At 69.6% G+C, this 57083-nt stretch carries 55 protein-coding genes and 1 tRNA gene (2 of these 56 cut by a window edge); 44 read left to right on the plus strand and 12 right to left on the minus strand.

Annotated elements, in window-relative coordinates; genetic code table 11:
• Positions 1-132, plus strand: partial view of an amidoligase family protein gene (locus AB2385_RS01575; protein ID WP_367653159.1) — the 3' end only. It extends 807 nt beyond the left edge of the window; 132 of the gene's 939 nt are visible here — the last part of the coding sequence; its start codon lies beyond the left edge, outside the window; the stop codon is at positions 130-132.
• 50 nt (positions 133-182) lie between these two features.
• Here AB2385_RS01575 and AB2385_RS01580 read toward each other — a convergent pair whose 3' ends face one another.
• The gene (locus AB2385_RS01580; protein ID WP_367653160.1) at positions 183-1331 is read right to left on the minus strand and encodes a glycerate kinase; all 1149 of its coding nucleotides are present in this window, start codon (positions 1329-1331) and stop codon (positions 183-185) included.
• A 407-nt stretch (positions 1332-1738) separates the two neighbouring features.
• Between AB2385_RS01580 and AB2385_RS01585 the strand changes: the two genes are divergently transcribed.
• A complete protein-coding gene (locus AB2385_RS01585; protein ID WP_367653161.1) occupies positions 1739-3316 on the plus strand; it encodes a CPBP family glutamic-type intramembrane protease in 1578 nt (525 codons plus the stop codon).
• A gap of 682 nt (positions 3317-3998) precedes the next feature.
• Here AB2385_RS01585 and AB2385_RS01590 read toward each other — a convergent pair.
• A complete protein-coding gene (locus AB2385_RS01590; protein WP_367653162.1) occupies positions 3999-4391 on the minus strand; it encodes a hypothetical protein in 393 nt (130 codons plus the stop codon).
• Positions 4392-4664: 273 nt separating this feature from the next.
• Between AB2385_RS01590 and AB2385_RS01595 the strand changes: the two genes are divergently transcribed.
• The 10 genes from AB2385_RS01595 to phoU all read left to right on the plus strand — a co-directional run bounded on the left by AB2385_RS01595 (position 4665) and on the right by phoU (position 12117).
• Complete coding sequence (locus AB2385_RS01595) at positions 4665-5246, plus strand: TetR/AcrR family transcriptional regulator (RefSeq protein WP_367653163.1); 582 nt, start codon at positions 4665-4667, stop codon at positions 5244-5246.
• 65 nt (positions 5247-5311) lie between these two features.
• Positions 5312-6241, plus strand: coding sequence for a 1,2-phenylacetyl-CoA epoxidase subunit PaaA (gene paaA, locus AB2385_RS01600; protein ID WP_367653164.1), 930 nt, complete (start codon positions 5312-5314; stop codon positions 6239-6241).
• A 12-nt stretch (positions 6242-6253) separates the two neighbouring features.
• Positions 6254-6706, plus strand: coding sequence for a hypothetical protein (locus AB2385_RS01605; protein ID WP_367653165.1), 453 nt, complete (start codon positions 6254-6256; stop codon positions 6704-6706).
• 27 nt (positions 6707-6733) lie between these two features.
• Positions 6734-7513, plus strand: coding sequence for a 1,2-phenylacetyl-CoA epoxidase subunit PaaC (gene paaC, locus AB2385_RS01610; protein WP_367653167.1), 780 nt, complete (start codon positions 6734-6736; stop codon positions 7511-7513).
• The gene (gene paaD / locus AB2385_RS01615) at positions 7510-8046 is read left to right on the plus strand and encodes a 1,2-phenylacetyl-CoA epoxidase subunit PaaD (protein WP_367653168.1); all 537 of its coding nucleotides are present in this window, start codon (positions 7510-7512) and stop codon (positions 8044-8046) included. Before paaC ends, paaD begins: the two co-directional genes overlap by 4 nt.
• Positions 8047-8120: 74 nt before the next feature.
• Positions 8121-9977: a hypothetical protein gene (locus AB2385_RS01620; protein ID WP_367653169.1), complete on the plus strand. Its 1857-nt coding sequence runs from the start codon at positions 8121-8123 to the stop codon at positions 9975-9977.
• Positions 9978-10230: 253 nt separating this feature from the next.
• Positions 10231-10878, plus strand: coding sequence for a hypothetical protein (locus tag AB2385_RS01625; protein ID WP_367653170.1), 648 nt, complete (start codon positions 10231-10233; stop codon positions 10876-10878).
• Positions 10879-10954: 76 nt separating this feature from the next.
• Positions 10955-11077 (plus strand): hypothetical protein, encoded by a 123-nt coding sequence (locus AB2385_RS01630; protein ID WP_367653171.1) that lies wholly within the window; start codon positions 10955-10957, stop codon positions 11075-11077.
• Positions 11078-11291: 214 nt separating this feature from the next.
• Positions 11292-11438 (plus strand): hypothetical protein, encoded by a 147-nt coding sequence (locus AB2385_RS01635; protein ID WP_367653172.1) that lies wholly within the window; start codon positions 11292-11294, stop codon positions 11436-11438.
• A 25-nt stretch (positions 11439-11463) separates the two neighbouring features.
• On the plus strand, positions 11464-12117 hold the full coding sequence (gene phoU, locus AB2385_RS01640; protein ID WP_367653173.1) for a phosphate signaling complex protein PhoU: 654 nt from the start codon (positions 11464-11466) through the stop codon (positions 12115-12117).
• A gap of 52 nt (positions 12118-12169) precedes the next feature.
• Here phoU and AB2385_RS01645 read toward each other — a convergent pair whose 3' ends face one another.
• Positions 12170-13378 (minus strand): acyl-CoA dehydrogenase family protein, encoded by a 1209-nt coding sequence (locus AB2385_RS01645; protein WP_367653174.1) that lies wholly within the window; start codon positions 13376-13378, stop codon positions 12170-12172.
• A 227-nt stretch (positions 13379-13605) separates the two neighbouring features.
• Here AB2385_RS01645 and AB2385_RS01650 point away from each other — a divergent pair.
• The 6 genes from AB2385_RS01650 (at position 13606) to AB2385_RS01675 (ending at position 18637) form a co-directional block, all read left to right on the plus strand.
• Positions 13606-13690, plus strand: a tRNA-Leu gene (locus AB2385_RS01650).
• Positions 13691-13722: 32 nt separating this feature from the next.
• Positions 13723-13890 (plus strand): hypothetical protein, encoded by a 168-nt coding sequence (locus AB2385_RS01655; RefSeq protein ID WP_367653175.1) that lies wholly within the window; start codon positions 13723-13725, stop codon positions 13888-13890.
• A 283-nt stretch (positions 13891-14173) separates the two neighbouring features.
• Entirely contained in the window at positions 14174-15250 is a 1077-nt protein-coding gene (locus AB2385_RS01660; protein WP_367653176.1) for an ABC transporter substrate-binding protein, read from the plus strand.
• Between the two features lie 88 nt (positions 15251-15338).
• On the plus strand, positions 15339-16382 hold the full coding sequence (locus tag AB2385_RS01665) for an ABC transporter ATP-binding protein (protein WP_367653177.1): 1044 nt from the start codon (positions 15339-15341) through the stop codon (positions 16380-16382).
• Entirely contained in the window at positions 16382-18037 is a 1656-nt protein-coding gene (locus tag AB2385_RS01670; protein ID WP_367653178.1) for an ABC transporter permease, read from the plus strand. Before AB2385_RS01665 ends, AB2385_RS01670 begins: the two co-directional genes overlap by 1 nt.
• Positions 18038-18049: 12 nt before the next feature.
• Positions 18050-18637, plus strand: a complete 588-nt coding sequence (locus AB2385_RS01675) for an HAD family hydrolase (RefSeq protein WP_367653179.1) — start codon at positions 18050-18052, stop codon at positions 18635-18637.
• An 88-nt stretch (positions 18638-18725) separates the two neighbouring features.
• Here AB2385_RS01675 and AB2385_RS01680 read toward each other — a convergent pair whose 3' ends face one another.
• Positions 18726-19580: an MBL fold metallo-hydrolase gene (locus AB2385_RS01680; protein ID WP_367653180.1), complete on the minus strand. Its 855-nt coding sequence runs from the start codon at positions 19578-19580 to the stop codon at positions 18726-18728.
• A 556-nt stretch (positions 19581-20136) separates the two neighbouring features.
• On the opposite strand from AB2385_RS01680, the gene AB2385_RS01685 reads away from it, so the two are divergent.
• Complete coding sequence (locus AB2385_RS01685) at positions 20137-21492, plus strand: hypothetical protein (RefSeq protein ID WP_367653181.1); 1356 nt, start codon at positions 20137-20139, stop codon at positions 21490-21492.
• Between the two features lie 72 nt (positions 21493-21564).
• Here the strand turns inward: AB2385_RS01685 and AB2385_RS01690 are convergent, their stop codons facing one another.
• Positions 21565-22356, minus strand: a complete 792-nt coding sequence (locus tag AB2385_RS01690) for a DUF5995 family protein (RefSeq protein WP_367653182.1) — start codon at positions 22354-22356, stop codon at positions 21565-21567.
• 163 nt (positions 22357-22519) lie between these two features.
• Complete coding sequence (locus AB2385_RS01695) at positions 22520-22990, minus strand: N-acetyltransferase family protein (protein ID WP_367653183.1); 471 nt, start codon at positions 22988-22990, stop codon at positions 22520-22522.
• Between the two features lie 156 nt (positions 22991-23146).
• Between AB2385_RS01695 and AB2385_RS01700 the strand changes: the two genes are divergently transcribed.
• The 9 genes from AB2385_RS01700 to AB2385_RS01740 all read left to right on the plus strand — a co-directional run bounded on the left by AB2385_RS01700 (position 23147) and on the right by AB2385_RS01740 (position 30147).
• On the plus strand, positions 23147-23611 hold the full coding sequence (locus AB2385_RS01700) for a GNAT family N-acetyltransferase (protein WP_367653184.1): 465 nt from the start codon (positions 23147-23149) through the stop codon (positions 23609-23611).
• Between the two features lie 92 nt (positions 23612-23703).
• The gene (locus tag AB2385_RS01705; RefSeq protein ID WP_367653185.1) at positions 23704-24102 is read left to right on the plus strand and encodes a hypothetical protein; all 399 of its coding nucleotides are present in this window, start codon (positions 23704-23706) and stop codon (positions 24100-24102) included.
• 59 nt (positions 24103-24161) lie between these two features.
• The gene (locus AB2385_RS01710) at positions 24162-24455 is read left to right on the plus strand and encodes a hypothetical protein (RefSeq protein WP_367653186.1); all 294 of its coding nucleotides are present in this window, start codon (positions 24162-24164) and stop codon (positions 24453-24455) included.
• Between the two features lie 82 nt (positions 24456-24537).
• Positions 24538-24993: a hypothetical protein gene (locus tag AB2385_RS01715; RefSeq protein ID WP_367653187.1), complete on the plus strand. Its 456-nt coding sequence runs from the start codon at positions 24538-24540 to the stop codon at positions 24991-24993.
• Between the two features lie 76 nt (positions 24994-25069).
• Positions 25070-26674, plus strand: coding sequence for a methylmalonyl-CoA mutase (locus AB2385_RS01720; protein WP_367653188.1), 1605 nt, complete (start codon positions 25070-25072; stop codon positions 26672-26674).
• Between the two features lie 15 nt (positions 26675-26689).
• Complete coding sequence (locus AB2385_RS01725; protein ID WP_367653189.1) at positions 26690-27097, plus strand: cobalamin B12-binding domain-containing protein; 408 nt, start codon at positions 26690-26692, stop codon at positions 27095-27097.
• The gene (gene meaB / locus AB2385_RS01730) at positions 27094-28296 is read left to right on the plus strand and encodes a methylmalonyl Co-A mutase-associated GTPase MeaB (RefSeq protein ID WP_367653190.1); all 1203 of its coding nucleotides are present in this window, start codon (positions 27094-27096) and stop codon (positions 28294-28296) included. The genes AB2385_RS01725 and meaB overlap by 4 nt, the downstream gene beginning before the upstream one ends.
• 123 nt (positions 28297-28419) lie before the next feature.
• Positions 28420-29565 (plus strand): acyl-CoA dehydrogenase, encoded by a 1146-nt coding sequence (locus AB2385_RS01735; protein WP_367653191.1) that lies wholly within the window; start codon positions 28420-28422, stop codon positions 29563-29565.
• Positions 29566-29679: 114 nt separating this feature from the next.
• Complete coding sequence (locus tag AB2385_RS01740) at positions 29680-30147, plus strand: hypothetical protein (RefSeq protein WP_367653192.1); 468 nt, start codon at positions 29680-29682, stop codon at positions 30145-30147.
• A gap of 3010 nt (positions 30148-33157) precedes the next feature.
• On the opposite strand, the gene AB2385_RS01745 is transcribed toward AB2385_RS01740, so the two are convergent.
• Both AB2385_RS01745 and AB2385_RS01750 read right to left on the minus strand, forming a co-directional pair.
• A complete protein-coding gene (locus AB2385_RS01745; protein WP_367653193.1) occupies positions 33158-33610 on the minus strand; it encodes an NUDIX hydrolase in 453 nt (150 codons plus the stop codon).
• The gene (locus tag AB2385_RS01750; RefSeq protein ID WP_367653194.1) at positions 33588-34538 is read right to left on the minus strand and encodes a LysR family transcriptional regulator; all 951 of its coding nucleotides are present in this window, start codon (positions 34536-34538) and stop codon (positions 33588-33590) included. Before AB2385_RS01750 ends, AB2385_RS01745 begins: the two co-directional genes overlap by 23 nt.
• A gap of 209 nt (positions 34539-34747) precedes the next feature.
• On the opposite strand from AB2385_RS01750, the gene AB2385_RS01755 reads away from it, so the two are divergent.
• From AB2385_RS01755 to AB2385_RS01765, 3 genes are all read left to right on the plus strand, one after another.
• Positions 34748-35458, plus strand: coding sequence for a glycerophosphodiester phosphodiesterase (locus tag AB2385_RS01755; RefSeq protein ID WP_367653195.1), 711 nt, complete (start codon positions 34748-34750; stop codon positions 35456-35458).
• A 193-nt stretch (positions 35459-35651) separates the two neighbouring features.
• The gene (gene tatA, locus AB2385_RS01760; RefSeq protein ID WP_367653196.1) at positions 35652-35819 is read left to right on the plus strand and encodes a twin-arginine translocase TatA/TatE family subunit; all 168 of its coding nucleotides are present in this window, start codon (positions 35652-35654) and stop codon (positions 35817-35819) included.
• Positions 35820-35856: 37 nt separating this feature from the next.
• Entirely contained in the window at positions 35857-36690 is an 834-nt protein-coding gene (locus AB2385_RS01765) for a YitT family protein (protein WP_367653197.1), read from the plus strand.
• A gap of 54 nt (positions 36691-36744) precedes the next feature.
• On the opposite strand, the gene AB2385_RS01770 is transcribed toward AB2385_RS01765, so the two are convergent.
• From AB2385_RS01770 to AB2385_RS01785, 4 genes are read right to left on the minus strand one after another with little or no spacing between them, the layout of a single operon-like run.
• A complete protein-coding gene (locus tag AB2385_RS01770) occupies positions 36745-36912 on the minus strand; it encodes a hypothetical protein (protein ID WP_367653198.1) in 168 nt (55 codons plus the stop codon).
• A complete protein-coding gene (locus tag AB2385_RS01775) occupies positions 36909-38153 on the minus strand; it encodes a Ger(x)C family spore germination protein (protein WP_367653199.1) in 1245 nt (414 codons plus the stop codon). The genes AB2385_RS01770 and AB2385_RS01775 overlap by 4 nt, the downstream gene beginning before the upstream one ends.
• Positions 38143-39258 carry a GerAB/ArcD/ProY family transporter gene (locus AB2385_RS01780; RefSeq protein WP_367653200.1) on the minus strand — a complete coding sequence of 372 codons (1116 nt, stop codon included), beginning with the start codon at positions 39256-39258 and terminating at the stop codon, positions 38143-38145. Before AB2385_RS01780 ends, AB2385_RS01775 begins: the two co-directional genes overlap by 11 nt.
• Before the next feature lie 3 nt (positions 39259-39261).
• Positions 39262-41016, minus strand: a complete 1755-nt coding sequence (locus AB2385_RS01785; RefSeq protein ID WP_367653201.1) for a spore germination protein — start codon at positions 41014-41016, stop codon at positions 39262-39264.
• Between the two features lie 501 nt (positions 41017-41517).
• On the opposite strand from AB2385_RS01785, the gene AB2385_RS01790 reads away from it, so the two are divergent.
• From AB2385_RS01790 to AB2385_RS01850, 13 genes are all read left to right on the plus strand, one after another.
• Complete coding sequence (locus tag AB2385_RS01790) at positions 41518-42804, plus strand: hypothetical protein (RefSeq protein WP_367653202.1); 1287 nt, start codon at positions 41518-41520, stop codon at positions 42802-42804.
• Positions 42805-42812: 8 nt separating this feature from the next.
• Entirely contained in the window at positions 42813-43628 is an 816-nt protein-coding gene (locus tag AB2385_RS01795) for a carbohydrate deacetylase (RefSeq protein ID WP_367653203.1), read from the plus strand.
• Positions 43629-43671: 43 nt separating this feature from the next.
• Complete coding sequence (locus AB2385_RS01800; RefSeq protein ID WP_367653204.1) at positions 43672-45132, plus strand: PTS transporter subunit EIIC; 1461 nt, start codon at positions 43672-43674, stop codon at positions 45130-45132.
• A 12-nt stretch (positions 45133-45144) separates the two neighbouring features.
• Positions 45145-45849 carry a PP2C family protein-serine/threonine phosphatase gene (locus AB2385_RS01805; RefSeq protein WP_367653205.1) on the plus strand — a complete coding sequence of 235 codons (705 nt, stop codon included), beginning with the start codon at positions 45145-45147 and terminating at the stop codon, positions 45847-45849.
• 23 nt (positions 45850-45872) lie between these two features.
• On the plus strand, positions 45873-46244 hold the full coding sequence (locus AB2385_RS01810; RefSeq protein ID WP_367653206.1) for a hypothetical protein: 372 nt from the start codon (positions 45873-45875) through the stop codon (positions 46242-46244).
• Positions 46244-46816, plus strand: a complete 573-nt coding sequence (gene lepB / locus AB2385_RS01815; protein ID WP_367653207.1) for a signal peptidase I — start codon at positions 46244-46246, stop codon at positions 46814-46816. The genes AB2385_RS01810 and lepB overlap by 1 nt, the downstream gene beginning before the upstream one ends.
• A gap of 21 nt (positions 46817-46837) precedes the next feature.
• The gene (locus AB2385_RS01820) at positions 46838-47503 is read left to right on the plus strand and encodes an HD domain-containing protein (protein WP_367653208.1); all 666 of its coding nucleotides are present in this window, start codon (positions 46838-46840) and stop codon (positions 47501-47503) included.
• A 157-nt stretch (positions 47504-47660) separates the two neighbouring features.
• The gene (gene secD, locus AB2385_RS01825) at positions 47661-48908 is read left to right on the plus strand and encodes a protein translocase subunit SecD (protein WP_367653209.1); all 1248 of its coding nucleotides are present in this window, start codon (positions 47661-47663) and stop codon (positions 48906-48908) included.
• Positions 48909-49841: a protein translocase subunit SecF gene (secF, locus tag AB2385_RS01830; RefSeq protein WP_367653210.1), complete on the plus strand. Its 933-nt coding sequence runs from the start codon at positions 48909-48911 to the stop codon at positions 49839-49841.
• A 309-nt stretch (positions 49842-50150) separates the two neighbouring features.
• Entirely contained in the window at positions 50151-51734 is a 1584-nt protein-coding gene (locus AB2385_RS01835; RefSeq protein WP_367653211.1) for an ATP-binding protein, read from the plus strand.
• Positions 51731-54148 (plus strand): VWA domain-containing protein, encoded by a 2418-nt coding sequence (locus AB2385_RS01840; protein ID WP_367653212.1) that lies wholly within the window; start codon positions 51731-51733, stop codon positions 54146-54148. The genes AB2385_RS01835 and AB2385_RS01840 overlap by 4 nt, the downstream gene beginning before the upstream one ends.
• A 231-nt stretch (positions 54149-54379) precedes the next feature.
• Entirely contained in the window at positions 54380-56956 is a 2577-nt protein-coding gene (gene recJ / locus AB2385_RS01845) for a single-stranded-DNA-specific exonuclease RecJ (RefSeq protein ID WP_367653213.1), read from the plus strand.
• 43 nt (positions 56957-56999) lie between these two features.
• Positions 57000-57083, plus strand: the start of a protein-coding gene (locus AB2385_RS01850) for an adenine phosphoribosyltransferase (protein ID WP_367653215.1). Its footprint extends 429 nt past the window's final position; the window shows 84 of its 513 coding nt (coding positions 1-84); the start codon lies at positions 57000-57002; its stop codon lies beyond the right edge, outside the window.

Below are 57083 nucleotides of genomic sequence, written 5' to 3' on the forward strand. Positions count from 1 at the left end.
TCCGGGGCGGAGATTCTCTCCATCCGCCCCGTCACCGCCGGCTTCCGGGTCACGGCCGAGGGGCCGGACCAGCGCTGCACCTCCTTCCTGGCCCATCCCCGGCCAGACGGGTGGCGGCTGGAGCCCGCCTGACGGACCCGCACCGCTTCGCACATCTCGGGTCCTGCCCTGCGCCCTGGCCGTCACGCCCGGCGCAACCGCATACCCACGGCCACGAGCCGGAGCGCCCGCTCGGTGGCATCCGCCACGTAGGCGGCGCCGCTGGCCATGGCCGCGTCCAGGTCCACCGGCCCAGGGACGATGGGGAGCGCCGCATCGATGCCCACATCGTAGATGCGCCGGTGGTCCCGCCCGAGTCCGCCGGAGATGCAGATGACCGGCACGCCGTGGCGCCGGGCGGCCTGGGCCACGCCCATTGGGGTCTTGCCGTGGGCGGTCTGAAAATCGGTGTTGCCCTCACCGGTGAGACAGAGGTCCGCATCCGTCAGGTGGCGCTCGAGGCCCGTGGCTTCTACCACGATCTCGACGCCGCGGCGGAGCCGGGCGTTCAGCAGCGCCATCAGCCCCGCCCCCAGGCCGCCGGCGGCGCCGGCACCCGGAACGTTCTCCACGTCCCTGCCCAGGTCGCGGCGGATCACCTCGGCCCACCGGCGCAGGGCGGCGTCCAGCTGCGCCACCATCTCCGGCGTGGCGCCCTTCTGCGGCCCGAAGACCGCAGAGGCGCCCCGGGGGCCGGTGAGGGGGTTGTCGACGTCGCACGCCACCGTGATCTCCACGGCGCTGAGGCGGGGGTCGAGGCCGCTCGTGTCGATGCGATCCAGGCGGGCCAGTTCGGCCCCGCCGGGGCCCAGGTCCTGTCCGGCGGCATCCAGCAGCCGCACGCCCAGGGCCTGGGCCATGCCCGCGCCGCCGTCGTTGGTGGCGCTGCCGCCGATGCCGATGATCAGGCGCGCCGCGCCTTCGTCCAGCGCGCGGCGGATCAGCTCGCCGGTGCCGTAGGTCGTGGTGATGAGGGGGTTCCGGCGCTCCCGGGGAACCAGGGGGAGGCCGGAGGCCTGGGCCATCTCGATGACGGCCGTCCGGCCGTCGCCGAGGATGCCGAACGTGGCCTGCACCGGCTCGCCCAGGGGCCCGCGGACCGCGGTGGTGATCAGCCGGCCGCCGGTGGCGTCTACCAGCGCCTGCACCGTGCCCTCGCCGCCATCGGCCATGGGTACCAGGGCGAGCTCGGCATCGGGGAGGACGCGCAGCACCCCGGCGGCCATCGCCTCCGCCACCTGGGCCGCAGTCAGGGAGCCCTTGTAGGAGTCTGGGGCGATCACGATCTTCATGGCAAGCCCTCCCAGGGGTTGAGTTGCGTCCGACGGCACTTGACGGACCGCAGGATCCTGCCCCCCGTGCGGCGTCCGGACGTTTCCCGACAGGGTCCGATTCTCCTCTGGCTGTTTGTGCCTATTTTGACTCAGGAAAAACCGGCCAGGGGGTCGTAGGCCATGTGAACCATTCCGCCGGTGTGCGACGCGGGGCGGCTACATCGTTGCCGAGCACGGTCCGGTGCAGCGTGCCGGGGTTCCGGGACGGCACCCTGCGGGCCTGTGCCCTTCCGCCCGTGCAGGGCGGGTGCAGCAGCGGGAGTGGGCGAGACGCACATGCCTTAATTAGTTCTATATCCCTATATTCCTACCGTTTTGGCATAGCTATACTCGGGGTTAACAGACACGAGAGGGGAGGGCCCGCAGTGCACGTGCAGCAGGCGATTCGCAACGCCAACCTCCTGCTCCTGGTTACCGTCGTCCTGGTAATCCTGCCGGGCAGTCTCGCACAGCGCCTGGATGTCGGCAGCGGGCTCATCTTCACCGAACTGGTCTGCATCCTCCTGCCCACGCTGCTGCTGATCCGGCGGGAGGGCGCAGATTGGCGTGAGGCGGCGGCCTGGCGGGGCGCACGCCCCGAGGAGTTGCGGCTGGCCATCCCCATCGGCTTCGGCGCGTGGGCGCTCGGGACGTCGATTACAGGCCTGATGATCGCCTTCACCGGGTATCAGGCGCCGGGGCTGACGTCGCCCGAGTCCGTTGCCGCCGGCCTCGTCCTCTTCGTGGCCCTTACGGTGTTTGCGCCCGTCTGCGAGGAGATTCTCTTCCGGGGTTACATCTTCCGGGCCTACGCGCTCTGTGGCCCCCGGTGGGCCGTGGTGGGCTCGGCCCTGCTGTTCGCGTTCTACCATCTGCGCCTGCAGGGTCTGCCCGGGCTCTTGCCCGCGGCCTTCGCCCTGGGCGCCCTCCGCTGGCGGACGGGATCGCTGTTGCCCGGCGTGCTGGCCCACGCGGCGCAGAACTCGGTGTCGGCGACCATCCTGTTGCTCTCTGCCCTGGGCGTGACTCTGCCCGATCCGCTGCTGATGGGGATCATGCTGGCGATGCTCCTTGCGGGCTTCGTCGCCTTCCGCCGCCTCCTGCGGCTCAGCCCGGCGCCCTCGGCGGGCGAGGGGGAACGCGCCGCCCGGACGGGACTCGGCGGGCTCTGGCCCCTGATCCCATTCGCGGCGGTCTACGTCTTGGCCGCGGCGGCCGAGACCGGTGTGATCTCCGTGCCCGGCGCTGCGCCTGCGGTGCCCGCGGAACCGCCGGCGCTGGAGGCTGTCACCTTCGAGCGCCCGCAGGTCTGGCGTTACGAGATCCGCAACGTCGCCGACGACGTGGTGGGCAGCATGGAATGCCGCCTTACCCCCGAGCCCACCAGCTACGCGCTGCGCTGCACCTCCGCCAACCAGGCGTGGCGCGTCGAGCAGGGGGGCTCCACCTTCCAGTCCGACGCGACCACGGGGGAGATCGCCATCCGGTGGAACAGGGCGGACCTCCGGCTGCTGGAGCTGAGCGATCGGGTGTCGTGGACGGAGAGCGCGGTCCGCCACGAGACCCGGGTCGAACCGGCGGGCGACGGGCTGCGCCTCACGGTGCGGGTGACCATGCCCGGGGGCGCCAGCGAGCATTCCGCGAGCATGGCGCTGCCGGCTGGCGCCGTCCTGGCCCAGGAGCTGCCCTGGCGGCTCTCCCTGGCCGTCATGACGGAGGAGCGGACGGATATGATAGCCCTCGCGACGCCCCTGAAGTGGAACCCGGAGTCTGGGACCTCGGCGCCGGCCATCGAGCCGGTCGGACTCTCTCTCACGCGGGCCAGGGCGGAGACAGGCGATGCGTGGCAGGCCACGCTGGGCGACCGGCTGGAGGCGTGGTACGCCGCTGACGCTCCCCACACGCTGCTCCGGTTCGATTACGTGGGCCATTCGTACCGCCTCGTGGAACAGCGAACAGAGTAGGATCACGATTCGAACGGGGGTGCCCCACCAGGGGCACCCCCGCTTCCATGCGGTGTGCGCACGGCCGGCCCAAGCTAGAGCCAGCGTCTGCGCAGCTCGTGCTTCAGGATCTTCCCGTTGGAGTTGCGGGGCAGCGCCGGGACCGGCTCGTGTTCGACGCTGAGGAGGAAGTCAAACACGAGGCGGCCTCCCTTCTCTACATCTGATAGATCCAACTATACCTTTAACTCTGACTTTTGGTCAAGGTGGATGGGTCCCGTCCCACGGGGCGCCGACGGCTGGCGGGGGAGCGGGCGTCGGCCGGTGGCGAGGGAGTGTACTCCCGCCGCGTGCGCTCTGTTCGCCGTTGTTGTTGATCGTCGTGCCGGCGGATTGCCACTGCCGCGGACGTCGGTAAGTAGCCGGCAAAGTGAGCGATCCAAGGGGCCAGCTGTCCCCGGTCGTCATCAACAGCCGCTGCGAACAGAGCGGACGGCACGGGGCACCCCCCACCTGGGCGGCCGCCCACAGGCCTCTCCAGTCCCAGGCGGTCGTCAACGCAGATGCGACCGGCCACGGGCGAGAAACGAGCGGACTGCAGGGGGCAACCTGCGGTCCGCGGCGAGCAGGCAAAATCCGGGCATAGCCGATTGGGCGCCCGGATTTGCGTTTCCACGATGGCGTTGTAAGCGGAGGAGCGATCCTATGCCTCGTCCGGCTTGGGCTCCTCCCCGGACGGACCTTCGGGAGCGGGGCCTTCCTGGTCCGGCTCCGGGTCGGGCTTGTGCAACTCAGGGTTGTAGAGGACCCCGGTCTCCAGCGCCCACTGACGCCACTCTTCCAGGCTGTTGAAGCGCCGGAACCCATAGTACTTCTGATAGTATTCCTGGGCGAAGATCTGGTCGATCTGCTCGACCGTCAGCCCGGTTGCGGCGGAAAGCTCCGACGCGCTCATGGCGCGCCCGTACTTCACGAGGTAGTCGTCCAGCAGCTTCCAGATCTTCAGGGTGATCGTGCTGGTCGTGCCAGTGCCGAGGGTTCGTGCGGTGGAGTAGTACGCCTCCGCGCCCCCGTTGCCGGCTGTGGCCTGGGCCATGGTGGAATCCCTCCGTCTATCCCATACTTCCCGGAAATGGTTGCTCGTACTCATCACTGGCAAAAAGTCTCCGAAAGTCTTCTTACGATTCGCCCTGGGTACTCGAGTTTCCTGCCTCCGGCCTTCCAGGACCCGCCCTCAGGTCGGGAGGTCACGGGGGGACGGGGCACCGAGGAGGCAACCGTAACGGCACCTCGACGCGACTCCCTGTTGACCGGGACTGACTTGCGCGAATAAACTGGGAACAAGCAAGCGCTTGGTAGGGGGTAGCAGATGGCCCGGTCCGGACGGAAGGAGGAGCTGGTGGCGGCGGCGGTGACCCTGTTCAGCCGGAAGGGGTACCACGCCACAACCGTGCGGGAGATTGCCGATGCGGTGGGCATCCTCTCCGGGTCGCTGTACGCCCACGTGCGGTCGAAGGCGGAACTGCTCTACGAGGCGGTGGTGCAGGCGTCGGAGCGCTTTCAGGCGGCGGTGGCGCCCATCGCGGCGGAAACGGGCCCCGCGGGGGATCGGCTCCGCCGGGCACTTGCCGCCCACATCCGCGTGGTGGCCGAGTCTCCGGCCGCAGCGGCCGTGTTCCTGCACGAGTGGAAGGCGCTCCCGCCCGAGCACCGGGCTCAGGCCGTGGCGCACCGGCAGGCCTACGAGGACCTGCTGGCCCGGATCATCCGGGAAGGCGTGGAGGCGGGCGAGTTCCGGCCGCTGGACCAGCGCTTCGTCCGCCTGCTCGTGCTGAGCGTGGCCAACTGGGCCTACCAGTGGTACCGGCCGGACGGCCCCCTCAGCCCGGAGCAGGTGGCCGACCGGTTCTACGACATCATCGCGGAGGGGCTGCTGCGGCGCAACCCGTGAGCGACCGGCAGGGAGCCGTGGGCCCCCTCGCCGTCCACGGCCCGCTGCCCAGAGGAGGGAGAGCCATGACCTACAGCGACGACCGCCGGGCGGAGTTTCTGGCCCGCGTGGAGCGGGGCGAGAAGATCGAGGCGACCGACTGGATGCCCGACGAGTACCGCGTCACGATGATCAAGTTCATGCAGATGCACGCACTCTCGGAGCTGATGGGCGCCCTGCCCGAAAAGGAGTGGGTGCCGCGGGCTCCCACGCTGGCCCGCAAGCTCAGCCTCATGGCCAAGGTGCAGGACGAGGTGGGCCACGCCCAGCTCGTCCTGCGGGTGGCGGAGGATCTGGCGGCGCCCCTGGGCAAGGGCCGGGAGGAGCTGGTGGAGGAACTCTTCACCGGCCAGTGCAAGTTCCACAACGTCTTCCACATGCCCGCCCCCACCTGGGCCGACGCCGGGATCATCGGCTGGCTGGTGGACGGCGCCGCCGTGGTCTCCCAGGCCGCGCTGCTCAGCTCGTCGTACGGCCCGTACGCCCGGGTGCTGCAGCGGGTCTGCGCCGAGGAGGGGTTCCATATCCAGCACGGCGAGTCGATCTGCCTCGCCCTCGCCGAGGGCACGCCCGCGCAGCGGCAGATGCTCCAGGACGCCCTCAACCGCTGGTGGGAGGCGCTGCTGCTCTTCTTCGGCCCGGCGGAGACCAACTCGCCCTCGGCCACCATCCTGCTGAAGTACCGCTTCCGCACCAAGACCAACGAGGAGCTGCGCCAGAAGTTCCTCACCAAGTACGTGCCCCGCATCCGGGCGCTGGGCCTCACCATCCCCGACCCGGCCCTGCGCTACGACGAGGAGGCCGGGCGGTGGGTCTACACCCCGCCGGACTGGTCGAAGCTGAAGGCCATCGCCCGCAACGAGGGGCCGCTCTCGCAGTACCGGCTGGGGCTCCGGCGGCTCTCGTATGAGCAGGGGCGCTGGGTGCGCGAGGCGCTCATGGCGCAGGCGGTGTAAGGGGGAGAGGCGATGGACGCGGCGCGCAAGCCAGGGTTTGCAGAGCAGGTGCCAGCGGGCCCGTTGGGCACCGCACCGGCGGCACCGGCAGAAACGGTGCGGCAGGCGCCGGGCGAGGCGGGGACCGCCGCACGGTCGGAGCGGCAGTTCCGCATCTACGAGATCTTCGTCCAGAAAGACCACCTGAGCCCCCACGTGTGGGTGGGGTCGGTGGCGGCGGGCGGACCCGAGGAGGCCCTCGTGCTGGCGCGGGAGCAGTTCTTGCGCCGCGACGCCGCCGTCTCCATCTGGGCGGTGGAGCAGCAGGCCATCCACCGCACCGACTACGCCGACCGCGACTTCTTCGCCCGGGAGACCGACAAGCGCTACCGCACTCTAGCGGGCTACAGCCAGGCCAACGCCGAGCGGTGGCGCAAGTACAGGCGGGCGCTGCTGGACCTGGAGCAGGATTTCGTGCGGGACTAGGCGCCGCCCGCAGGGGAGGGACTTCCGATGGACCGAGCCAGCGTGATTGCGCTGCTGTACCAGCTGGCGGACGACGAGCTGGTGGTGGGCCACCGCGACTCGGAGTGGCTGGGGCTCGCTCCGCACATCGAGGAGGACGTGGCCTTCTCTTCGATCGCCCAGGACGAGGTGGGCCACGCCACCCTCTTCTACAACCTGCTGGCCGACCTGGGCGAAGGGCGGGCGGACGATCTGGCCTTCCTGCGTCCGGCGGCCCTCAGGCGGAACGCCGTGCTGCTGGAGCGGCCCAACGGCCCGGGCAACTACCTCGACCAGCCCCAGTTCGACTGGGGTTACACCATCGCCCGGCGGCTGTTCTACGACGTGTTCGACCAGATCCGCCTGGAGGTGCTCGCCGGCTCCAGCTACGCCCCCCTGGCGCAGGCGGCGGTGAAAATCCGGCGGGAGGAGCGGTACCACCTGATCCACCACACCACCTGGTTCCGGCGGCTGGCCACCGGCACCGACGAGTCCCGGCGGCGCCTGGCCGAAGGCGTCGCCCGCGCCTGGCCGGACGTGGGCGGCCTCTTCTCCCCGGGCGAGGTGGAGCCCGGGCCGGTCTTCCCCGCCACGCCGGCCGAGTTGTGGGACCGGTGGGTGGCGGCGCTGCAGCCGCTCTTCGCCGAGGTGGGGCTGGCGTGGCCGGGCCGGCCGGACCCTGAAGGCGCCTCTCCGGACGGCCGGCGGGGGCAGCACACCGCCGACCTGGCGGAGTTGCTCGAGACGATGGGGGAGGTCTACCGCACCGCCCCCAATGCGGCGTGGTGACGGAGGCGGCCGTCTGGGCCGCCCTGGCCGACGTGCGGGACCCCGAGATCCCGCCGGTTTCGATCGTGGACTTGGGGATGGTGTACCGGGTGGTGCTGACGGCGGCCGGGGCCGTGCGCATCCGCGTGGAGATCACGCCCACTTACGTGGGCTGCCCGGCCCTGGAGATCATCCGGCGTGACGTGGCCGCCCGGCTCGGCGCGCTGGAAGGGGTCGCCGGGGTGGAAGTGGCCTTCGTGCTCGACCCGCCCTGGACCAGCGACCGCATCACCCCGGAGGGGCGGGAACGGCTCCGCAGCTTCGGCATCGCACCGCCGTCCTGCTCGCGGGCGTCGCCGTCCTCCGCACGGGCCGGGGCGGATCCGTCGGTGCCGCCCCCGCTCACGCTCATCCTTCCGACCGAGGCGCCTCCCTGTCCGTACTGCGGCTCGCTCGACACCCATCTCGAGAACCTGTTCGGCCCCACCGCCTGCCGGTCCATTTACTACTGTGACGGCTGCCGCCAGCCCTTCGAGGGCATGCGCAGCGTGTGAACGGGGCCACTTGCCTGAACCGCCTCTCTTCCTCAGCCGTCAGACTAGTGCAGAGTGTGCGGAAGGTGATCAGGATGAGAGGTTGGAGGCCCGTGGCCTGGCTGGCGGTGCTGTGCCTGCTGATGGCAGCCTGCGCCACGCCCTCCCGGATGCCTGCGGCGCCCGAGACGCCGTCCGTCCGGGAGGGTGGTGCAGGCGCGGCTGACGCGGGAACCGGCGAGGCCCCGGCCGGCGCCACCGGGACCGCAGGCCAGGGTGCCGCCGCACCCGCCGCCACCGTCAGCGCCCGCCAGGGCGCCCCGCCCGCGCTGCTCGGCCGCATTCTGTTCCGGGGCACCTCCACCCTCAGGACCGTGGTGGACGGGGTGACCGCCCTCAGCCTGGATCCCCGCGTCGACGAGGTGGCGGTGGGCTCCGGCGACGTCCTCCTCTCGTGGCAGCTTGACACCCACGACGCCCGGCCTTACCGCGACCTCCTCCGCACCCGGGGCGCGGAGCCCGCGGAAGTGCGGACCGTGCTGGGCTCGATCCAGGCCCGGTTCGCCGCCCCGCCGGCGGATCAGTGGGAGGCCTGGCTGGAGGGCGTGCGCGGCTCCCATGTGACCCTGGTCCGGCGGGCGGAGCCCACCGTGATCCTCACCTACCGGGCCGCGGACGGCACGCTGCGGCTGCTCGCCGGCGAGGAGGCCGTCGTGCCGGATGGCCCGCTCTGGGTCAGGCTGGCCTTCGACCAGGAGGTGGACCCGGCGAGCTTTGCCGCCTGGCTGGCCGACGTGGAGGCGCAGGGGGAGCAGCCCCTGATCGTCACGCAGGAGCCGGGCTACCGCTGGGCGGTGGAACTGGAGCGCGCCCCCGCCTGCCTCACGCTGGACCTGCGCCGCGTCGTGGCGGCCGGCAGCGGGCTGCCGGTGGCCCGCTATCCGGTGACGCTGCGCAACGAGGCCACGCTGCCCTACCTGGAGCGGGTGAGCGTGGATTCGGGGGAGAGCGAACACCTGGTCACCCTGCCGCCGGAGATCACGGAGGCCTGGCCGTCGCCCGACGGGGACTACATCGCTCTGCGGGGCCGGCAGTCCTTCCAGGGCGAAATGCGGGAGCGGCGCGGTGGGGTGGTGGACCTGGTGCGGAACCAGTGGCTGCCGCTCCCGCTGGCGGCCGGCTCGCTCCGGTGGGCGGGCGGGCGCCTGCTGAACCACCCGTCCGCCGGGGAAGCCGCACAGGCCTGGGAGGTGTGGGCACCCGATGCAGGCGAGCGCACAGCGCCGCCTCCCTTCCTGACCGGAGCGGTTCCACCCACCGCATCCTTCTCCCCCGACGGGAACCGGGCGGCCTACCTCGGGGGAGCGGAGGAGGACGAGCCCCGCGGCCACGGGACGTCCACGGCCCCGCTGATCGTGCTGGATCTGACGACGGGGGAGCGCCAGGTGGCGGAAGCGTTTGTGACCGCCTGGCCGCAGGGGCGTGAAGCCCTCGGGCCGACGGCGGCCTGGAGCCCGGACGGGCGCAGGGTGGCGGCGCTGGACCCGATGGGGCCCGCGGGCCCGAGCCGTCTGGTGATCTACGACCTGGAGCGGAGAGGGCGCCAGGTGGTGGGCGAGCCGGTGCCGGTTCCGGCCACGGGGGCGCGGCTCGCCTGGAGCCTGGATGGCCGCAGCCTGGCGGTGACCGCTCCGGGGCACACGGCCTGGGTCATCCCGCTGGACGGGGGCCCCGCCATTCCCATCCCTGATAGCGGCCACGGCACAGCCTTCTGGCACGGCTCCGGCGGCCGGCTCCTCACCGCCAGGGGCCCGGGGGAGGGGGTGTTCGTCTTCGACCTGGCCGACGGAAGCCGGTTCGAACTGGGCGATGGCCTTCCCGCCGGCTGGGACGGCGACGCCGTCTACGTCGTGCGGTGGCCGGGGACTGCGGCACGCTGCGGTCTGCGCTGACGTGCCGCGGCGCCACCGGGCCCACGGATGGGTCGCCGGCAGTTCCGTTCGGCCGTCTCTTGCCCCCGCCGGGCCGCCGCCCGGCGGGGGCGCCGTCTTTCCGGCGGCTCCAGGCATTTCCGGGCCGGCCGCCGTTGCACTCCACCCGCAGGGCGCATAGCATGTGCGCACAGACGAAGCGGGTGTACGGCAGCCCCGTGGGGTATGGGTCGGCGCGAACTGGTCAATACTGGAGGGCCGAGGGGGGTTTCCCATGCAGAATGCTGAGGTCAGGGAACTGGTGCAGCGCTCGCTCGAGCGCCACGCCGGCGACGAGCGCGCACTGGACGCATACTGGCAGTGGGCCTCCAACCCCACCCCGCCCTCGGCTGGCTATGCCCTGGAGGAGAACGCCGGTTTCATCGCCACCAACCTGATGCTCCGGTATGGCGAGCCCGCGGTGGACCTGGTGCTGGCCGTGAATGAGGAGTGCCTGGAACTGGCCGGGCGGGCTTCCATCCAGGAACTGCAGCGGACGATCGTGACCGTACTGAACGGACCGGTGGGCGAGCGGCTCAGGCAGGGCATCGTCAGGCGGCTCAGTGAGCCGACACCGGCCAGGCGGGCGCTTACGGCCTGGCTGGTGAACCGGGCCCGCTGGCGTCGGATGCCGGGGCGGGAGCCGGTCATCGCCGGCGAGTTTGACTGGTCGCTGGGCGCCGACCTGGAGGAGAGCGCAGCGGACTGTCAGAGTACCATCCTCCGCTGCCTCTACGGCGATCAGGTGGCGCAGGTGGACCTGGCCCGGGAGGCCATGCTGGTGGGCGTCGTCAACAGGCTCTTCTACCGCAACGCAGCGGGGCGCATCGAGGCGAAGCTCCGCCCGGGACCGCGCATCGCGGTGGCGGACCTGGTGTACTGACCTCGTGCGAGACGATAACCAGACCGCCGGCGGCGCCGTCTATAAGGCAGTGGGAGACGAAGAAGGAGGGGGCGCCGTGGCAGAGTCCGGCAACAAGTGGTACCGGTCGCCCGCCGTCATCGGTGCCGTCATCACGGTGGCCGGCTTCGGGCTGTTCACGCTGGGGGCCTGGCTGGTCAGCGAGTGGCTGCTGCGGTAGCAAGGCCAGGGAAGAATGGGTCTTGCGCACACCGGGCCGCCGGTGTAAAATAAGCGGAACAGAAGCGGCAGGATCGCGCGGGAACCGAGACAGAGCAGTCGGAGGACGTTCGGGAAGAGAAAGCATGATTGCAGCAACCCCGGTGCGTTCCGGGGGTTCTTTTTTCCGTGCCCATGCGAAGTAGCCGTCTTCACTTCCGAAGGAGGCGAGCAGCATGCAGGCGAAGTATGAACGGCCGGCTGCGCAGACTGGGACCGACATCCCGGCGGGGAAGCGCAGCAAGCCGCAGGCGGACGAGTACCACCACCTGATCGAGGAGATCCTGCGGGCCGCGGGGCTCGAGCAGCTGGATCAGGACTAGGGCGGCCGGAAAGGGAGGCACGCACGTGCGCAACAAGCTGGAAGCAGAGTTGAAAGACCTGAAGAAGGAAGTCTTGCGCATGGGGCAGATGGTGAGCGAGATGATCGACAGCGCGGTGCTCTCCCTGGTCCGGCAGGATCCCGCCCTGGCGCAGCAGGTGATCGACCGGGACGACGAGATCGACCGGCTGCTGATCACCATCGAGATGCGCTGTCTGCAGCTCATGGCGCTGCAGCAGCCCATGGCCCGCGACCTCCGCACCGTGGGCACCGGCCTCAAGATCGTCACCGACCTCGAGCGCATGGCCGATCACGCCACCGACATCGCGGAGGTCACGCAGAAGCTGGCGGGGGAGCCGCTGATCAAGCCGCTGATCGACATCCCCCGCATGGCGACCCTGGCCCAGGAGATGGTGCGCGCGGCGCTGGACGCCTTCGTGGACGAGGACGAGGCCGCCGCCCGGGCCATGATCGCCCGCGACCACGAGATGGACGCCCTGTACAAGGCCGTCTTCGACGAGCTGGTGGAGATGATGGAGCGGGACCCGCGGGTGGTGCGGCAGGCCACCCACCTGCTGCACGTGGCGGGATGGCTCGAGCGCATCGGCGACCACGCCACCAACCTGGGCGAGTGGACCATCTACCAGCTCACCGGCGAGTTGAGCAACTTGAACACGTAGCGGCACATGCAACCGCCGAGGGGGCCCCAGCGGCCCCCTCGTTCTGCGTCCGTCATGGCGCCGCCGGGTCCGCACTGGCCCGTTGGATCGCCGCCTTCGCCAGGTTGCTGATCACCACGTCCTCCATCGGGGGATTGTGCAGGCCCGCCCTTACGTCCCGGTAGTAGCGCTCCAGCGGCAGGCTCCGGGCGAGGCTGGCGCCGCCAGCCACCCGCATGGCCCTGTCCACCACCCGGAGGGCGGTCTCCACCACGAAGGGCTTGCAGGCGGCTACCGCATCGGCGAGGTGGGGCCGCCAATCCGGCCGCTCGTCCCACTGGAACGCGAGGTCCATGAGGGTGATGCGCGCCGGCAGCAGCGCCAGGTCCATCTCGCCGATCAGCCGCTGGACGTGGGGGCGGTCGACCAGGGGGCTCGCGGGCTCCGGGTGACCCGGCGGGTTCACCGTCCGCCGCTCGACCGCGTAGCGAACCGCAAAGTCCCGGGCCGCCTGGGCGATGCCCAGGTACACGGCCGGCACGTGCAAGTTCCAGCCCGCGGCGCGGCCCGGCGTGCGGTCGCCTGTCGGCTCCAGCAGGGCGTCGGCGGGCAGGTGGACGTCGTCCAGCCACAGGTCGTGGCTGCCGGTGGCCCGCATGCCGATGGCATCCCAGGTCTCTTCGATCCGCAGCCCCTCCGACTCCCGCGGCACCAGGAACCACGCGGCCTCTTCGGTGCCGGCCAGCGTAGCGGAGACGATGAAGTAGCGGAGCACCGGGGCCAGGGTGGTGAAGTGCTTGTGGCCCCTGAGCACCCAGGAGCCGTCGGGCAGACGCCGGGCGGTGGTGCGGGGGAGGCCGCCCCGACTGGGGCTGCCGGTCTCGGGTTCCGAACCGCACGCGTTGAGCAGGGCCCCCTCGGCGACGACCTCCCCGAAGATCCGCCGGCGGATGGGCTCCGGCCAGGTGCGGGTCTCTGCCTGCTTGCCGACCACGTACAGATGCCAGCCCACCGCGAGGGCCGTGGCGCCGTCGCCCCTCGCCAGCCGCTCCTGGGCGAAGACGGTGGCGTGCACGCCGGCGCCGAGGCCGCCGTACTCAGTGGGCACCGTCAGGGCGAGGTACCCCTGCTCCCGCAGCGCGTCGAAGTGGGCGAAGGGAAACGACCCGCTGCGGTCATACTCCGCAGCCGTCTGCGCAAAGCGGTCGGCCAGTTCGCTGGCACGCTCGTACGCCAGCCAGTCGATCTCCGTGCGGCCGAAGTACCACGGGCCAGGAATCACACGGCTCACCTCCGTCGAGTGCATGATTCGCCGCCCACGCGGGCAACTCTTGCAGCGGAACCGGACCTTTCCGACACGACTGGCCCTTTTTTGCCCCTTGAGCGAACGCGTGTCGTGGTGTAAAATAACATGGTGTCACCGGGGATCATCGTTCCCCCACCAGCATACGGGCGTTGCGCCCGGCGGGGAAGCCGCATCCCCGCACTCCAATGATACAGTTGCACAACGTCGGAGTGGCGGAATTGGCAGACGCGTACGTTTGAGGGGCGTATGGGTAACACCGTGCGGGTTCAAGTCCCGCCTCCGACACCAGAGCAGAGTCACCGTGACGCACAGGCGCCACGGTGACTCTGTTTCGTTTCATCAACCACGTCACGGTCCTGATCGGGTACATCGGCGCGCTCCACCTCGCCGCCCGATGCCGCGTGAATGGGGGCGCCCGCCGGGCGTCGGCGACCGTCGCCTTCTTGGCCTGGCTGATCGGGGTCTTCTTCAGCCCTGTCTTCCACTGAGCACGGCGGGCGTCGCGGGCGAGACGGGGAGCGCGCTGGCCCTTACCGCAGCAAACGATGACCGGCCGGTTTTCGGGTAAGCCTTTCGTGGCAAGGGCGCAATCGGGCGTGGAATGGTTTCCAGGATAACTCGTGATGACTAACCGTACGTGCATCTTCGTACTGGAAATCATGTACCGGCTCCCCAACCCGCGCGGGGAAAGGTATAATAACGGCGGTTCACCTTGGCGCAACGGAAGTAGAATCTGTGGCTGCATCCATGTACTGAACAGGAGGTTGTCCCATGAACTTACGCCAGCGTACGGCTGTATCGCTCCTGGCCCTGTTCGCTCTGGTGCTCACCGCCTGTGGCGGCACGCAGCAGTCTCCCAACACGCAGACTCCGTCTGCCGGCGGCGGGCAGCAGCAAGAGCAGCAGCAGGAACCCCAGAAGTCGGAGGAGCCCAAGGAGCTCGTGGTGTACACGTCCCACCAGGCCGATATCCACGAACCGCTGATCCAGGCCTTCGAGGATGCCACGGGCATCAAGGTGACCGTGGTCTACGCTGCCACGGGCGAGCTGTTCCAGCGGATGCGTGCTGAGGCCAACAACCCGCTGGGCGACGTGATCTTCGGCGGCGGCGCCGAGACCCACGAGGCCAACAAGGATCTCCTCCAGCCCTATGTGCCCAAGGAGATCGACAAGATGGCTCCGGGCACCGTGGCGAAGGACAACAGCTGGACGGGCTTCACCGCCCTGCCCATCGTGATCATGTACAACACCAACCTCCTGACGCCTGACCAGGCGCCGAAGGGCTTCGCCGACCTGACCGACCCCAAGTGGGCGGGCCAGATCGCCATGCCTGATGCCGCCAAGTCCGGCTCGGCCTACACCACAGTGGTGACCGTCCTGCACGCCATGGGCCGGGACGACGGCAAGGGCTGGCAGGTCATGGCCGACATCGTGAAGAACTCCAAGATCCTGGGGTCCTCCTCGCAGGGCCCGAAGGGCACCAACGACGGCGAGTACGCGCTCGCCCTGACGCACGAAGAGGCGGCCTTCAAGTACGTGGCTGCCGGCGGCCCCGTTGGGATCATCTACCCCGAGGAGGGCACCTCCAACGTGCCTGATGCGGTGGCCATCATCAAGGGCGCCAAGCACCCGGAGAACGCCAAGGTGTTCGTCGACTTCATGGTCTCGCAGCAGATGCAGGAGTACGTGGCCAAGGAACTGAACCGGCGTCCGGTGCGCACCGACGTCGCCCCGCCCGAGGGCCTGGAGGACGTGTCGAAGATCAAGTTCCTGGACTACGACATGGACTGGGCGGCCACCCATCGTGAAGAGGTGCTCGACCAGTGGAAGGACATCGTGGTCGAGTAACCACCGGCCCTGATGGGGTGCTCCCTTGACGGGAGCACCCCACTGTCCTCATTGGGATGTACCACTTGCCAACGTGGAGGTCGTGCGAATGTCGAAGGTCACCATCGAAGGAGTCGTCAAGCGCTTTGAGGGTCACGCAGCGGTGGCCGGTGTCTCCCTCACGGTGGAGTCGGGGGAGCTGTTCACCTTGCTGGGACCGAGCGGTTGCGGCAAGACGACGCTCCTGCGGGTGCTGGCAGGGTTCTACCAGCAGGACGAGGGGAACGTGCGGTTCGGTGATCAGCTCGTGAACGACGTTCCGCCCCACAAGCGCAACACAGGCATGGTGTTCCAGAACTACGCCGTGTTCCCGCACATGACGGTTTTTGATAACGTGGCCTACGGTTTGAAGGCCCGGCGCGTCGGGGGCGAGGAGCTGAAGCGGCGCGTGATGGAGGCCCTGGAGATGGTCAAGATGGCCGATCTCAAGGACCGCATGCCGGCTCAGCTTTCCGGCGGGCAGCAGCAGCGCGTCGCGCTGGCCCGCGCCCTGGTGATCCAGCCGCAGCTGCTCCTCATGGACGAGCCCCTCTCGAACCTGGACGCCAAGCTGCGCATCGAGATGCGCACCGAGATCCGCCGCATCCAGCGGCAGTTCGGCATCACCACCATCTACGTCACCCACGACCAGGAGGAGGCCCTGGCCATCTCCGACCGCATCGCCGTGATGAACCAGGGCCGCGTGGAGCAGGTGGGCTCGCCCCGCGAGATCTACTTCCACCCGCAGACGGTCTTCGTCGCCGGCTTCATCGGCACCACCAACCTGCTGCCCGGCCGGGTGGAGGGCGGCAAGGTGCGGGTCCTGGGCGCCGTGGTAAGGGAGGTCTCCGCCCCCGACGGCGACTGCACGGTGACCGTCCGTCCGGAGAAGATTGCGCTCGGTGAGGGCGAGATCAGCTTCACCGGCCGCGTGGAGGAGGCGCTCTTCGTGGGCAGCGCCACCACGGTGTTCGTGCGCACCCCGGAGGGGCAGCGCATCGAGGTCCGGCTCCCCAACGAGATCGACCCGCCCCGGGTGGGCGAGCAGGCCACCTTCGGCTTCCGGCGCTCCGCCGCGGCGGTCTTCGGTGCGCAGGGTGAGGTGCTGAACTGATGGCGGTCGTGCGGTATTTCCGGAAGTGGACGTTCTGGCACTGGGTGACGGCGATCTCGCTGCTGCTCCTGGCCATCGTGCTGGTCTACCCGGTGGGCCAGCTGCTGGTCAAGTCCTTCATCGCTGACGACGGCGGCTTTACGCTGGAGAACTACGCCACCTTCCTGGGCAAGCGGTACTACCGGCGGGCCCTGACCAACAGCCTCTGGGTCTGTACGGTCTCCACGCTTTTCGCCACGGCGCTGGGCATTCCCATGGCCTTCCTGCTCACCCGCTACAAGCTGCCGGGCAAGCCCTTCATCCGCACCCTGATCATCCTGTCGCTGCTCTCCCCGCCCTTCATCGGCACCTACTCCTGGATCGTGCTGCTGGGGCGGGCGGGTATCATCACCCGGGCGATGGAGGCCATCGGCATCACGCTGCCCACCATCTATGGGCCCCGGGGGATTATCCTGGTCTTCTCCCTCCACTTCTTCCCGTACGTGTACCTGTTCACCGCGGCGGCCCTGCAGTCGATCGACCGTTCCCTGGAGGAAGCGGCGGACAACCTGGGCGTGAGCGGGTGGACCCGCTTTCGCACCATCACCCTGCCGCTGGTGCTGCCGGCCATTTCCGCCGGCGCCCTGATGGCCTTCATGTCCGCGCTGGCCGACTTCGGCACGCCGCAGCTGATCGGCGAGGGGTTCCAGCTGCTGCCCATCGCCGCTTACTCCGAGTACATGAATGAGATCGGAGGCAATCCCGGCATGGCCGGCGCCCTCTCGATGGGGCTGGTGGTCATCTCCGCCGTGGCCCTCTTCCTGCAACGCTGGATCAACCGGCGGACGTTCAGCATGAGCAGCCTGCGGCCGCCTGGGGTCGTCGACCTGCCCCTGGGCAAGAAGATCCTGGCCACCGCCTTCTGCTACCTGGTGGTGCTGGTGGCGATCCTGCCGCAGGTGGTGGTGATGGTTTCCTCGTTCCGGAAGGCGAAGGGACCGATCTTCCTGAACGAGTTCGGCCTGGACAACTACAGGACCATCTTCGCCCGGGTGCCCGGGGCGGTGGCCAACACGTTCCGGCTCTCCACCGTGGCCATCGTCATCATGGTCATCGCCGGCCTGCTGATGGCCTACGTGATCACCCGCCGGCGCAACGCGGCCACGGCGGCGCTGGACGTGACGCTCCTCATCCCCTACGTGCTGCCGGGCACCGTCATCGGTATCGCGCTGATCACCGCCTTCAACCGGCCCCCGATCATCCTCACCGGCACGGCGACGATCCTGATCATCTCGTACGTGATCCGCAAGATCAGCTACACCGTCCGCTCCGCCTCGTCGGTGCTGACGTCCCTCGACCCCTCGCTGGAGGAGGCGTCCATCAACCTGGGCGTCGGGCCCGTCGCCTCGTTCTTCCGGGTGACTGCGCCGCTGGTCTTCAAGGGCGTGCTGGCCGGCGCGGTGCTCTCCTGGGTGACGACCATCAACGAGCTGTCCAGCACGATCATCCTGTACCACGCCGGCACCATCACCATGCCGGTGGCCATCTACTCGCAGGTCATCTCCGACAACTTCGGCCTCGCCGCCGCGCTCAGCACGATTCTCACCCTGGTGACCGTGATCTCGCTCTGGCTTTTCAACAAGCTGGCCGGCAAGGACAGCGGCCTGCTGATGTAGGAGGGTAAGCGCTTGGCAATCAAGGCCGTGATCTTCGATTTGGGCGGGGTCATCTTCACGCTGGGCGAGCAGGAGTATCGGCGCGCGGTGGCACAGCGCCTGGGGCTGGGCGACGCGCTGCCGCCGGCCTACGAAGAGGCGATGCCGGCCCTCCAGCGGGGCGAGGTGGCGGAGGAGGACGTCTGGGAGCGGCTCTCGGGCCGGCGGGTTCCCCTGAATGCGTTCGATGACATCTGGGAGGAGCACTTCCGGGTGAACCCGGAGATGCTGGCCCTGGCCGCCGAACTGCGGGAGCGGGGCCTGAAGACGGCCATCCTCTCCAACACCCAGGCTTCCCATGTGGCGATCATGCGGCGCATGGGCGTGCTGGCGCCGTTCGATCCGGTGCTGATGTCGTGCGAGGTGGGCTGCCGCAAGCCGGAGCCGGCCATCTTCCGGCTGGCCCTGGAACGGCTGGGGCTCCCGGCGGACGCGGTCGCCTTCGTGGACGACGTGCCGGAGTTCGTCGCCGCAGCCCGGAGCCTGGGCATCCACGGAATCCGCCACACCGGCGACGTGGCCGCCACCCGCCGGGCGCTTCTGGCGCTGATGGCGGAGTAGCGCTTACAAGCAGGCGCAAATACGCACTGACCCCCCGCCGAAACTGGCGGGGGGTCTTGGATTGCGGCGCCGGGCGCCCCGGCCCGCATCAGCGGGCGGTGCGCTCGGCCTTCAGCTCGGCGACGATCTGGGCGATGTTCTCGCGGTGCTGCTGTCGGTAGTACGGCGGCAGCTGGTCGACCGACGCCGCAGGCAGCAGGGCCGTGAGGGGGAGGGCGGCGGCCATCTCCTCCACGCTCTGACCCCGCTCCAGTCCGGCTTCGGCCGCCTCCGCCAGCCGCTCGATGTACGCGGCGTTCTCCGCCAGGAGCTCCGGCCCGCCTGGCCGGCCGTGCCCCGGCACCACGTGCCGGACCCCGGCCCGGCTCCACTGCCGCAGGGAAGCGGCCCACCGCCGGATGTGCCCCGGCTCGCTGAGCGTGGGAATCGGCGTTTCCACCGCGTCGCCGGCCAGCAGCAGGCCCAGTTCGGGCACGTGGACCACCGCCGAGTCGGCCGTATGGCCCGGCAGGTGATGCAGTTCCACGGTCAGCCCGCCGGCATCGATGGTGAGTCGATCGGAGAAGGTGAGATCCGGCGGGACGACCTGGCTGTTGGCGAAAGCGGCCGGGTTCGCGGCGCGCATCTGGGCCAGGGCTTCGTCCGCCTCCGGGGCCGTCAGACGCTCCCGGGTGAGGCGGTGCCCGATGACCGGCACGCCCGGGAAGGCGGCGGTGCCCCAGCAGTGGTCCCAGTCGGAGTGGGTGTAGACCACCAGCGTGGCGCCCGCGAAGGGGGCCATGTCCGCCGGCTCGATGAGCGTGTCGACCACCACCCGGTGCCGGGTTCCGGCGACCAGGGCCGCCGTCACGGGGAAGTCGTAGGAGCCCGGCAGAGAACGGGTGACGAGGGTGACCGACGGCAGGAAGGGTTCAACCCGCAAACCGAAACCTGGGCCAGGCATGGCGTTCCACCCCTGTCTGCGCTGCGGAGTAACAGGTCGCGGGGCTGCCCCGCTCGCTGCCAGTATAGCAGATCTGACCCGGGGAAAAGGGGGGTTCCCGGCCGCGCCCCCGCGCGTCGAGACCCCCTGCGGCGCCGGTCAGTCGGCCTTGCGGCCAGGGCGACCTGTGCCGGGTGGGGGTCTCGCTACATCCTATGCACCTCGGGCCGTCGGATACACCCGCACGGTGATCCAAAATCTGGAGCAGGCAGCGGCCCGGCCGGGATGCCTGCGACCGGCGGCGCACGGGACCGAACGGCACCGGGCGGTTTTGGTTGCGGGCGGCTGAGGACCGCACAAAGCGAGACCCCCTGCGGCGCCGGTCAGTCGGCCTTGCGGCCAGGGCAACCTGTGCCGCCTCCGACTGCTGCCGTTGAGGTGCGCCCGTCGCAGCCGCCCGCCCCGGCGGTGCCCCGATTCGACGTTCCGGGCAGGTCGCAGCAGGGCTTCCCCGCACCGGGGTACAATCATTAATGAATCGGCCTGATTTCAAGCTTTCCAAGGAGATGTCGCAGCCTTGACCACCACCGGTACCGGACGACGGCAGGGGGCGGGGGAGCTCACCTACGGGGCGATCCTCCGCCTGTTCCTGCCCCTCTCGCTCTCGGACGTCATCATGGTGCTCGCCGGGCCGATCCTCACCATCGGCCTGACGCGACTGGCGAACCCGGAGACCCACCTGGCCGCCTACTCCGTGGCGGAGAACATGGCGATCCTGCTCGAGAGTCCCATCATCATGCTGCTCCACGCGTCGAACCTGCTCAGCCGCTACCCGGAGACCTACCGGCCCCTGCGCCACTTCATGATCTGGGCCAACGCGCTGCTCACCGCGCTCTACGCCCTGCTGGCGTTCACCCCGGCGTACGACTGGATCTTCCGCGGGGTGCTGGGGCAGCCCGACGCCATTGCCGACGCCGCCCGGCCCGCCTTCCAGGCCATGCTCCTCTGGCCCGCGGCCATCGGCTGGCGCCGGTACTACCAGGGCGTGCTGATCATCCACAAGCGGTCGAGCCTGGTGGCTTACGCCGGCTTTGCCCGGATTGGCTCGCTGGCGCTGGTGACCATCCTGGGCGTGCTGGGCCGGGCGCCCGGCGCCACCGTGGCCGGCGTGGCGCTGGTGGTGAGTGTCATCGTGGAGGCGGCGGCCGTCACCTGGCTGGCGCGGCCGATCCTCCGGTCCGGCGTGGCTGACCCCGCTGCCAGGGCCCCCGAGTGGGCCCCGCGGACGGTCGGCCAGATCGCCCGCTGGTACCTGCCGCTGGCGATGACGCAGATCCTGGTCAACGTCGTGCGGCCCCTGATCAACGGCGGCATCGCCCGCACCGTGAACCCGGAGGTCGGGCTGGCGGCCTGGCCGGTGGCGTGGACGACCATCATGATGGTGGCCAACGCGGTCCGCATGGTGCAGCAGGTGGCCCTGACGCTGCTGCAGGACCGGCGGGCCTATCTGATGCTGCGCCGCTTCACCCTGGCGGCCGGCCTCTCCGCCTCCGGGGTGATGGCCCTGCTGGCTGCGACGCCGCTGGGGCTGAGCTACATGGAGTGGGTCCTCGGGCTCAAGGGCGGGCTGGCCTCCCTGGCTGACGCCGCCCTGCCCGCGCTGGGCTGGGGCGTGGCGTTCCCGCTCTATACCGCCCTGCAGAACTGGCTGCAGGCCCTCCTGATGAAAGACGGGCGGACCATCGTGGTGAACGCCGGTGCCGTCGCAGGCGGCGCCGCCACGATGGCGGCCGTCTACGCAGGGGCCCTGATCTTCCGGCTCCCCGGAGCCCAGCTGGGCATCATCGCGCTGCTCTGCGGCGCCGCGGTGGAGCTGACTCTGCTCGGACTGGCCTCCCGCCCCCAGCGGCAGGCGTGGCTGGCGCGCGGGTAGTCCAACCATCGCGGCCAGGATATCCACATATTCACTTCGCGCAATGTTCTAACAGTTGATAACGCGATTTTGTCAACAGAGACGCCAGCGGCGCATCCGCCGCGCCAGCGGGCGCAGCAGCCGGAGGGGCGGGAAGCGGTCGATTTCCCGGGCGAGGTCCAGGGCGTCCTGCTGGATGAACCGGACGACCAGCGCCCACTCCCGGTCGGTTTCGGCGGCCAGCAGGCAGCGGGCGTTGCGCCAGACCCGGTCGCGCCAGGTCTTGAGTCCGTAGGTGGTGAGCTGCCGGTCCAGGTCGCCCAGCAGCCGGCCGAGCGGACGGATCAGGCGGCCGTAGTGGTCGGCGATCTCGCTTTCCACGGCCGGGATCACGTCGTGCAGCACCCGGTTGATCTGGTCGTGGTCGAAGCGGCGCCGCACGGTTCGGAAGACCGCCCGCTCGTCGCCTTCGGCCCGCAGGATCTCCGCCACGACCAGGGGCAGGTCGTTGTTGATGTGGGCGTTCATCCCCAGGAGGATGTCCTGGAGGAGGAACGCCCGCTTTTCTTTGGCGACGGTGAAGGCATACTCCCAGGCGGGCGGGGGCTGGTTCCCCCGCTCGAACCGGTCGAGGGCGTCGAAGTAATACCAGCCAAAGCGGATGGCGACGCGCTCCACCCAGGGCGGATCCAGGAAGAACGGCCGGCGCAGCAGCTCCCGGACCTCCTCCGTCATGCGCCGGTAGACCCTGAGAAAGGCGGCGCGGTGGTCGCCCTGCCGGTCGAACCGATCCAGGTGGTGCTGCAACACGGCCACCAGGTCGTCGATGCTGGCCACGTCTCTGCCGCCCATCCGCATCCGGGCTGTGTCCTGGATGAGTTCCACCCCCCGTACGGGCCCGGAACTGCCGTGAAATCCGGTGCTCCCGCTCCGTGGCGGTTCCGGCCCGCACCGCGATTTGGGGCGTCGTCGCCCGTTCTGCCCCCTGCGGGTCGATTGGGGAACTGGTTCGGCCCGCAGTCCAGGGCCGTGCACATGTAGTGTGTACTTACCCGGTCAGGAGCTTTTCCATCATCACGCCCCACACCCGGAAGCCCCGGGCGTGGGAAGCTTTCTGCCCCAGCGGGTTGGTGGCATGGACCCAGTTGGTCACCTGCCGGATGCCCAGCCACCGCAGGTACTGCTCACCCAGCTCGTGCATCTGCTTGGCCAGGCCCCGGCCCCGGTACTCGGGCATGAGGTAGATGTCGGCCATGTACCCCTGCGGTTCGCCCGTGCGGTCGTCAGGCCGGATGCCGATGAGCAGGAAGCCGACGGGCCGCCCCCCGTCCTCGGTCACGATGGCCGTCCCGCCCGGCGAGGCGAGGGTGGCCAGCAGGTTGCGGTGGGAGTTGGCCCGCACCACCTCGGGCCGGGCTACCGCCCTGTCGGTGGGGCTGAGGATCTCCCAGTCCGTCCGCGCCGCCATCTCCAGAAGCCAGGGCAGGTCGGTCGGTTGCCAGAAGCGCACCTGCGCCACGGGACGCATCCCTCCTTCCGTGCACCCACGGTACGCCGCCCGGCGGTGGGAGGTGCCTGGGACCTCGGAGGGCGGCGCTCCATAGGATGTAGGAGCCCGCAGGCTTCAGGGGCCCGTAGGACGCGGGCGCACGCAAGAGGAGGTGGAGGCTGCCGCATGTACCAAATCCGACCGGGCCACGCGGGCGATCTGGCGTGGCTGCAGCCGGCCGCTGCCGCGGCCTTCTGGGAGTCGCTCTCCCCCGAGGAGCGCACGCGGGTGTCGCCGGGTCTGGCCGCGCAGCGGGCCGCACTCCAGTGCCGGCAGGTGCTGGCGACGCCGGGGAGCGCCCTCCTGGTGGCGCAGCAGGGGCTCGCGCCCGTCGGCTACCTCCTGCTGGCCGTCGCACCCGACGGGAGCACAGAGGAGCCCACGGTCCTGATCATCGACCTCTGGGTGCACCCGGCGCACCGCCGGCGCGGCGTGGCCAGCGCGCTCCTGGCCGCCGCGGAGCGGGGCGCCGCCGGCCTCGGCCTGCGGAAGATCAAGCTCTGGACGGGGCTGCATCACCTGCCGGCGATGGAGTTCGCCCTCCGCCGCGGCTTCGTTCCGGCCGGCCTCATCGGCGTGAAGGACCTGTAACCGCCTTTCCCACGGTTACATAAGCTGAGAGCGGAGACGTTCCACCCACGCGGTGGTGCTGATCCCGGTACAGATCGGAAGGAGGTTCCTTCGTGTCCAACAAGTCGCGGGTCGTCACATCGACCGCCTGCCCCGTCAGTACCTCGCGGCCGGTGGTTACGGTACGCTGCCCTGACACGACCACGGTACCCACTGCCACCGCCGGGGTGACCGACAAGCTGGATAAGAAGGGGTTCTTCCCGTTCTTCGGCTTGGGCGGCAAGAGCGTCCCCGGACAGGTGTTCAACAACCCGGCCGTAGACCTGGCCCCGTTCAACAAGCTGGCCTCGCTGGCGGCCTTCAGCCCGGCGGCGGCCCTGGCGGCCAAGAGCCCGACCCTGGCCATCTTCAACCCCGCCATCAACCCGGCGGCAGCGTTCCTGCAATTCAACCCGGGCGCCGCGCCCACGCTAGCGCTGACGGGGAAGCCCTTCGGCAAGTTCGGCATATAGCTGGCGGACGGCAGGGGAGTCGCACGGCTCCCCTTCGTTCGGTCAGGAGGTAATCCCCCATGGACTTTGGCGGGTTCGACGCGACCGAGCAGGTATTCTTCAACCCGGCGGTACAGCTGGCGCCCTTCTCTCCCCTGGGCTCGCTGGCGGCCTTCAGCCCGCCGGCGGCCCTGGCGGCCAAGAGCCCGACCCTGGCCATCTTCAACCCGGCCATCAACCCCAGGGCGGCCCTGCTGGCCTTCAACCCGGCGGCGGCGCCCACGCTGGCCCTCGCCGGCGGGTTCGATGGCAAGGGCTTCGGCAAGCCGTTTGGCTTCGGCAAACCGTTCGGCAAGGGCTGCTGGGGGTGCTGAGGGATCGGCTGGTGATGGAATCGGGAAGGCAACGGGGGCGAGCGGCCCCCGTTCGCCATGTCAGAGAGGAGGACGGGAACCGATGAGGCGCAGCATCGAGATTCCGACCCCCGCCGACGTCTTTTTCGACCCCGTCGTGCAGCTGGCGGCGCTCTGCCCCATCTGCGCCCTGGCCGCGCTGCGGCCGGAGGCTGCGATCGCAGCGCTGGCGCCGGGCCTGGTGCTCTTCAACCCCGCGCTCAACCCGGTGGCGGCATCCCTCTCCTTCGCCCTGGATCCGCTCGTGGTGCGGCTCGCCCGGCGGGCTCAGGGCCGGGGCTGGCCGGGAGGGGCGGGGCGTGAGGATCGTCGGGTGCGGATGGATGTCGGAGCACGACCGGACCAGGTGGTCCGGGAAGAGCGACCCCACGCGGCGTGGCGGCAGGGGGCGGTCTCTGGCCACGGGGCGGTATTCCGCTCGGCGGGCGTGGTGGTCCGGCCGGGAGCGGTGTCCGCGGGGTCGTCGGGGCCGGTGTTCCGCACCGCCAGACGGGCGTAGACTGAGGAAGCAGGAAGAATAAGCAGAAAAAGCGAATAGATGTGAAGCGACGCTGAATTAGGAGGGGGAAGGGCGCGTGGCAGGAGGGGAGCGGAAGGAGCGGTTCGCAGGCGTATCCGACCGCCCGGTCAAGCGGTTCTACGGCCCCGACGACATCGCCGGTTTCGACTATCACCGGGACCTGGGGGACCCCGGTGAGTACCCGTTCACCCGGGGCGTCCACCCGACCATGTACCGCGGCAAGCTCTGGACCATGCGGCAGTTCGCCGGCTTCGGCACGGCCGAGGAGACCAACGCCCGCTTCCGCTACCTGCTGGAGCAGGGGCAGACGGGCCTCTCCACGGCCTTCGACATGCCGACGCTCCTGGGCTACGACTCCGATCACCCCTACGCCAACGGCGAGGTGGGCAAGCTGGGGGTCGCCATCGACTCCCTGGAAGACTTCGAGATCCTGTTTGAGGGCATTCCGCTCGACAAGGTCTCCACGTCCATGACCATCAACCCGCCCGCCTCCGTCATGCTGGCCATGTACCTGGTCGTGGCCGAGAAGCAGGGCGTCTCCTGGGACCAGGTGAGCGGCACGATCCAGAACGACATCCTCAAGGACTATATCGCCCAGAAGACCTACATTTACCCCCCCGAACCCTCCCTGCGGCTGATCACCGATACCATCGCCTTCTGCGCCCGGCACGTGCCGCGGTGGAACACCATCTCCATTTCGGGCTACCACATCCGCGAGGCCGGGGCCACCGCCGCCCAGGAACTCGCCTTCACCCTGGCCAACGGCATGACCTACGTGGAGGCCGCCATCCGGGCCGGCCTGGACGTGGACGAGTTTGCCCCGCGGCTCTCGTTCTTCTTCGATGTGCACAACGACTTCTTCGAGGAAATCGCCAAGTTCCGCGCCGCCCGGCGCATCTGGGCCCGGGTGATGCGGGAGCGCTTCGGCGCGAAGAACCCCCGCTCCTGGATGCTGCGCACCCACGCCCAGACCGCCGGGGTGAGCCTCACGGCGCAGCAGCCGGAGAACAACATCGTGCGGGTGACCCTGCAGGCCCTGGCGGCCGTGCTGGGCGGCACCCAGTCGCTGCACACCAACTCCTACGACGAGGCGCTGGCCTTGCCCAGCGAGGACGCGGTGCGCATCGCCCTGCGCACGCAGCAGATCATCGCCGAGGAGAGCGGCGTGGCCAACGTGGTCGACCCGCTGGCGGGCTCGTACTACGTCGAGTACCTCACCGGCAAGCTTGAGGAGGAGGCCTACGCCTACTTCGACCAGATCGAGGCGCAGGGCGGCGTGATCGCGGCCATCGAGAAGGGCTGGTTCCAGCAGCAGATCGCCGATTCGGCCTATCGCTTCCAGCGGCGGGTGCAGAGCGGGGACTACAAGGTCGTGGGCGTGAACGCTTACGTCGACCCCGACGAGAAGCTTAACGTCAAGATTCTGAAGGTCAACCCTGATGTGCAGCGGCGGCAGATTGAGCGGGTCCGGCGTGTGCGGGAGACGCGGAACCAGCAGGCCTCCGCGGCCGCCCTGGCCGAGCTCCGGCGTGCCTCGCAGGCGAGCGAGAACCTGATGCCCTATATCATCGAGTGCGTCAGGAACTACTGCACCGTGGGCGAGATCTGCGGCCTGTGGCGGGAGCTCTGGGGCGAGTATCGGGAGGAGTCGGTTTACTAGCGGAGGGAAGCGCACGTGGAAGCGGCACCGGAACGCAGGATCAGGGTTCTCGTGGCCAAGCTGGGGCTAGACGCCCACGACCGGGGGGCGAAGGTGGTGGCCCGGGCCTACCGGGACGCCGGCTTCGAGGTGATCTACACCGGCCTCTACCAGCGCCCGGAGGCGGTGGCGGCCGCGGCCATCCAGGAGGACGTGGACGTGGTCGCCATCTCCTCCCTGGCCGGGGCGCACGGGGTGCTGATCCCGGAGTTAATCCGGTTGCTCCGGGAGCAGGGCGTGGACGACGTGCTCATCCTGGCCGGCGGCATCATCCCCGAGGACGACGTGCCGGCGCTGCTGGAGGCCGGCGTTTCCCGGGTTTTTGGCCCCGGCTCCGACCTGAACGAGATTATCGAGTACACGAAGGTGAACGTGAAGCGATGACGGCAGAAGAGCGGGCTGCGGAGCTGTTTGCGCGCCTGGCGACGGGGGACCGGCGGGCGCTGGCCCGGGCCATCACCTGGGTCGAGGACGGGGCGCCGGAGGCTTCGGCCCTGATGCGCCTGGCCTACCCGCACACCGGACGGGCGCACGTGGTGGGCATCACCGGACCGCCGGGGGCCGGCAAGTCCACGCTGGTGGACAGGCTGGCCGTGGAACTGCGCGCCCGCGGCCAGACGGTGGCCATCGTGGCGGTAGACCCCACCAGCCCGTTCTCCGGCGGGGCGATCCTGGGCGACCGCATCCGGATGCAGCGGACGCTCACCGACCCGGGCGTCTTCATGCGGTCGCTCGCCGCCCGCGGCCACCTCGGGGGCCTCTCGCCCGCCACGGCCGAGGTGGTGGGGCTGCTGGACGCCTTCGGCTTCGACGTGGTCCTGGTCGAGACGGTGGGGGCCGGCCAGTCGGAAGTGGAGATCATGGAGCTGGCCCACACCACCTGCGTGGTGGTGATCCCCGGCATGGGCGACGAGATCCAGGCGATCAAGGCCGGCATCCTCGAGATCGGCGACGTGTTCGTCTGCAACAAGGCCGATCGGGACGGCGCCGACCGCACTGTCAACGAGATCGAGATGATGCTCGACCTGGGCCACATGGGCGAGCCGGGGATCAACCGCTGGCCGTCGGAGACGGAGGGCGCCCAGGCCAGCCAGAGCGCCGACGGCGCTGCCGCCCCCGACGGTAAGGCCAGCGTAGGCGCCAGGGCTGGCGACGCCGCTCTGCGCCGGCTGGACCGCACCGGTCACCACAGTGCGGAGGAACTGGGGAACGTGGCCAGCTACCTGACCCGTGCGGCCGCCCACGCGGCGGCTCGCCACGGCACTGCCAACCCGGGCGACATCTCCTGGCGCCCGCCGGTGCTCAAGACGGTGGCGAAGGACGGCCTGGGGGTGGCCGAGGTGGTCGACCGGCTGGGCGAGCACCTGACCTTTCTGAAGGAGACCGGTCGCTGGCAGGCCCGCCGCGAGCATGACGCCGCCCGTCGCCTCGAGGAGCTGGTGCGGGAGCGCGTCGTCCGGGCGACGCTGGCCCGAGCCCGCGCCGTGGGCGACTTCGAGCGGCTGGTGCGGCAGGTGGCGGACCGGCAACTGGACCCCTACACGGCCGCGGACGAGATCCTGCGCAGCCACTGGGGCGGGTGAGGGTTTCTGCGCGGCCACGAGGGCCGCCGGGGTTGCCGCGGGCCGGTGAGGACGGCCCAGGGCGGATCGGGCCGGGCCCGATCAGGCATGCAAGGAGAAGAGACGAACGAGGAGGCAGGAGCTGTGAACTTCTTCCTGACTGAGGAGCAGAAGATGGTGCGGCAGGCCATCCGGGACCTGGCCGAGAAGGAGATTGCCCCGTACTCGGCCGAGTACAACCGCAAGCACGAGTTTCCGTGGCGCAACTTCAAGCTGCTGGCCGAGAACGGCTACCTGAACATGCACCTGCCCGAGCCTTACGGCGGCGGGATGGACTGGGTGAGCTACGCGATCGTGATCGAGGAGCTGGCCCGGGCCTGCGCGGTGACCGCGGTGATCTACGAGGTTCACTGCTCGCTGCACTCCGAGGCCATTTTCCACTTCGGGTCCCAGGAGCAGAAGGACCGCTACCTGCCCAGGCTGACCCGGGGCGAGATCCTGGGCGCCTACGCACTCACCGAGCCCGGAGCGGGTTCCGACGCCGCCGCGATTCGCACCACGGCCATCCGGGACGGCGACCACTACATCCTGAACGGCGAGAAGACCTTCATCACCAACGGTGGTCAGGCCGGTCTGTATGTGGTCTTTGCCCGCACGAACCCGGACCCTGCGGCCGGCCACCGGGGCATCTCCGCCTTCCTGGTGGAGGCAGGCACCCCTGGCTTCACGGTTGGAAAGCCGATGGAGAAGATGGGGCTCCACGCCTCGCACACCACCACGCTGCACTTCGAGGACTGCCGCATCCCCGCCTCGCAACGGCTCGGTCAGGAGGGCGAGGGCTTCAAGATCGCCATGTCGATCCTCGACCGGGGCCGTATCGGCATCGCCGCCCAGGCCGTGGGCATCACCCAGGCGGCGCTGGAGGACTCGATCAAGTTCGCAAAAGAGCGGCACACCTTCGGCAAGCCCATCGTCGAGCACCAGGCCATCGCCTGGAAGATCGCCGACATGGCCACCGACCTGGAGGCGGCCCGCCTGCTGCTCTACCGGGCGGCCTTCCTGATGCAGCAGGGCGTGCGGGCCACCAAGGAGATCTCGATGGCCAAGCTCTTCGCCTCGGAGATGGCGATGAAGCACACCGTGGAGGCGGTGCAGATCCACGGCGGGTATGGCTATATGCAGGAGTACCGGGTCGAGCGGCTGATGCGGGAGGCGAAGATCACGCAGCTCTACGAGGGCACCAGCGAGATCCAGCGGCTGGTGATCTCCCGGGCGCTGCTTCGAGACTAGAGGGAACCGGGCGAGCGTCCGTGCGGACGACGCATGAGACGAGAATCAGGGCCCCCGGGGGTGCCGCCTCGGGGGCTCACGGATTCTGGCGCACGGCGACAGGAGGTCGATCACGTGCAGCGGAGATGGCTGCTGGTGGCGGCGGCCGTGACGCTGGCCGCCACGCTTGCGGGGATCGGCTGGGTGTATACACACCCGCCGCTGAGGAGTTACGGCTACTACACGATGAGACGCCATGACGGCGATATCGTGGTGTACGGTGTCGACCTGGATAACAACGGTCGCTGGCCCCTCACCTTGACGGCCGTGACCCGCGAGGGGGAGGAACTCCTGCCTCCGCACGCCGTCGCCGTGGCCAACTTCGCCGACAGCGAGCTTGCGGGGAGTGCCGCAGCCATGGACTTGCAGGAACACGGCTACAAGCTCACGTTCGGCGCAGTCTACGGCTGGGAGATCCTCCCGGCGGAGCGAGTGCGACACTTCCGGTACGCAATCCGGTTGTGGGACACAGGCCCCGGGACGTATGTTGTCCATTACCGCTATCTCGGGCTGCCGCTGAAGTACGAGATCACTGTGGGGTAATCTGTTCCCCCCGAGGTCACGAGACCCTCGGGGGGATGTGTCTGCGGAGGCGTACCGGACTGGTCCAGGCGGCCTCGGCGGGTGGCCGCCTGGGGGCGAACCTGTGCCACACCGACCACGGTGCGACCAACCGATTCGCGCCGAGTCTGCCCGGGTGCCCTGAGGGGAACAGGCGGCTGGGGGAAGCACCCTTGCCGCCGCGTGTGTTCTGTTCTCGGTAGGTGTTGATGCAGGCAACCCTGGCGGGAACTAGCGGCAGGGGGAGTAGCTCTAGCCGCTGCGCATGTTCTGTTCTGCGAAAGTGTTGATGGGGTCAACCCTGGGGGGAACTTGCGGCAGGGTGGAGTTCTCCTTGCTACCGCGTATGTTCTGTTCTGCGAAAGTGTTGATGGAGTTTGCCCTGGCGGGTACTGGTAGCAGGGTGCAGTATCCCCCACTGCCGCGTACGCTCTGTTCTGCATCGGTGTTGACAAGCGAGCGCCAGGCTGGACTGCCGGTCGTTGTACAACCTGCTCGGCGGCGCAGGCCCTCTCTGTGTAGCTTCTTGGCTCACACACACGTTCTGTCCGACTGGGCTGACTGGTGCAGGGAACACCCGCTTCAGGACGCGGCCGGCATGTCGGACCACCGTAAGCCCCGCCCCATAGCCGCGAAATCACCCGCGCGGGTGAGAACATACGTCTGGACAGCGAACTAGTGTCTGGATAAACTGGGTCTAGAACCCAGTTGAGAGGAGTTCTCGCGGTGCTGCTGGCCGACTTGCTCCGTCGAGACGGTGGTGACCGAGATTCTATGCCTGCGCCCACAGGACGGTTATCTCGAGGCTCGCATCAACTGGAACCCTGCGTGCAGGTAGGGCCCATGGACTCTGACGGACGCAATCCGACTCGCCGGCTGCGGCCGGACGATTCGCAAGGCAGCAGGTCCGGCTTCCGGGAGCGCATCGGTTCATGCGGCTGCGGGTCCAGCTACCAGCCGGGACCGGACGGACCGCGCAGCAGTAAACTCGGTCCTCATGCAGGGCTCACTCATTCGGACGGTTGCGAGTCCAGCCTCCAGGCGGGACCGGACGGATCGCACAGCAGTAAACGCGGCCCTCAAGCGGGGCTGACCGATTCGGACGGTTGCGAGTCCAGCCTCCAGGCGGGACCGGACGGATCGCGCAGCAGTAAACGCGGCCCTCAAGCGGGGCTGACCGATTCGGACGGTTGCAGGCCCAGCCACCAGGCGGAACCGGACGGTTGGTACAGCCGTGGGTCCCCTCCTCAGGAGGAGCCGCCCGATGCGAACTCCAGCACGCCCACCCGCCAGATGAGACCGAACGAAGTGTGCGGGAGCGAGTCAGGTTCCCAGGCGGGACGGGCACTCTGCCCACGGTGTGGGGATTCCCGAGTTGCAAAGAACGGAAGTTTTCGGTTGCGGTCAGGTGAGCGAGTCCAGCGGTACCTCTGCAGGGCGTGTGGCCGCACCTTCAGCCCCCTCACCGGCAAGCCCGCGTATCGCCTTCGGAAACGGGCAGAGTGGAACGCCATGGTGCATCTCCTGCAGACCGAGTTGCCCTTGCGCCAGACCGCGTCGCGCCTCAGCATCAGCCTGTCCACTGCGTTTCGCTGGCGGCATCGCGCCCTGGCCTACCTGAACCGACGGGTTTGCGCACCCCTGGGTGGAGACGTGAGTGTCCGGTTCTTCCGCGTCAAGTACTCCGAGAAAGGTAGTCGAATCTGTAACGGCCCGGGCAGTTGGGGTTACTGGAATATCGCTCGGCGCGGTCCTGAGCCGGAATGGCGCCCCCGCCCCCGGATGGCGACTTCCGGTAAGCGTCGATTTCGGCTGCTGATCGAGGGCCGCCCGGTCGGCGTGATGGTGGCTCAGAATGAGGGAGGATGCGAGCTGTGCATTCTTGGGCAGGGCCGTACCACGCCTGAGCTTTTCGGCCGAGGTCTCGCTCAACTGGTCAAGCCGGGATCGCAGGTGTTTTCCTTCGGTGGGTTCCGCCACGACTTTGAGGAGGCCTGCGAAGCCCTGGGGCTGGCTCACCATGACGGGCATCCCTCCCCCGACCGGGTTCGAGTCGCCCCGCTGCCGGGATCGTGGCTTCGTCGTTTCAAAGGTGTTGCCACCCGTTACCTTGCTCACTACCTGGCCTGGTTCCGGGATATCGTCCATCACGCAGGGGCCCCGGGTGGGACTGTACCGGCGGAGTGCCCTACCCTCAGGCTCCTGTTGGTTTCTCGTTGACTTCCCCTTGTCTGGGCGGGATGGGACTGCTATTTCGCCCTGCGCAGGTCCCGCGCCGGAGCCTGGGCGTCTTCAGCGTGCTCACGATTCGGGCTGGCAGCTTGACCCGCTCATGGCGGGAGGGACAGAGACCAATCGAGCGGGCCTAAGACGATCGGCGGTGAGGGAGTGCGCCGACGACACCTGGGGTGGGCTTGCGTTCGCCTGGGCCAGACGGCGTGGCCCCGCGGCCGCGTCCCGGTTGCGGGACGTGTCAGCGGTGCGGCGAGTCTCGGGGGGAGGAGACGTGGTTCTCGTAGCCCGCCCCGGTTGTGACGCGTGTCAGGGGTGCGTCGGGTCTCGGGGGGAGGCGACGGGGTTCTCGTAGCCCGTCCCGGTTGCGAGACGTGTCCGGGGTTCGCGGTCCCGGGCAGCGGCGGCGTGGCCCTGGCAATCTTGCCCCCATTGTTGACCTGCTTGGGGTGCGCCAGACCAGCGTCCATGCACGGTTCGGTGGGCTGGGCCGGGCACCGGACTACCGCATCGGGGTCCCTGGGGTGCGTTCGGGGGTGCGCGATCGCGTCGGGGTCCCTGGGGTGCGTTCGGGGGTGCGCGATCACGTCGGGGTCCCTGCGGTGTGTTCGGGGGTGCCCGATCCGTCGCAGGCGTGGCCTTCGCAGACTCGCTGGCGGTTCACGGCCCGGACGGGGTGCGCTGGTTCGCCCCATCAACAGTCATTGAGAACAGAGCATACGCGCTGGCACAGGGGGTACACGGGCCCGGACTGCACGCCTTACGTCAGGTCTAAACCGATACACCGTAGACCTTCCGAGACGAGCGGTGAGACCGCATCGGGGCGCGCTTCGGTGAGGGGCAGCCAGACGGCGCCCAGGGAGTCGCGGCCGTCGGGGCCCGCCTTGATGGCGGTGAGACTCCCACCGGTCACCCGGTAGAGAAAGCCGAGGTGGTGCAGTTCCACCAGGTGCGTGCCCGTGTCTGCGACGAACGTGGAGACGCGGCTGAACGCGCCCAGCAGTTCGCACACGGCAACCCTGGTGCTGGTCTCCTCCAGAAACTCCCGCACAACAGTTTCGGGCGGCGATTCGCCGAACTCCACGCCGCCGCCCGGCAGATCGTACAGACCCTTGTACGGGCCCCTGGCTTTCTTGATCACCAGGATCATCCCGTCCTGAACGCCGATGCCATACGCGCCAATCCGGGTTTCACGTACCGTTTCGATCTTCACCGCTCCCTTCACTGCTATCGGCGCCACGGGCGGAAGGCGGCAACCCCGGTCCTTTGCCGTCCGGGAAGGACTGCTGGAGCAGCTCCACGAAGAGCCGGGCCGCCTCGGGCAGCTGCCGGGGCTGGGGCAGGATCAGGTAGGTGGCCGACAGCGGCAGATCGATATCAACCGGTACGGTGACGAGCCGCCCCTCGGCCAGTTCGCGCACCACGGAGGAGAGCGGCAGAAACGAGACGCCCAGTCCCTCCTCCAGCAGCCGCTTGGTGATGTCCACCCGGTCTACGGCCAGGGTGCGCAGGTGCGGCTGCCGCTCTGATACGGCCATGAGCAGCGCGTCCCAGTAGATGGGGTGGTTGCCGGTGAGGAGCAGGTGGCGGCCCACCAGGTCTACCCAGCTCGCACCGGTAGCATTTGCCGGCGAGGCGACCAGAACGACAGGATCTGTGTACAGCACTGTCGAAGACGTGTCAGGATGCGACGAGGGCGAACGGGCGAGGCCCACGTGGGCCGCACCGGAAGCCACCACCTGCCCGACGGCCGGCGAGACCTCGGTGGTGATCACGACCTCCACGTGGGGATGCTCCTGGGTGAACCGCTTCAGGAGTCCGGGCAGCACCGAAGTGGCCACCAGCGGCGAGGTCACCAGCTGCAGGCGGGTGTCGTAGCCCTGCCACCAGGCCGTCATCTCGTTGATCGCCTCATCGTAGGCGGCCAGCACCCGGCGCGCATGGGGCAGGAACTGGCGCCCGGCCGCGGTGAGCTTTACCCGCTTGCCCACGCGGTCGAACAGCTGAAAGCCCAGAATTTGCTCCAGTTGCCGGATGTGCGCGGTCACCGTGGGCTGCGCGAGGTAGAGCCGCTCCGCCGCCTGGTGGAAGTTCTCCAGTTCCGCAGCCGCAATGAAGGTATGCAGGAGTCTGAGATCCACAAGTCGCCCCTCCCCGCCTACGTTGGATTGCACATTTCGAGATCTTTGCACGGTTTCCCTGTTGGTTCGACAGTCGCCGTGCATCGGATGTGGGGTGGGAGGGCGGTGCGGCGGTGACGCAAGGCGGGGTCGGCCGACACGGCGCCCGCGTACGGCACCGGAGTGCTGGCCATGATGCGAGTTGAACTGGTGTGAAGGAGGACAGGTCCATGCCGCAGGTGATCGGTCACCGGGGCGCCGCGGGCACCCATCCCGAGAACACGATGGTTTCGTTCCAGAGGGCGTTCGAGATCGGGGTTGATGGAATCGAGTTCGACGTTCACCGCACGCTGGATGGCCATCTGGTGGTGATCCACGACCCCGCGGTGGACCGGACGACCAACGGGTCCGGTCTGGTGATGGCGATGACGCTGGAGCAGCTCCGTTCGCTGGACGCCGGGGCCTGGAAGGGCCCGCAGTTTGCCGGTCAGCGCGTGCCCACGCTACAGGAGCTGGTGCGGGCAACACCGCCGAACGTGCGCCTCTATCTCGAGCTGAAGGCCGGGTCTGTCCATTACCCGGGCATCGAGCAGGAACTGGTCGATCTGTTGAAGGCCGAAGGCGCCCTGGAGCGGACGCAGATCTCCTCCTTCGACCACCGGGCCCTGGTGCGGCTGAAGGAGATCGCCCCGGAGTTGCCGCTGGGCATGCTCACCTCCTGTAACCACGTCGACCCGGTGGGGATGGCCCGGGAGATCGGATGCGAGGCCATTCACCCGATGTGGTACTGGGTGACGCCCGACTACGTGGAGGCGGCGCACGCCGCCGGGCTCAAGGTGAACGTCTGGACGGTGGACGAGCCGACGGCCATCACCATGATGAAGGCCGCAGGCGTCGACGGCATCATCAGCAACTTCCCCGAGCGGGTCAAGTCAGCCTGACCCGGGAGCGGCGTCTGCCTCACCCGGCCCGGGGGGCGGCCTGAGCCGGCACCCCCCCGGGTCGGGGTCGGATGCCGCGCGTAGGCCCGCCCATCTCCGGGGTGTCTACTTGCCCGGCACCGGCAGGAGAATTACAGCGGCACCCCGAAGTTTCGGAGATGGGTCAAGGGCTTTGTTCGGGGAGGGATCGCGCATGTTCGGCGGCCGCCTGGGCTTCTGGGAGATCCTGATCATCGCCCTGGTCGTCCTGCTCTTGTTCGGCGCGGCCAAGCTGCCGCAGCTGGCCCGTGGGGTGGGCGACTCGATCAAGGAGTTCCGCAAGGCGATGAAGGACGGGGACGAGGAGAAGAAGGAAGGATAGGAGGGGCGGGCAGACTAGCCACTAAGGAGGCCTCACCGTGCTCTGGCTGTTGCAACTGCTGGCCGGTGCCCTCTTGATGTCGCTTTCGGCCAATGTGTTCCTGGTTCCGCTCAAGTTGGCCGAGGGCGGCGTGACGGGCATCGGCATTATTCTGTACCACACGCTTGGAATACCCCTCTGGGTCACCATGGTGGCCCTCAACATCCCCATCCTCGCGCTCGGGATGAAAGTGAAGGGCTGGCGCCTCCTCTGGCGTTCCATCCTGGGCGTGGCCGCGTACTCGTTCTTCCTGGCGGTCACAGCCAACATCCCGCCTATCACGGATCAGGTGGTGCTCGCCATCGTCTACGGCGGCCTGACCATGGGTACCGGGTTGGGTCTGGTGCTGCGGTCGGGCGGAACCACCGGCGGTACCGAGGTGCTGGCGCTGGTGCTGCAGCAACGGCTTGGCTTCTCGGTGGGAACGATGGTGCTGGCCGTGGATGCGGTGGTGCTGACCGTCGCCGGTATCGTCTTCTCGCCCGAGGCGGCCATGTGGGCGGTGATCACGCTCTTCATCTCGTCGAAGGTGGTCGACCTCGTGCAGGTGGGGTTCTACTCCGCCAGGGGCGTGACGATCATCACCACGCGCCCCGATGAGATCGCCCGCCGGATCATGACCGAGGTGGAGCGCGGCGTCACCATCGTGAACGGCACCGGCGCCTTCACCGGCGAGCCCCGGACGATTCTGTATACCGTCGCCCAACGCACCGAGCTCACGCAGATCAAGCAAATCGCGTACACCGAGGACCCCCGGGCGTTCGTGGTGGTGGCGGAGGTCCACGAGGTGCTGGGCGAGGGCTTCCGCGAGCCGTCGAAGGCGTTGGAGTAGAACACATACCGGCCGGCGTGCACCACAAGCCCGCCGGCCGGCGCTTTCATGCCCTCACGATAAGTACCACATCACCCACGCCGGTACCGCCACGGTGGCGGCGGCCAGCAGTGCGAGTCCGAACGCCCCCAGGCGGAGGCGCTGGCGCCACGCCCAGCGGGCGTAGTTAAACGTGTAGATGGCCACCAGCAGGGCAACAAGGAGCACCAGGAACGCCGTCACTGCACGGAACCCTCCTCGGAAGCCCGGGTCGGGCTGAGTGTGAGGCCATACCGGCGCAGGCTCACCCGCACGCTGGTGTGAACCTCCGCCTCCGGATACCGTTCGGGCCAGCTGTACGACTCCCACGCCTGCACCGTGGGGAAGCGGGCGATGGCGTACCGTCCGAAGCCGACCACGTCCACCCGCCACTCCTGGGTCTTTCGGATCAGCGCCTGCAGCGTCTCCTCCAGCTGCCCGGCGACGGCCCGCTCCAGCTCCTCCTGGGCGCCGGGCTCCGAGTAGTCCACGCCGGAGGGCATGGCGACTACCTCGGCCTCGAGGATCACCTCGGCCCGGATGGCGGGACGCTCGCCCAGCCGTTCGAGCACGATGCGCGTCGGGCGGCCCCGGCGCAGGTGCAACGTGACGTACTGGCCGGGCTGGCGCGGGTCCCGGAACGCGGCGTAGGCCGACTGGAACCGATTTTGCAGCATGAGCAGGGCGCGCGTCTCCTCGGCGGTGAGCACCCCCACCATGCGGGACTGCCGGAAGGCGGCGGCGCCGATCATCTCCACCGGGATGCCGCCCTGGCGAGGCAGTTCGCCGGCGGCGTAACCCACTCTCGGGTCAGGGGAGCCCTTCTTCGCGGGGCTCCCCTCGTCTACCAGCGCGGCGTAGTACGTGACCGGCTGCGCGTAGCCCACGTTGAGCAGCGACGCCACGGCGCGGATCTGGCTCGCCGCCGGGAGCGTGCCGGAGGTCCGGTAGTGATAGGTCAGCTGGGCGATGAAGCGCACGGGGTCCTTTTCAAGCTCCGGCTTCAGCGCCCTCAGGAAGTCGGCGGCGGGCTCGCGGGTAACAACCAGGAAAGCGGTCTCGCGGATCTGGCGGAAGCGAAGGAGCTCATCCAGGAAGGGCAGCCCCTTGGTCCGAGCCAGCTCCTCGTGCACGAAGAAAACCATTGTGTGGTGGAAGAGCACCTGGCGGCCGACGTACCCGTGCAGCACGGCCCGGGCGCTGGCCAGGCTCGGCGCCTCCGCAGTGGTCGTGAGCACCGGCGGCTCATCCCCCCCGCCGTTCTTCTCGCCGGCCAGGGCGCTGGGCTTGGCGATGACCACGGTGACGGCGTAGGGGCTCCCCTTGCCCTCGTCGATGCCCACCGCCAGCACGTATGCCCCTTCCTCGAGTTCCATCTTGTTCCAGCATCCGGTGAGGAGGGGCAACAGGAGGAGCAGCGCTCCCAGCAGCGGCCTACGACGCATGGCCCGCCGCCTCCCCGGAAGGAGCCGCCTTGCCCCGGACCACGGCCAGCAGCCACAGCAGGAGCGGTACGGCCAGGACGGCGAAGCCGAGCGGCCGCATCCACTCCCGGTCGAGGCGGAGCACGGCCACGTAGTCCTTCGGCAGGAGCGAGAGGGCAGACAAGATGGTGGCCAGAGGGAAGAGCAGCGGCCGGTAGTCGGGGAGCCGCAGGGCGCCGGCCAAGGAGATGGCGGTCGCACTCATGAGGGCCGAGAGGCGGATCAGCGCTGCCAGGATCCAGAACATGACGATCAGCGCCTCGGTGCGCTGCAGGAAGCGGCCCAGGTAGACGAGGCGCGCAAGGAAGTAGAGCGGGAACGGCTCCTGCCGGGCCAGCGGGGCGCCGGCGATGCCCACCAGCACCGCCACGGTGGCCGCAGCGGCCAGGCCGAAGAGCAGGATTCCCCGCAGGCTGCTATGCTGCAGGCTCCGCCCGTCCCGGAAGGCGTGCCCCACCGCCAGGAGCACGATCACCTCCGCCGCCGTGCTGGCGTAGTAGAGGCTGCCCATCAGGGTGCGGTCGAAGCCGAAGCCCCAGATGGGGAAGAGCAGGGTTGTGTCGACCCGAGGCAGGCTGAAGATGAGCACCAGGAGCCCGCCGGCCGCGATGACCGTCAGAAGGGCCAGGGCGGTGCGGGCGACGGCCTCCACCCCGCGGTAGGCGGCGTAAACGGACAGCAGGCTGCCGCTGATGATCAGGACGCTGGGCGGGGTGTCGGGCACGATGGTGATGACGAAGGTCTCGGTGAAGTTGCGCAGGGTGACCAGCGCGGCCACGGCGATCCAGGCCGACACCGCCAGGGTGAGCAGCGGGCCGAACACGGAGCCGGCGACCTCCCGGCTGATCTCGGCCAGGCCCCTGCCGGGGAACCGGTACCCCAGGGCCACGATGGGCAGGGCCAGCACCAGCCCGAAGAGCGCGACCAGCAGAGCGGCCTGCCACGCCGCAGGGCCCCCGACGCTCACCAGGTATTGGGGGTACTGGAGGAACAGCATGCTCCCCAGGACCGTGAAGAGGAGCACGCTGCCCTCCCGAGCCCCGATGTGGCCGTCGTACGCGCCCATGGCTCAGCCTCCCTTATCCGGTGTGTCCGTCTGCGGCGCCCGCGGGTCCCAGTTGCGCACGACCTCCGCCTGCCGGTACCGGTTGAGCGGGTGCATGAAGGGCGGCCGCTCCTCCTGCCGGTAGAGGGGCGGCGTGCCGAGGGCGTCCTTCACCCGACCTGTCGTTCCCACCACCGGAGCGAGGTAGGGAACGCCGAAAGAGCGCAGGCTCGTCGTGTAGACCACCAGTGCGTAGATTCCCGTTGCGAGCCCCAGGAAGCCGAAGACGGTGGTGAGCAGCAGGAGCAGGAAGCGCAGCAGGCGCACCCCCCAGCCCATCAGGTAGTTGGGCAGGGCGAAGGAGGCCAGACCCGTGACGGCCACCACCAGGATCATCACGGGACTGACGATCCGCGCCTCCACCGCGGCCTGCCCGAGGACGAGCGACGCCACCAGCCCCACGGTCGGCCCGATCACCCCCGGGATGCGGGCGCCTGCCTCCCGGATCAGCTCGAAGATCACTTCCATGGTGAGCAACTCCACCACCGCCGGCATGGGGACCGGCTCCCGGCTCTGGGCGATGAAGAGCAGGAGCTCCGTGGGGATCATCTCGGGGTGGTAGTTCACCACGCCGATGTAGACGGAAGGGAGCAGGAGCGACACCAGCAGCGCTGCGAACCGGATGTAGCGCAGCGTAGAGCCGAAGGGCCAGCGGAGGTAGTAGTCCTCCGCCGTCTGCAGCAGCGACCAGAAGGTCGCCGGGCAGATGATGGCGTGCGGTGCGGTGTCCACGAAGAGCGCCACGTGCCCCTCCGAGAGGTAGGCGGCGGTCCGGTCCGGCCGCTCGGTGATGAGCGTGGCGGGCAGCAGCGAGCGCGGGCTGTCGTCGATGTACTGCTGCAGGATGCCCGACCCGTTCACGATATCCACCTTCACCGCCTGCACCCGCCGCCGCACCTCGTCCACCAAGCGCGGCGGGGCGATGGTGTCGATGTACATCATCCCCACGTAGGTCTTGCTCACGTCGCCCACCGTGAGGATCTCGGTCACCAGGCGGGGGTCTTTCAGGCGCCGGCGCACCAGGGCCACGTTCACCCGCCAGGCCTCGTTGAAGGCGTCGTGGGGGCCCCAGATGACCTGCTCGATCTTGGGATCTCCGACGCTCCGGGTCGGTGGGTCCTTGGTCTCCACGACCAGCGCCACCGCCGCACCTTCGACCAGGAGGACCGTGTCGCCCGCAAGCAGGGCCTCGGCGACGGAGGCCCGGTCGTACTTGCGGCTCACCTGGTGGCCGGCGAGAATGCGCTGCTCCACCTGGTCCACGGCAGAGGGGCCCTTTTCCGGCGTCAGGTGGAGCTCGTAGCTGAGCAGCATGAGAGGCTGCAGGAGGTTGTCGTTGATGACGGTCTTGTCGCTCAGCCCCTCCATAAACAGGAGGACCGCCCTCGTTGGCGGCTCGGTGGCGATGAGGATCTCCCGCTCGACCAGGTCCTTGTTGGCGGGCGCCCGAAAGAGCTTCTTCAGCTTCTCCACGTTTTCGTCCAGGTTCGTGGAGAGGTCGCCCACTCGCTTCAGCGCGTCCTTGCCCTGGGGCACCGCCTCCGCCAGGCGGTCGAGCCGGGTGAGCAGGGCGTCGGTGCGCAGGCGGGCGTCGGCCAGCATCGCCGCACTCTGCCCGCCGTCGTCCTGCCCTGGTCCGCGCCTGCCCAGGCTGAAGGCATCATCGGTCGTCGCAGACGCCGGGTTGAGCCAGCGCATCAGTCGCTCCCAGATGCTCACCCGTACCCCTCCCGTTTCCAGGTCTAAGGTGCCGCACACGGTTGCGCAGTATACCCGCCAGGCGGGCCGGTATGGTGCGCACCTCCGCGGGCATGCTAATCGCGCAAGCGAGACGAGGAGAGGGGGCTTCGCAGCGTGCGCACGTGGCAGCGGTTCCTCCAGGAACTGCTCGCCGCACTCCTGGCCTTGGGCGTGCTGGTCGCCGCCGGTTGCATGCCGCCCAAGGAGCAGCCTCAGCAATAGGGCGGCGAGCAGCAGCAGAAGGAGGGGGGCCAGCAAGCAGGAGAAGAGCGAGGAGGAGGGCGCCACCCAGGGCGGCGGTCAGGATGCGTCTCAGGGCGGTCAGGGCGAAAGCCAGGGGGGCGGCCGCTGAAGCGGAACGGCAGGGGAGGCAGCGAGCCTCCCTCTTGTTTTTCCCCTGCAAACAGGGAGTCGCGCGTGCCCGGGCGAAATAACAAGAAAGTACCGCCACTCCGCAGCACAGACGAGGAAGGTGACGGAATGAAGCTGACGATCATCGGCGGCGCCAGCGCGTATACCCCGGACATCATCGAGGGCCTGCTGCGGGAGCACACCCTCTTCGCTGGCGGCGAACTCTGCCTGCACGACATTGACACCGTCCACCTTCACCTGATCGAGCGGCTGGCCCGGGGCCTCGTGCGAACCGCAGGCGCCGACCTGCGGGTAACGGCGACGGAAGACCGGGCCGAGGCGATCGCCGGGGCCCGCTTCATCCTGACGCAACCCCGGGTGGGCGGGCTGAAGCACCGGGCCCTGGACGAGCGGATTCCGCTCAGGCACGGCCTCATCGGCCAGGAGACCCTCGGTCTTGGCGGCTTCGCTTTCGCCTGGCGCACGATCCCCGTGATGCTCGACATCGTGGCGGAGGCCCGGGGCCTGGCGCCGGAGGCGTGGATCATCAACTACGCCAACCCCGCGGGTATGGTGACCGAGGCCGTCATCCGGCGCTTCCCCGACGCCCGTTTCATCGGCCTCTGCGACATGCCCGCGGGTCTGCAGTGGGCCATCGGCCGGCTGCTTCGGGTGGACTTCCACCGGATCGCGCTGGACTATGCCGGCATCAACCACGGCGGCTGGGCGCCCCGGGTGTTGCTGGACGGCGAGGACGTCACCCAGCGCCTGCGCCGCTGGGGAGCGCTTCTGGGCCCCCTGGCCCGCCTGCTCCCCCTTACCGAGGAGACCGGCACGGTGCGCCTCTACCGGGAGCACGGCATGCTGCCCGACCCCTACCTGCGGTACTACTACTACAAGGACCAGATCCTGCGGAAGCTCCAGTCGGCCGCCCGGACCCGGGCCGAGGAGCTGATGGAGCGGATCCCGCAGCTGTACCGGCACTATGAGGAGGTCGCCTCCCAGGAGCGGCCGGTGCTGAAGCAGCACCGGGGCCACCAGGCCCACGCGGACCTGGCCTCGCTGGTGATCATCGCGATGGCGGCCAACCGGCCCACCCGATTCGTCATCCAGCAGCGGAACGGCGGCGCCGTGCGCCACCTGCCGCCTGAGGAGGCCGCACAGTTCCCCGCCGTGGTGGACGCCAGCGGCTTCCGGCCGATCCCGCAGCCGCCCCTGCCCCGGGAGGAGGCGGAACTGCTCGCGCAGATCAAGGCCTCCGAGGCGCTCAACGTGCGGGCGGCCTTGGAGGGGGACCGCGGCCTCGCAGTGCAGGCCGCCGAGCTCAACCCGCTGGGCGCGCCCCAGCCCCTGGCGGGCCGCGTGGTCGACGAACTGCTGGCCGCACACCGACCGTACCTGCCGCAGTTTGCGTGAGGGCTGCCATGGCGAAGAGGCTCATCGTGAACGCCGACGACTACGGCCTCACCGCGGGGGTGAGCCGGGCGATCCTGCGGGCGCACCGCGAGGGCGTCGTCACCTCCACCACCTTCATGGTGAACTTCCCCTGGGCCGCCGAGATGGCGAGGCTGCTGGAAGGTGCCCCGGGTCTCGGCGTGGGGCTCCACCTGAACCTGACCACCGGCGCGCCGGTCCTGCCCGCCGCCGCGGTGCCCAGCCTTGTGGGGCCGGAGGGCCGGTTCCAGCGCAGCCTGGTGCGGCTCCTCCGGCGGGTGCGGCCCGCCGAGGCGGAGCGGGAGTGGTCAGCCCAGCTGGAGCGGTTCGTGGCGCTGGTGGGGCGGCTGCCGACCCACCTGGACACGCACCGCTACCTGCAGGCGTACCCGCCCCTCTGCCGGGCGATGCTGGCCGTCGCCCGCCGCTACGGCGTGCCCGCAGTGCGGGTGCTGCCGCCGGACTTCTTCCCGCCCGACACCTTCCCCCGCTGGAGCCCCGCCGGACCGGTGCTCCGGGCGGCGCTCGCCCGCAGCACGGCGCTCATCCGGCAGAGCGGCGTGCGGGCGCCGGACCGGACCCTCGCCGGCGATTTCGATCTTCCCGGCCTCCTGGCCCGCCTCGGCCAGGTGGGGGAGGGGGTCACCGAACTGGTGACGCATCCCGGCGAGGTGGACGAACAGTTGCGCACCCTGAGCTCGCTCCGGGAGCAGCGGGAGGTGGAGCTGGCCGCACTCACCTCGCCCCGGGCCCGGGAACGGGTGGAGCGGCTGGGGATCGAGCTCATTCACTTTGGCGCCCTGTGACCGGCCGCTTGCGCCGCACTGGCGTGCGAAGGAGGTAACTGCCGTGCGAACCAGAGCCGCGTTCTTCCAGCGGGTCTCGGCCAGCCTGATGATCCCCCTCACGTTCCTGCCCTTCCCGGCGGTGCTGGTGGCGCTGGGCACGGTCCTGGGTCTCGGCCCGCTGGAGCAGGCGGGGCTGGAGCTCCTGCGCGACTGGGTGCCGCTCTTCTTCGCGATGGGCATCGCCGTAGGCTTCACCCAGGGTGACGGCATGGCGGTGCTCTCAGCGGCCGCGGGTTACCTCACGATGATCGCCGTGGCCGTCGGGGTGGCCGGCGACCCCGCCCTGAACGTGGGCGCGTTGGGCGGCATTGCCGCAGGGGCGCTCTGCACGTGGCTCTACGGCCGCGCCTCCCGGGTGCGGCTGCCCGAGTTCCTGGCGCTCTTCTCCGGCAAGCGGATGGGCCCCATCGCAGCCGCACTGGCGGGCGTGGGGTTGGGCTATTTCTTCGGCCTGATCTGGCCGGCGTTCTACGCCGCCATCTACGGCCTGGGCCAGTGGATTTACGCCGCCGGCGGCACCGGCGCCTTCGTCTACGGCGGCATCCTCCGGCTGCTCATTCCCACCGGGCTGCACCACATCCTGATGCAGCTGGTGGATTACCAGCTGGGCGCGTGGACCGACCCGACCACGGGCCAGGTGGTGGTGGGGGAGTACCTCCGCTTCCTCTCCGGCGACCCGGCAGCCGGCCGGCTGCTCTCGGGCTTCTTCCTCACCCTGGGCTTCGGCCCCCTGGGGGCGGCGCTGGCCATCGCTCACGAGGCCAGGCCCGAGCAGCGCCGGCGGGTGAGCGGCATGATGCTGAGCGGCGCCCTCACGGCGATGGTGGTGGGCATCACGGAGCCGGTGGAGTTTGCCTTCATCTTCGCCTCGCCTCTGCTGCTGGCGCTGCACGTGCTGCTCTCCGCAGTCGCCTCGTTCCTCGGATACGCGCTGGACATCCACCTGGGCGGCTACGCCCTGCCCATGATGCTGATCAACTGGCACCGGCAGCAGAACGGCTGGCTGCTCCTGCCGCTCGGGGTGCTCTGGACCCTGCTCTACTACGTCACGTTCCGGCTGATCATCCGCTGGCGCCGGCCGCCGATTCTCGGCCAGTCCGGGGAGGCGGGTGAAGGGGGTGACGGGGCGGTCGCCGGCGCCCCGGGTGCCGGGAGCGATCCGCTGCAGGCGCAGGCGGCCGGCATCCTCGCCGCCCTGGGCGGACCTTCCAATATCCGCAGCCTCACCGCCTGCATGACCCGCCTGCGGCTCGAACTCAACACCCCCGACGCCGTCGACGCGGCCCGGCTGCGGGAACTGGGCGCGACCGGGGTGGTGCGAACGGGCGATGCGGTGCAGGTGGTGATGGGCCCCCGTGCGGGCGACATCGCCCGGGCGATCGAAGAGGAGGTCGCTCGGACCGCCGGTGGCGGAGGCAGGGGCAATCCGAGCCCGAACCGGCGGGGTCAGGATGAGACGTAGGAGGCGCACGCGGTGCAGGTGACGATGGCGGTCGCCAAGGTCCCGAAGTTTGGCCTGACCGAAAGCGGGGATTCTGTAGAACTGGTGGAGCGCCCGCGCGGGGGCGTGACCGGTATCCTGGTCGACGGGCAGTCGCACGGCCCGGCCGCCAAGCGGCTGAGCCAGCTGGTGGTGGCCAAGGCGATGCAGCTGGTGGTCGACGGGGTGCGGGACGGCGCGGTGGCCCGCGGGGTGCACGACTACCTCCACGCGGTCCGGGGCGGCAAGGTGTCGGCCGAACTGGTGCTGCTCTCCGCCGACATCCACACCCGCACGCTGGTGGTGACGCGCAACACCCACGTGCCGGTGCTGATCCGGCGGGGCGACGGCTCCATCCTGCGGCTGGATGAGCCGGTGGAGCCCATCGGCACGCTGGAGATCCTCCGGCCGGTGATCGCCGAGGTGCCGCTGGAGGAGGGGCTGGTGGCCCTGGCCTTCACCGACGGCGTGCTCGCGGCCGGCCGCCGGAACGGGCGGGAATGGCCCGTCGAGCGGCTGGAGGAACTGCTCCGGAGTGCCGACCCGGACGACATGCAGGCCCTCGCAGACCGCGTGCTGGCCGAAGCGATGGCCCTGGACGAGGGGCGTCCGGCCGACGACATGGCGGTGCTGGTCGCCGGCGTGCGGGAGGAAGGCGGCGACCGGATTCGGCGAATGAACCTGACCATGAAGTGGTGAGGCTCATCCGAGGGGGAGTCTGCTTGCGGGAGCCTGTGGTGGCGATAGTGGGGGTGTGCGCCGCAGGGAAGACTACGCTGGCGGCGGGACTGAACGCCGCAGGTGTGAAGGCGTACAGCGTGCCGCAGGAGCACTCGTTTGTGAAGCGGCTGTGGCAGCGGCTCCACCCCGACGTCAACATCCTGGTGATGCTGGACGCCCGGTGGGAGACCACCCGCCGCCGGCGGCCCGACATCAGCTACGGGCCGGACCGGCTGGAGGAGCAGCGGCGGCGGCTGGCGGTGGCGCGCGCCGAGTGCCACCTCTACCTGCCCACCGACGACCTCACCATCGAAGAGGTCCGGGAGCGGGTGCTGGAGTTCATCCGGGCGTGGCAGGGGGAGGAGCAGGCGTGATGGAGCCACCGGGAAAGGGGGCGGAGCCGGTGCGCAAGGGGCCCCTCCGGGAGCTGGCGGAGACGGTGGCCGTGGCCCTGCTGGCGGCCTTGCTGGTGCGCACCTTCGGGGTGCAGCTCTACCGGGTGGACGGCGAGTCGATGCTGCCCACCCTGCACCACGGCGACCGTCTCCTGGTGAACAAGCTGGTCTACCGGCTGCGGGCGCCGGCGCCCGGCGAGGTGGTGGTGCTGCAGGATCCCGGCGGCACCGGGCGCCACCTGGTAAAGCGGGTGATCGCGGTGGCCGGTGAGGAGATTCGCGTGCGGGACGATGAGGTGCTGGTGGATGGAAGGCGCCTGGCGGAGTCCTACACGAACCCGGAGAGTCCGGGCACGTACGACGCCGGCCCCCTGGTCGTTCCCGAGGGCTACGTGTTCGTGATGGGCGACAACCGGGGCGCATCGCTCGACTCCCGCCTGTTCGGGCCCGTCCCGGTCGAGCAGGTGGAGGGAAGGGCGGTGGCGCTCGTTTGGCCGCCGGGCCGGTTCGGCGGTCACGGGCCGCTGGCCGCGGCGAGAGAGTACGAGTAAACAGGGGAGGGGCGGGTCGGTTTGGCTGAGGTTACGTTCGAGCAGGTGCGGCGGGATCCCGAGGTGCGTGCGTACATCGTGAAGGCCAACGAGATGCTTTCGGCCCTCGGCTTCACGGAGCACGGCCTGCGGCACGTGGGGCTGGTGGCCGAGCGGGCCATGGGGCTCATGGCGGAGCTCCAGCGCCCGCCGCGGCTGCAGGAGCTGGCCGGCATCGCCGCACTGCTCCACGATATCGGCAACATCGTCAACCGGCATGACCACGGCCAGACCGGCGCCCTGCTGGCCTATCAGATCCTGAGCCGCATGGGCATGGCGCCGGAGGAGATTGCCATCATCATGTCGGCCATCGGCAACCACGAGGAAGACGTGGGCATCCCCGTCCACGACGTGTCGGCCGCGCTGATCCTGGCGGACAAGTCCGACGTGCACCGCAGCCGGGTCCGCAACCAGGACGTGTCCACGTTTGACATCCACGACCGGGTCAACTTCGCCGTGACCCACAGCGAACTGCAGGCCTTCCGCGACGAGCGGGTGATCCGGCTCAGCCTCGTGGTGGACACGTCGATCATCGCCATCATGGAGTACTTCGAGATCTTCCTCAGCCGCATGGTGATGTGCCGGCGGGCGGCGGATCGCCTGGGCTGCCGCTTTGAGTTGGTGATGAACGAAAGCCGCCTGCTGTAGCACGCGGCTATCCCTTTGACGCGGCACCACGCGAAGCGTACAATTGAACTTGTTGCCGGCAGGAACAGTCTAAGTGCTGACGTATTCCTGAAAGGGCTGGAGGCGTGGCCTCCTTTTCCTTTGCGGCGAACTCATTCTACCTGGAGGAGGACGGGCCATGAAGGGCGGCTGGAACGGACTGGTTCTGGCCCTGATCTTGGTACTCGTCGGCGGCACCATCGGCTTTTACCTGTCGCCGGCCCCGGACACGGGCTCTGCACGAATTCTGCAACATATGAAGCTGGGTCTGGACCTGAAGGGCGGCGCCCACATCGTGCTGGAGGGCGTCGACTCGGAACTGGGTGAGGTCACGCCGGACAAGATCCAGGCGGCCCGGAGCGTGATCGAGAACCGCATCAACTCGCTGGGCGTCTCCGAGCCGGTGGTGCAGGTGGACGGCCGCAACCGGATCATCGTTGAGATCGCGGGTGCCGCCGACATCGACGAGGCCCGGGAGGTCATCGGCAAGACGGCGGTGCTCAAGTTCGTCGACCCCGAGGGCAACGAGGTGCTGACCGGAAAGGACGTCGAGAAGGCCGGCGTGTCCACGGATCAGTACGGCAACTTCGTGGTGACGCTGAAGCTGAAGGGCGAAGGGCCGGACAAGTTCTATGAGGCCACCGCCAAGTGGGTCGGCTCACCGATTTACATCATGCTGGACGACGACGTGATCTCTAACCCGGTGGTGCGGCAGCCGATCCCGGGCGGCGAGGCCACCATCGAGGGTAACTTCACCGCCGAGGAGGCCGGGCAGCTGGCCGCCCTCATCAACGGCGGCGCCCTGCCCATCAAGCTGGTGGAGGTAGAGGCCCGGATGGTCAGCGCCACCCTGGGCGCCGACTCCATCGCCAAGTCGCTCCGGGCCGGTGCCATCGGCATGATCGCGGTGCTGCTGTTTATGGTGCTGCTGTACCGGGTTCCGGGCTTCCTGGCTGACATCGCACTGGGCGTCTACGCCATCCTCAACATGATCGTCCTGCTCATGATCAATAACGTGTTCACCCTCCCCGGCATCGCCGGCGTGCTGTTGGGCATCGCCATGGCGGTGGACGGCAACGTCATCATCTTCGAGCGCATCAAGGAGGAGCTGCGCAAGGGCAAGGGGCTCCGCTCCGGCATCGACGCCGGCTTCCATCGGGCGTACGTGACGGTGCTGGACTCGCAGGTGACCACCGCCATCGCCGCGGCGATTCTCCTGTGGCTGGGCACCGGCCCCGTGCGGGGCTTCGCCGTGACGCTGCTGGTGGGTACCATCCTCTCGATGTTCACGGCCATCACCTTTACCCGTTGGCTGGTCCTGCTGACGGTGAACACTGGCTGGTTCAACAAGCGTACCCTCTTCGGCGTGAAGGAGGTGGCCGAGTAAATGAGCTTCCTCACCCGAGTCCGCTACATGCGGTACGCACGGCAGTACGTGATCTTCGCCGTGGTCACCATCCTGATCGCTCTGGGCGCCCTGCTCTTCCGGGGGCTCAACCTGGGTATTGACTTCACTGGCGGCCTGCTGCTGGACATCCAGTTCGAGAAGACCGTGACCATGGAGCAGGTGCGCGGCGCCGTCTCGCAGGCGCTGGGCATGGATGCGCAGATCCAGCAGGTGGAGGTCAAGGGCGGCGATAACCCCGAGGCCACGGAGTACCTGATGCGTACCCCCGTGCTCACCGACGAGCAGAAGGCGCAGCTGTTCGCAGGCCTGACGCAGCTGTCCCCCTACGAACTGGTCGGGGAAGATGCGGTTTCGGCTACGGTCTCCAGCGAGCTCACGCGCAACGCCCTGCTGGCCATCGCCATCGCCCTGGTCCTGCAGGTGATCTACATCTCCATCCGGTTCGAGTTCCGGATGGGCGTCACCGCCGTGGTGGCGCTGGTGCACGACATGATCATCACCCTGGGGGTGGTGGCGCTCACCCAGGTGGAGATCAGCTCCAACTTCGTGGCCGCGGCGCTGACGGTCCTGGGCTACTCGATGAACGATACCGTGGTGGTGTTGGACCGCCTGCGGGAAAACCTGCACAGCCGGCGGAAGGACGAGTCCTTCGAGGAGATGTGCAGCCGGTCGATCCAGGAGGTCGTGACCCGCTCGATTTACACCGGCGTGTCCGTGATCATGATGCTGGTGGCGATGATCGTCCTGGGCGGCTCGACCATCCTCGACCTCTCCGTCACCATGCTGGTGGGCACCCTTGCCGGCACGTACTCCTCCATCGTCGTCGCGGCGGCGCTCTGGTTCCTGTGGGAGCGCAACCACCAGGGCGGCCGGCATCCGAGCCCGGCGAAGGCCCGTCCGGCGAAGGCGTGATCCTGGCATACCGTTCGCATTCACGGCACCCCGCCTTGTGCGGGGTGCTTTCGTTATGGAAGTGGGGAAGAAGGCGGCTTTGGCCCCGGCAACGCGGGAGCGCCCCTCGGAGGGGCGCCGCCCTGCAGCTCTCCCCTGCGGGGCGATCTGTGTCGAGAGCGGCGGCCCGGGCGGGGCGATTCATGTCGCACTCGGGAATCGCCTCCCTGTCGAGAAATAAACCGGCAGCATCGACAAGGGCCGAGCGAGTTTCTTGCCAGGGTTTGGTTACACTAGGCGTAACCGCTGCGATCCTTCGGGGGGTATTCCATGGAATCAGTACTCGGCTTGGTGCGACATCCCGGAAACGACGCCCTTTTCCGTGCCGTGGAGATGTCCCTGCTCTCGACCCTGGCCGGCCGGCCGCTGCACATCCACGCCGAGGGGCTCAGGGGAACCGGCAAGACGACGATCATGCGGCGCGTGCGCCGGGTGCTGCCGCGGATCCGCCGCATCAAGGGTTGCCTCTACAACTGTGACCCCGCTGCCCCGCACTGCCCGCATCACCGGGGGCTCAGCCCGGCCGCCATCGCCGAACTGGGCGAGGAGCGGGTTCCCATGCCCTTCCTGGAGATCTCCCACGCCGCCAAAATCGGAACGGTGGTGGGTTCCATAGACCTGACCCGGCTCGTCCGGGCCACAGAGCCCGAGGCGGCGCTCCTGCCCGGCACGATTCCCCAGGCGCACAGAGGCATCATCTTCGTAGACGAGATCAACCGGCTCGCCGAGACCTCGCCCGAACTGGCCGACGTGTTGCTGGACGTGATGGGTACGAAGCCCGGCAGGGTGCAGATCGAAGAGACGGGCCTGCCGCCGGTGGAGCTGCCCGTACAGGTCACCGTCTGGGCGGCCTCCAACCCGGACGAGGACCCCGGCCCGCTGGAGGAGATCCGGCGGCAGCTCAGCGACCGCTTCGACCTCGTCATCTACACCGACCGGCCCGGCGACCCGGCGGTGGTGGAGCAGATCCTCGCGGCAGCGGAGGTCGAGGGAACGACGCCGCCGGGCATCGCCGAGACGCAGGCCGAGCTGTGGCGGACCCGCCTGGCCCTCCGCCTGGCCGATCTGCACAAGGTGCAGGTGCCGCCGCTGCTGCGCCGGGAAGTAGCTTCGCTGTACAGCAAGTTCGACCTGGAGTCTCTGCGGGCGGTGCAGGCGATGCAGAGCTGCATGCGGCTCATGGCCTGCTTGGAGAACCGCACCGAGGTCCAGCTGGCAGACTTGCTGCGGGTGGCACCGCTGGCACTGCGCCATCGAGTCGACCCGGAGACCCTGAAGCGCATCACCAGCCATCTCGCCGCCCTCCAGGAATCGGCGCCCGCTCCCGGTGCTCACACCCCACCGGTGACACCTGTTGCTGCCGCCCGCCAGCGCCTGACCGGCGTCTCGCTGGGCGGGCTGCTGGCGGGGGCCCAGTCGGAACCTGGGCCGACCGCACCCGGACAACCGGGAGCCGCGAACGCGACCCGCACGGCCGGCGCCAGCGCAGGCCCGGCCGGGCAGGGCAGCCACTCCTGCGCCGAGGACCGCCCCGGCGGTGCGGCGGGCGCGCGTGCCCCGGGAGCGGTCGGGGAGGTGACCGGCCCGGGCACTCCGCAGGGGCAGCGTTTCGGCGGCGAAGGCCCCGCCGCGGGGGACGACTGCCGCGGGGGCGACAGTCGGCGCGGCGGTGGGGAGAGACCTGCAGGCGGCCCGTCGTGGTTTCACCGGGTGCTGTCGCAACTGGGGATCGGCCGCTCGCTGGCCGACCCGGCCCGCCTGCCGCCCCAGGCGCCGCCCCATCCGGCCAGGCCGATTACTGCTCTCACGCCGGACGAGTGGGTCCGTACCGAAGAGGAGCTGGGGCACCCATGAGGCCCTCGGGGCGTCGGCCCGCACCCCGGAACTGGGACCAGAAGCTTCGCCTCGCCCTGGCCGGCGGCCGGGGGGTGCGACTGGGCGAGGCCGCTGTGGTCAGCCGGCGGCTGCACGTGGTCGAGTACTGTGACCCGGCCCGGGTCGTGATCCTCACCGACGTGGACTTCGGGCAAGCGGCCTACGGCCTGGCGGAGGCCGGGCAAGTCGTGCACATCGACGTGTTCCACAGCGTGGCCAGCGTGGACCACAGAGCCGTGGCGGCGGCGGTCCGCAAGGTACTGGACGGGCTGCCCGCCCCGCCGGGATGCCCTCCGGGCAGGCGGCTTGTGGACTTCTTCGACCTGGGCACTGCCACCGGCGGGGGACGGCTGACCAGCAGCCTGGACCGCATGCGCAATCCATCGGCCATGGCGGCCCACCAGAACCACGTCCATCTGGCCGGGCTGCTGCCCGACGAGGACCTGGCCCTGGCGTGGCGGGTCGTCTGCGCGGTGGAAGAAGCGATCATGGCCATGGGAGTGCAGCTCAGGCGCATCGAGCGGCTGGCCCACCGGCGCGGCGGCCGCGCCGGCGACGACCCGGATCTGGGCCGCTACTATGGCGACAATCTCGACTCCTACATCAGCCAGGTTCGCCGGCCCGTCGCACCTGTCCGGGGGCTGTATGGCGGCGGCCTGTCTGAGTCCGCGCCGGGAACGGTTTCCGGCACAGCCTCACCGCCCGGGGCGGGGGAGCAGACGCACGTCGCGACGCAGCGCAGCGTCAGTGGGCCCCGGGGTGACGATCCGCTCCTCAACGCGGCAGGGGGCCGTCGGGAAGCCACGGGCGCTGAGTATGACAACGCCGCGAGAGGGCACGGCGAAGGAGAGCGCGGCGAGTTCTGCGATGTTGTCGGGGAACGTGGACAAACCGAGCCCGACGGGTGCTTCAGCGCGGCCGGGGACTGGGAAGGGGTGGGCAGCGGCGAACGCCACGGTTCTCCGGGCGGACAGGGTGGCGAGAGCGACGGCGCAGCCGGGAGCCCGGGCGAGAGCGCAGGCCGCGGTTTCGCCCAAGAGGCGGCAGCACTTCGCGACTCCGCACTGCGCCGGCGTCCGGCGCTGCTGGATGCCGCTGCCACCCGGGATGTGGTCCCACCCGGGGATGCCTCGTCTGCAGGCGACAGCCTCCGAGGCGGTTCGGTCCGGCAGGCCCCCGCCTTCCGGGGAAGGGCGGCGCTCCCGGACCTGCCCGTCCGGGACGGGACGTTCGGGCCCCCGGGATCCGGGGGATACCCGCTGCCCGAGGCCCCGCACATGCAGCAGGCGCTGGAGCTTTCCCGCCAACTGGGATCGCCGGACGAACTGAAGCGGGTGCTCGAGGATCTGGCCCGGGAGCAGGGCTGGGCCGCGCTCTATCAGGGCGGCGGCAACCAGGCGCCCTTTATGCTGCGGCAACTGGAGGAGGCCGGGCTGGTGCGCCGGGAGGTGCGGGGTATGCGGCTGACCCCCGAGGGCAAGGAACTCCTGGCCTTTCTGCGCTGCCACCTGCGGGACGTGAAGCTCCGGTTTCGCAAACTCATCCGGCGCATTCCCGGTCGCAGACTGCCCACCCGCGGCGTGCGGCGACCCGGCCGGGGTGCGCCCTCCCCCGACGTGCGCTACGGGCTGGTGCGCGGGACGGCCCCCGCACAGCCCGGCGCCTGGCTGAACGACGTCGCCGTGCCGGAGACCATCATGACGGCGATTCGCCGCACCTGGCTGGAACGGGTGGGCCACCGCCCGGGCCTGGCGGCAGCGCCGGGGGGAGGGACGGAGCCGGAGGCCGCGATCCGGTTGCGGCTCGACCGCAGGGACATCCACGTGCACCTGCGGGCAGCAGAACACCAGCTGCACATCTGCCTCCTCATCGACGCCAGCGCGTCCATGGCCGGGCGGCGCATCCTGGCGGCGAAGCACCTGGCCCGGCACCTCCTGGTCTCGACCCGCGACCGCATCGCCGTCATCGCCTTCCAGGAGCGGGACGTACGGGTCTACGTGCCCTTCACCCGCGACTACGGCACGGTGGAGGAGGGCCTCTCGCGCATCCAGCCCCTGGGCCTTACCCCGCTCGCCCACGGGCTTGTCCGGTCGATGGAGCTCATCCACAGTTCCCGGGTGCGCCGCCCGCTGCTGCTCTTGATCACCGATGGCATTCCCACGGTCCCGCACTGGACTGCGGACCCGCTCGCCGACGCCCTCGAGGCCGCACGACTGTTGCGGGCAGCGCGGATCCCCTTCGGCTGCATCGGCCTGCAGCCGTCCCGCCGCTACCTGGAGCACCTCACGCGGGAGGCGGGCGGCACACTGCACGTGGTGGACGAGCTTTCCGCAGAATCGCTGATCAGCATCGCCCATCAGGAGCGAATGAAGCTGGCGCCGCGCACGCGCTGAGTGGCGGCCTGGCGGAGTCGCCCGAGGCGGCGCAGTAAGCTTGGCGCGGGGTCACCGGGCGTGGGGACGCCCGCCGCCGCGCCCGCCGAACGGGGGGCCCACGGGAAATTCGGGTCGATGGCAGGGATTGAACAGCCGCGGCTCGAACACATTAAGGTCATTTGATCATCCCGGCCCCCCGCCAGCGACCCTGCTGCCGGGGGGCAGCAGGTTGTCGGGGAGTGAGCGGGGTTGGCGCGACCGTACCGACCGAAGCGCTGGCGGCCGGTCCTGGCGGATCCGGCGGATTGCTACCTGCTCTCGACGCAGCTCTCCCTCTCGCCGGTCACCGCTCAGGTGCTGGTCAACCGGGGGCTGCGGACGCCGGAGCAGGCCCACGAGTTCCTTACGGCCGGGCGGAGCCAGATCCTCGATCCTTTCCGGCTCAAGGGCATGAGGGAGGCCGTCGACCTGATCCGGGCGCGGCTGGCGCAGGGCGGGCCCATCATGGTCTACGGGGACTACGACGCCGACGGGGTGACCGCCACGGCCGTCCTGGTCATCGCGCTCCGGTCGCTGGGAGCGCAGGTGGAGTACTATATCCCCGACCGGTTCAGCGAGGGTTACGGGCTCAACGCGGACGCCCTCAAGGCGATCCGGGACCGCGGCCACGACTTCGTGGTGACGGTGGACACGGGAATCTCGGCCGTCGCCGAGGCCCGGCTGGCCCGGGAGATCGGGCTCACCCTGGTGGTCACCGACCACCACGAGCCGGGGCCGGTGCTGCCGGAAGTACCGGCGCTGATCAACCCGCGGCGGCCGGACTGCACGTACCCCTTCAAGGGTCTGGCGGGGTCCGGCGTGGCGTTCAAGCTGGCCCTCGCCCTGGAGGGCCCGGGCGTATGGGACCTGCTGGACATCGTGACGGTGGGCACCGTCGCCGACCTGATGCCCCTGGTGGGCGAGAACCGGGCCATCGTGCGGGAGGGGCTCGCAAGGCTCGGCGAGACGCGCCGCCCCGGCCTCAGGGCCCTGATGGAGGTGGCGGGGGTGAAGCCGCCCGTTACCGCCGGGCACGTGGGCTTCGCCCTGGGGCCCCGCATCAACGCCCTGGGCCGCATGAGCACGGCGGCGGAGGCGGTGGAGCTTCTGCTCACCGACGACCCCCGCCGGGCGCTGGAACTGGCGCGCCGGCTGGATGCGGAGAACCGCGCCCGGCAGGAGACCGAGGCGGCGATCCTGCAGGAGGCCCTGGCGCAGGCGGCCGCCCTGCCGCCCGAGGAGCGGGAGTGGGCGGTGGTGCTGGCCGGCGAGGGCTGGCATCAGGGCGTGGTGGGCATCTGTGCCTCCCGGGTGCTCGAGGTCTACCACCGGCCGACGATTCTCCTCTCCGTGAACGGCGACGAGGCCAAGGGCTCCGCACGCTCCATTCCGGGCTTCCACATGCAGCGGGCGCTCCTGCAGATGGCCGACCTCTTCACCAAGTTCGGCGGCCACGCAGCCGCGGCGGGCATGTCGATGCGCAGCGCCGCACAGGTGGGGGAGCTGCGCCGGCGCATGAACCAGTTGGCGTCGGAGTGGCTGCGGCCGGAGGACCTGGTTCCGGAGCAGCAGGTGGACGCCTTCGTGCCGCTCTCGCTGGTGGACGAGCGGCTGATCCAGGAGCTCGCGGGCCTGGAGCCGTATGGCATCGGCAACCCGGCGCCTGTGCTGGCCACGGACGGGCTGGAGGTAGTGGAGAGCCGCCCGATCGGCCGGGAGCAGCAACACCTGAAGCTCTACCTGCGCACCGGGGACGGCGCGGCCCCGGTGGAGGCCGTGGGCTGGAACATGGCCCAGGTGGCGCCCGAGCGGGGCCGGCGGGTGGCGGTGGCCTACCAGCCCGAGATCAACACGTATATGGGCCGCAGCCGGGTGCAGCTGGTGCTGAAGGACCTGAAGCCGGCCGGAGACGGCAGGCCCTTCCGGCTCAGGGAGGAGCACTGCCTGGCCTGGGACCCCCTGGCGGGCGTGGCGCCCGAGGCCGGCAGGATGGCCGGTGGGGAGGGGCCGCTCCGACCGGGCACGGTGATCGACGGCCGGGACGGGCGGCTGACGGAACTGCTGGCGGCAGTGGCGGCGCAGGCCGGCGAGGTGGCGGCCGCCGCACTTCCCGGCGGTACAGGGGCGGTTCCGGATAGCGCCGCCATGGCCGAGGAGGCGGCAGACCCCCGGCTGACTTACCTCTCGGCCCTCTGCCAGAGCGCAGGTGCCCGGGTGCTGGTGCTCACCTCCAGCCCCTGGGCGGCGCTGGCGCTGGCGGAGCGGCTGGACCGGGAGATGCCCGACCTGCGCCGGGGGCTGGCGCTCTGGCTGCCGGGCGAGCCCGAGCCGGAGGCGGCCCGCCTCGTGGTGGCGGCTCACGGCCAGGGCGCGCACGGGCCGTTCACCGACGTGGTGCTCTTCCACCCGCCGTACGGGCCGGTCCGCTATCCGGCGGAGCGGCTGCACCTGCTCTGGCAGGAGGAGGACTGGCCGGTGGCGGAGGCGACGCTGGGGTGGCCCTATCCGGACCGCGACGTCCTGGTGCACCTCTTCCGGTTGCTCCGGAGTGGGCATGCTACCCCGGAGGAGCTGGCCCTGCGGCTCGGGGAGGTCCCCGGCCCCTGGAACCGGCTTCGGTTTGAGAGCGGCATGGCGATCTTTGCGGAGGTCGGGCTCGTGGACGCCAGCGGGCAGCTCGTGGCCGCGGACGGGGTCCGGTTCGACCTGACGTCCAGCCAGCGGTACCGGCGGGGCCAGGAGGCCCGCGCGGCGCTGGCGCGGCGCAGCACGGGAAGGTTGGCCTGAGGCGATTGGAGCAATATAATGAGATGTGAGGGGGCCAAAATTCATGGATTTCAAGGCGAAGATTCGCACCGTTGAGGACTTCCCGAAGCCTGGAATCTCGTTCAAGGACATCACGACGCTGCTCAAG

The sequence above is a fragment of the Symbiobacterium sp. genome (assembly GCF_040797425.1).
GTDB lineage: Bacteria > Bacillota > Sulfobacillia > Symbiobacteriales > Symbiobacteriaceae > Symbiobacterium.

What these genes read in the sequence shown, in the direction of transcription:
- AB2385_RS01580 (WP_367653160.1), bottom strand. Translation starts at nt 1,331, where the DNA reads ATGAAGATCGTGATCGCCCCAGACTCCTACAAGGGCTCCCTGACTGCG.
- AB2385_RS01590 (WP_367653162.1), bottom strand. Translation starts at nt 4,391, where the DNA reads ATGGCCCAGGCCACAGCCGGCAACGGGGGCGCGGAGGCGTACTACTCC.
- AB2385_RS01595 (WP_367653163.1), top strand. Translation starts at nt 4,665, where the DNA reads ATGGCCCGGTCCGGACGGAAGGAGGAGCTGGTGGCGGCGGCGGTGACC.
- paaA (WP_367653164.1), top strand. Translation starts at nt 5,312, where the DNA reads ATGACCTACAGCGACGACCGCCGGGCGGAGTTTCTGGCCCGCGTGGAG.
- AB2385_RS01605 (WP_367653165.1), top strand. Translation starts at nt 6,254, where the DNA reads ATGGACGCGGCGCGCAAGCCAGGGTTTGCAGAGCAGGTGCCAGCGGGC.
- paaC (WP_367653167.1), top strand. Translation starts at nt 6,734, where the DNA reads ATGGACCGAGCCAGCGTGATTGCGCTGCTGTACCAGCTGGCGGACGAC.
- AB2385_RS01620 (WP_367653169.1), top strand. Translation starts at nt 8,121, where the DNA reads ATGAGAGGTTGGAGGCCCGTGGCCTGGCTGGCGGTGCTGTGCCTGCTG.
- AB2385_RS01625 (WP_367653170.1), top strand. Translation starts at nt 10,231, where the DNA reads ATGCAGAATGCTGAGGTCAGGGAACTGGTGCAGCGCTCGCTCGAGCGC.
- AB2385_RS01635 (WP_367653172.1), top strand. Translation starts at nt 11,292, where the DNA reads ATGCAGGCGAAGTATGAACGGCCGGCTGCGCAGACTGGGACCGACATC.
- AB2385_RS01660 (WP_367653176.1), top strand. Translation starts at nt 14,174, where the DNA reads ATGAACTTACGCCAGCGTACGGCTGTATCGCTCCTGGCCCTGTTCGCT.
- AB2385_RS01665 (WP_367653177.1), top strand. Translation starts at nt 15,339, where the DNA reads ATGTCGAAGGTCACCATCGAAGGAGTCGTCAAGCGCTTTGAGGGTCAC.
- AB2385_RS01670 (WP_367653178.1), top strand. Translation starts at nt 16,382, where the DNA reads ATGGCGGTCGTGCGGTATTTCCGGAAGTGGACGTTCTGGCACTGGGTG.
- AB2385_RS01680 (WP_367653180.1), bottom strand. Translation starts at nt 19,580, where the DNA reads ATGCCTGGCCCAGGTTTCGGTTTGCGGGTTGAACCCTTCCTGCCGTCG.
- AB2385_RS01700 (WP_367653184.1), top strand. Translation starts at nt 23,147, where the DNA reads ATGTACCAAATCCGACCGGGCCACGCGGGCGATCTGGCGTGGCTGCAG.
- AB2385_RS01710 (WP_367653186.1), top strand. Translation starts at nt 24,162, where the DNA reads ATGGACTTTGGCGGGTTCGACGCGACCGAGCAGGTATTCTTCAACCCG.
- AB2385_RS01715 (WP_367653187.1), top strand. Translation starts at nt 24,538, where the DNA reads ATGAGGCGCAGCATCGAGATTCCGACCCCCGCCGACGTCTTTTTCGAC.
- meaB (WP_367653190.1), top strand. Translation starts at nt 27,094, where the DNA reads ATGACGGCAGAAGAGCGGGCTGCGGAGCTGTTTGCGCGCCTGGCGACG.
- AB2385_RS01755 (WP_367653195.1), top strand. Translation starts at nt 34,748, where the DNA reads ATGCCGCAGGTGATCGGTCACCGGGGCGCCGCGGGCACCCATCCCGAG.
- tatA (WP_367653196.1), top strand. Translation starts at nt 35,652, where the DNA reads ATGTTCGGCGGCCGCCTGGGCTTCTGGGAGATCCTGATCATCGCCCTG.
- AB2385_RS01775 (WP_367653199.1), bottom strand. Translation starts at nt 38,153, where the DNA reads ATGCGTCGTAGGCCGCTGCTGGGAGCGCTGCTCCTCCTGTTGCCCCTC.
- AB2385_RS01780 (WP_367653200.1), bottom strand. Translation starts at nt 39,258, where the DNA reads ATGGGCGCGTACGACGGCCACATCGGGGCTCGGGAGGGCAGCGTGCTC.
- AB2385_RS01790 (WP_367653202.1), top strand. Translation starts at nt 41,518, where the DNA reads ATGAAGCTGACGATCATCGGCGGCGCCAGCGCGTATACCCCGGACATC.
- AB2385_RS01795 (WP_367653203.1), top strand. Translation starts at nt 42,813, where the DNA reads ATGGCGAAGAGGCTCATCGTGAACGCCGACGACTACGGCCTCACCGCG.
- lepB (WP_367653207.1), top strand. Translation starts at nt 46,244, where the DNA reads ATGGAGCCACCGGGAAAGGGGGCGGAGCCGGTGCGCAAGGGGCCCCTC.
- secD (WP_367653209.1), top strand. Translation starts at nt 47,661, where the DNA reads ATGAAGGGCGGCTGGAACGGACTGGTTCTGGCCCTGATCTTGGTACTC.
- secF (WP_367653210.1), top strand. Translation starts at nt 48,909, where the DNA reads ATGAGCTTCCTCACCCGAGTCCGCTACATGCGGTACGCACGGCAGTAC.
- AB2385_RS01835 (WP_367653211.1), top strand. Translation starts at nt 50,151, where the DNA reads ATGGAATCAGTACTCGGCTTGGTGCGACATCCCGGAAACGACGCCCTT.
- AB2385_RS01840 (WP_367653212.1), top strand. Translation starts at nt 51,731, where the DNA reads ATGAGGCCCTCGGGGCGTCGGCCCGCACCCCGGAACTGGGACCAGAAG.